The 55974-nt window shown below is 59.2% G+C and carries 55 protein-coding genes, 1 tRNA gene and 1 pseudogene (1 of these 57 running past the window's edge); 29 read left to right on the top strand and 28 right to left on the bottom strand.

What is annotated here, in order from left to right:
- Positions 1 to 701, bottom strand: partial view of a tyrosine-type recombinase/integrase gene (locus DFR38_RS01315; RefSeq protein ID WP_059285941.1) — the 5' portion only. 469 nt of this gene lie to the left of the window's left edge; only the first 701 of its 1170 coding nucleotides appear in the window; its start codon is at positions 699 to 701; the stop codon falls past the left edge of the window.
- A gap of 667 nt (positions 702 to 1368) precedes the next feature.
- Complete coding sequence (locus tag DFR38_RS01310) at positions 1369 to 1887, bottom strand: helix-turn-helix domain-containing protein (protein ID WP_059285940.1); 519 nt, start codon at positions 1885 to 1887, stop codon at positions 1369 to 1371.
- A 98-nt stretch (positions 1888 to 1985) separates the two neighbouring features.
- On the opposite strand from DFR38_RS01310, the gene DFR38_RS20865 reads away from it, so the two are divergent.
- The 8 genes from DFR38_RS20865 (at position 1986) to DFR38_RS01265 (ending at position 7594) form a co-directional block, all read left to right on the top strand.
- Entirely contained in the window at positions 1986 to 2297 is a 312-nt protein-coding gene (locus DFR38_RS20865; protein ID WP_146215895.1) for a hypothetical protein, read from the top strand.
- 10 nt (positions 2298 to 2307) lie between these two features.
- The gene (locus DFR38_RS01305) at positions 2308 to 2637 is read left to right on the top strand and encodes a hypothetical protein (protein WP_146215894.1); all 330 of its coding nucleotides are present in this window, start codon (positions 2308 to 2310) and stop codon (positions 2635 to 2637) included.
- Between the two features lie 6 nt (positions 2638 to 2643).
- On the top strand, positions 2644 to 3789 hold the full coding sequence (locus tag DFR38_RS01300) for a phage/plasmid replication domain-containing protein (RefSeq protein WP_059285938.1): 1146 nt from the start codon (positions 2644 to 2646) through the stop codon (positions 3787 to 3789).
- A 241-nt stretch (positions 3790 to 4030) separates the two neighbouring features.
- Positions 4031 to 4264: a major capsid protein gene (locus DFR38_RS01290; RefSeq protein WP_059285937.1), complete on the top strand. Its 234-nt coding sequence runs from the start codon at positions 4031 to 4033 to the stop codon at positions 4262 to 4264.
- Between the two features lie 68 nt (positions 4265 to 4332).
- Positions 4333 to 5652 (top strand): virulence factor TspB C-terminal domain-related protein, encoded by a 1320-nt coding sequence (locus DFR38_RS20860; RefSeq protein ID WP_146215893.1) that lies wholly within the window; start codon positions 4333 to 4335, stop codon positions 5650 to 5652.
- Between the two features lie 5 nt (positions 5653 to 5657).
- Positions 5658 to 5978 (top strand): DUF2523 domain-containing protein, encoded by a 321-nt coding sequence (locus DFR38_RS01275; protein WP_059285934.1) that lies wholly within the window; start codon positions 5658 to 5660, stop codon positions 5976 to 5978.
- A 172-nt stretch (positions 5979 to 6150) separates the two neighbouring features.
- Complete coding sequence (locus DFR38_RS01270; RefSeq protein WP_110312880.1) at positions 6151 to 7359, top strand: zonular occludens toxin domain-containing protein; 1209 nt, start codon at positions 6151 to 6153, stop codon at positions 7357 to 7359.
- Position 7360: 1 nt separating this feature from the next.
- Positions 7361 to 7594, top strand: a complete 234-nt coding sequence (locus tag DFR38_RS01265) for a hypothetical protein (protein ID WP_110312879.1) — start codon at positions 7361 to 7363, stop codon at positions 7592 to 7594.
- Between the two features lie 560 nt (positions 7595 to 8154).
- Here the strand turns inward: DFR38_RS01265 and DFR38_RS01260 are convergent.
- Positions 8155 to 8610: a hypothetical protein gene (locus DFR38_RS01260; RefSeq protein ID WP_146215892.1), complete on the bottom strand. Its 456-nt coding sequence runs from the start codon at positions 8608 to 8610 to the stop codon at positions 8155 to 8157.
- A gap of 246 nt (positions 8611 to 8856) precedes the next feature.
- Between DFR38_RS01260 and DFR38_RS01255 the strand changes: the two genes are divergently transcribed.
- Positions 8857 to 9909, top strand: coding sequence for an NADP(H)-dependent aldo-keto reductase (locus DFR38_RS01255; protein WP_059285696.1), 1053 nt, complete (start codon positions 8857 to 8859; stop codon positions 9907 to 9909).
- 82 nt (positions 9910 to 9991) lie between these two features.
- Here the strand turns inward: DFR38_RS01255 and DFR38_RS01250 are convergent, their stop codons facing one another.
- Both DFR38_RS01250 and DFR38_RS01245 read right to left on the bottom strand, forming a co-directional pair.
- Positions 9992 to 10246, bottom strand: a complete 255-nt coding sequence (locus DFR38_RS01250) for a hypothetical protein (protein WP_059285695.1) — start codon at positions 10244 to 10246, stop codon at positions 9992 to 9994.
- 153 nt (positions 10247 to 10399) lie between these two features.
- Entirely contained in the window at positions 10400 to 11881 is a 1482-nt protein-coding gene (locus DFR38_RS01245) for a DNA recombination protein RmuC (RefSeq protein ID WP_244909878.1), read from the bottom strand.
- A 265-nt stretch (positions 11882 to 12146) separates the two neighbouring features.
- On the opposite strand from DFR38_RS01245, the gene gdhA reads away from it, so the two are divergent.
- A complete protein-coding gene (gene gdhA / locus DFR38_RS01240; RefSeq protein ID WP_059285694.1) occupies positions 12147 to 13484 on the top strand; it encodes an NADP-specific glutamate dehydrogenase in 1338 nt (445 codons plus the stop codon).
- Between the two features lie 65 nt (positions 13485 to 13549).
- Positions 13550 to 14257: a hypothetical protein gene (locus DFR38_RS01235; RefSeq protein ID WP_059285693.1), complete on the top strand. Its 708-nt coding sequence runs from the start codon at positions 13550 to 13552 to the stop codon at positions 14255 to 14257.
- Positions 14258 to 14427: 170 nt separating this feature from the next.
- Here the strand turns inward: DFR38_RS01235 and DFR38_RS01230 are convergent, their stop codons facing one another.
- The 3 genes from DFR38_RS01230 to DFR38_RS01220 form a co-directional block, all read right to left on the bottom strand.
- Positions 14428 to 15390 carry a fimbrial protein gene (locus tag DFR38_RS01230; RefSeq protein WP_082693389.1) on the bottom strand — a complete coding sequence of 321 codons (963 nt, stop codon included), beginning with the start codon at positions 15388 to 15390 and terminating at the stop codon, positions 14428 to 14430.
- Positions 15391 to 15515: 125 nt separating this feature from the next.
- Positions 15516 to 17207, bottom strand: coding sequence for a single-stranded-DNA-specific exonuclease RecJ (gene recJ, locus DFR38_RS01225; RefSeq protein WP_059285692.1), 1692 nt, complete (start codon positions 17205 to 17207; stop codon positions 15516 to 15518).
- A 7-nt stretch (positions 17208 to 17214) separates the two neighbouring features.
- A complete protein-coding gene (locus DFR38_RS01220; RefSeq protein ID WP_059285691.1) occupies positions 17215 to 18228 on the bottom strand; it encodes a hypothetical protein in 1014 nt (337 codons plus the stop codon).
- A gap of 190 nt (positions 18229 to 18418) precedes the next feature.
- Between DFR38_RS01220 and DFR38_RS01215 the strand changes: the two genes are divergently transcribed.
- The 6 genes from DFR38_RS01215 to DFR38_RS01190 all read left to right on the top strand — a co-directional run bounded on the left by DFR38_RS01215 (position 18419) and on the right by DFR38_RS01190 (position 27330).
- Positions 18419 to 19750 (top strand): M23 family metallopeptidase, encoded by a 1332-nt coding sequence (locus DFR38_RS01215; RefSeq protein ID WP_110312878.1) that lies wholly within the window; start codon positions 18419 to 18421, stop codon positions 19748 to 19750.
- Positions 19750 to 20868: an anhydro-N-acetylmuramic acid kinase gene (locus tag DFR38_RS01210; RefSeq protein WP_244909877.1), complete on the top strand. Its 1119-nt coding sequence runs from the start codon at positions 19750 to 19752 to the stop codon at positions 20866 to 20868. The genes DFR38_RS01215 and DFR38_RS01210 overlap by 1 nt, the downstream gene beginning before the upstream one ends.
- Before the next feature lie 94 nt (positions 20869 to 20962).
- The gene (locus DFR38_RS01205) at positions 20963 to 23263 is read left to right on the top strand and encodes a DNA translocase FtsK (protein WP_059285690.1); all 2301 of its coding nucleotides are present in this window, start codon (positions 20963 to 20965) and stop codon (positions 23261 to 23263) included.
- An 85-nt stretch (positions 23264 to 23348) separates the two neighbouring features.
- Entirely contained in the window at positions 23349 to 24437 is a 1089-nt protein-coding gene (gene hemH, locus DFR38_RS01200) for a ferrochelatase (protein ID WP_059285689.1), read from the top strand.
- Positions 24438 to 24630: 193 nt separating this feature from the next.
- Positions 24631 to 25848 carry a branched-chain amino acid ABC transporter substrate-binding protein gene (locus DFR38_RS01195; protein ID WP_059285688.1) on the top strand — a complete coding sequence of 406 codons (1218 nt, stop codon included), beginning with the start codon at positions 24631 to 24633 and terminating at the stop codon, positions 25846 to 25848.
- Between the two features lie 279 nt (positions 25849 to 26127).
- Positions 26128 to 27330 carry a branched-chain amino acid ABC transporter substrate-binding protein gene (locus DFR38_RS01190; RefSeq protein WP_059285687.1) on the top strand — a complete coding sequence of 401 codons (1203 nt, stop codon included), beginning with the start codon at positions 26128 to 26130 and terminating at the stop codon, positions 27328 to 27330.
- Between the two features lie 66 nt (positions 27331 to 27396).
- Here the strand turns inward: DFR38_RS01190 and DFR38_RS01185 are convergent, their stop codons facing one another.
- Genes DFR38_RS01185 through DFR38_RS01175 form a run of 3 tightly spaced genes read right to left on the bottom strand, consistent with a single transcriptional unit; the run spans position 27397 to position 29334 of the window.
- On the bottom strand, positions 27397 to 28209 hold the full coding sequence (locus tag DFR38_RS01185; RefSeq protein WP_059285686.1) for a crotonase/enoyl-CoA hydratase family protein: 813 nt from the start codon (positions 28207 to 28209) through the stop codon (positions 27397 to 27399).
- 10 nt (positions 28210 to 28219) lie between these two features.
- Positions 28220 to 28699: a DUF4442 domain-containing protein gene (locus DFR38_RS01180; RefSeq protein WP_233170370.1), complete on the bottom strand. Its 480-nt coding sequence runs from the start codon at positions 28697 to 28699 to the stop codon at positions 28220 to 28222.
- Between the two features lie 44 nt (positions 28700 to 28743).
- Positions 28744 to 29334, bottom strand: coding sequence for a TetR/AcrR family transcriptional regulator (locus tag DFR38_RS01175; RefSeq protein WP_059285684.1), 591 nt, complete (start codon positions 29332 to 29334; stop codon positions 28744 to 28746).
- A 120-nt stretch (positions 29335 to 29454) separates the two neighbouring features.
- On the opposite strand from DFR38_RS01175, the gene dapF reads away from it, so the two are divergent.
- The 3 genes from dapF to DFR38_RS01160 are packed head-to-tail and all read left to right on the top strand — an operon-like array spanning position 29455 to position 31538.
- The gene (dapF, locus tag DFR38_RS01170; protein ID WP_059285683.1) at positions 29455 to 30285 is read left to right on the top strand and encodes a diaminopimelate epimerase; all 831 of its coding nucleotides are present in this window, start codon (positions 29455 to 29457) and stop codon (positions 30283 to 30285) included.
- A gap of 36 nt (positions 30286 to 30321) precedes the next feature.
- Complete coding sequence (locus DFR38_RS01165; RefSeq protein WP_059285682.1) at positions 30322 to 30972, top strand: DUF484 family protein; 651 nt, start codon at positions 30322 to 30324, stop codon at positions 30970 to 30972.
- The gene (locus DFR38_RS01160; RefSeq protein WP_059285681.1) at positions 30969 to 31538 is read left to right on the top strand and encodes a hypothetical protein; all 570 of its coding nucleotides are present in this window, start codon (positions 30969 to 30971) and stop codon (positions 31536 to 31538) included. The genes DFR38_RS01165 and DFR38_RS01160 overlap by 4 nt, the downstream gene beginning before the upstream one ends.
- Before the next feature lie 62 nt (positions 31539 to 31600).
- Here DFR38_RS01160 and aroF read toward each other — a convergent pair whose 3' ends face one another.
- The 13 genes from aroF to DFR38_RS01095 all read right to left on the bottom strand — a co-directional run bounded on the left by aroF (position 31601) and on the right by DFR38_RS01095 (position 44635).
- Positions 31601 to 32620: a 3-deoxy-7-phosphoheptulonate synthase gene (gene aroF, locus DFR38_RS01155; protein WP_059285698.1), complete on the bottom strand. Its 1020-nt coding sequence runs from the start codon at positions 32618 to 32620 to the stop codon at positions 31601 to 31603.
- A gap of 107 nt (positions 32621 to 32727) precedes the next feature.
- Complete coding sequence (locus DFR38_RS01150) at positions 32728 to 33291, bottom strand: hypothetical protein (RefSeq protein WP_059285680.1); 564 nt, start codon at positions 33289 to 33291, stop codon at positions 32728 to 32730.
- A 37-nt stretch (positions 33292 to 33328) separates the two neighbouring features.
- Positions 33329 to 33910, bottom strand: a complete 582-nt coding sequence (locus tag DFR38_RS01145) for an LOG family protein (RefSeq protein WP_059285679.1) — start codon at positions 33908 to 33910, stop codon at positions 33329 to 33331.
- Positions 33911 to 33982: 72 nt separating this feature from the next.
- Positions 33983 to 35056 carry a prephenate dehydratase gene (pheA, locus tag DFR38_RS01140; RefSeq protein WP_059285678.1) on the bottom strand — a complete coding sequence of 358 codons (1074 nt, stop codon included), beginning with the start codon at positions 35054 to 35056 and terminating at the stop codon, positions 33983 to 33985.
- 4 nt (positions 35057 to 35060) lie between these two features.
- Positions 35061 to 35648, bottom strand: a complete 588-nt coding sequence (locus tag DFR38_RS01135; protein WP_059285677.1) for an O-methyltransferase — start codon at positions 35646 to 35648, stop codon at positions 35061 to 35063.
- 132 nt (positions 35649 to 35780) lie between these two features.
- Positions 35781 to 37004, bottom strand: coding sequence for an MFS transporter (locus tag DFR38_RS01130; RefSeq protein WP_110312877.1), 1224 nt, complete (start codon positions 37002 to 37004; stop codon positions 35781 to 35783).
- A 115-nt stretch (positions 37005 to 37119) separates the two neighbouring features.
- Positions 37120 to 38205 carry a 3-phosphoserine/phosphohydroxythreonine transaminase gene (gene serC, locus DFR38_RS01125; protein ID WP_110312876.1) on the bottom strand — a complete coding sequence of 362 codons (1086 nt, stop codon included), beginning with the start codon at positions 38203 to 38205 and terminating at the stop codon, positions 37120 to 37122.
- A 61-nt stretch (positions 38206 to 38266) separates the two neighbouring features.
- On the bottom strand, positions 38267 to 38707 hold the full coding sequence (locus DFR38_RS01120; protein WP_059287199.1) for a PaaI family thioesterase: 441 nt from the start codon (positions 38705 to 38707) through the stop codon (positions 38267 to 38269).
- Complete coding sequence (locus tag DFR38_RS01115) at positions 38707 to 39171, bottom strand: PaaI family thioesterase (RefSeq protein ID WP_059287198.1); 465 nt, start codon at positions 39169 to 39171, stop codon at positions 38707 to 38709. The genes DFR38_RS01120 and DFR38_RS01115 overlap by 1 nt, the downstream gene beginning before the upstream one ends.
- Entirely contained in the window at positions 39168 to 41867 is a 2700-nt protein-coding gene (gene gyrA, locus DFR38_RS01110; protein WP_059287197.1) for a DNA gyrase subunit A, read from the bottom strand. Before gyrA ends, DFR38_RS01115 begins: the two co-directional genes overlap by 4 nt.
- Before the next feature lie 233 nt (positions 41868 to 42100).
- Positions 42101 to 43768: an ABC-F family ATP-binding cassette domain-containing protein gene (locus tag DFR38_RS01105; protein WP_059287196.1), complete on the bottom strand. Its 1668-nt coding sequence runs from the start codon at positions 43766 to 43768 to the stop codon at positions 42101 to 42103.
- Positions 43769 to 43963: 195 nt separating this feature from the next.
- Positions 43964 to 44039: transfer RNA gene (locus DFR38_RS01100), tRNA-Thr, on the bottom strand.
- A gap of 44 nt (positions 44040 to 44083) precedes the next feature.
- On the bottom strand, positions 44084 to 44635 hold the full coding sequence (locus DFR38_RS01095; protein ID WP_146215891.1) for a hypothetical protein: 552 nt from the start codon (positions 44633 to 44635) through the stop codon (positions 44084 to 44086).
- Positions 44636 to 44720: 85 nt separating this feature from the next.
- Between DFR38_RS01095 and DFR38_RS01090 the strand changes: the two genes are divergently transcribed.
- Positions 44721 to 45458, top strand: a complete 738-nt coding sequence (locus DFR38_RS01090; RefSeq protein WP_082693606.1) for a substrate-binding periplasmic protein — start codon at positions 44721 to 44723, stop codon at positions 45456 to 45458.
- A gap of 48 nt (positions 45459 to 45506) precedes the next feature.
- Here DFR38_RS01090 and DFR38_RS01085 read toward each other — a convergent pair whose 3' ends face one another.
- Positions 45507 to 45926 carry a hypothetical protein gene (locus tag DFR38_RS01085; protein WP_059286924.1) on the bottom strand — a complete coding sequence of 140 codons (420 nt, stop codon included), beginning with the start codon at positions 45924 to 45926 and terminating at the stop codon, positions 45507 to 45509.
- A gap of 150 nt (positions 45927 to 46076) precedes the next feature.
- Positions 46077 to 46439: a hypothetical protein gene (locus DFR38_RS01080; protein WP_146215890.1), complete on the bottom strand. Its 363-nt coding sequence runs from the start codon at positions 46437 to 46439 to the stop codon at positions 46077 to 46079.
- A gap of 559 nt (positions 46440 to 46998) precedes the next feature.
- Between DFR38_RS01080 and DFR38_RS01075 the strand changes: the two genes are divergently transcribed.
- The 7 genes from DFR38_RS01075 to prmB all read left to right on the top strand — a co-directional run bounded on the left by DFR38_RS01075 (position 46999) and on the right by prmB (position 53722).
- On the top strand, positions 46999 to 47331 hold the full coding sequence (locus DFR38_RS01075) for a DMT family transporter (protein WP_059286930.1): 333 nt from the start codon (positions 46999 to 47001) through the stop codon (positions 47329 to 47331).
- A gap of 202 nt (positions 47332 to 47533) precedes the next feature.
- On the top strand, positions 47534 to 48343 hold the full coding sequence (locus DFR38_RS01070) for an SDR family NAD(P)-dependent oxidoreductase (protein ID WP_110312873.1): 810 nt from the start codon (positions 47534 to 47536) through the stop codon (positions 48341 to 48343).
- Positions 48340 to 49119, top strand: a complete 780-nt coding sequence (locus tag DFR38_RS01065) for an SDR family NAD(P)-dependent oxidoreductase (RefSeq protein ID WP_110312872.1) — start codon at positions 48340 to 48342, stop codon at positions 49117 to 49119. Before DFR38_RS01070 ends, DFR38_RS01065 begins: the two co-directional genes overlap by 4 nt.
- Before the next feature lie 398 nt (positions 49120 to 49517).
- Positions 49518 to 50087: an aminodeoxychorismate/anthranilate synthase component II gene (locus tag DFR38_RS01060; RefSeq protein WP_059286926.1), complete on the top strand. Its 570-nt coding sequence runs from the start codon at positions 49518 to 49520 to the stop codon at positions 50085 to 50087.
- Between the two features lie 88 nt (positions 50088 to 50175).
- On the top strand, positions 50176 to 51204 hold the full coding sequence (trpD, locus tag DFR38_RS01055; protein WP_059286927.1) for an anthranilate phosphoribosyltransferase: 1029 nt from the start codon (positions 50176 to 50178) through the stop codon (positions 51202 to 51204).
- Between the two features lie 84 nt (positions 51205 to 51288).
- Positions 51289 to 52665, top strand: coding sequence for a phosphomannomutase/phosphoglucomutase (locus DFR38_RS01050; protein WP_059286928.1), 1377 nt, complete (start codon positions 51289 to 51291; stop codon positions 52663 to 52665).
- A gap of 136 nt (positions 52666 to 52801) precedes the next feature.
- Positions 52802 to 53722, top strand: coding sequence for a 50S ribosomal protein L3 N(5)-glutamine methyltransferase (prmB, locus tag DFR38_RS01045; RefSeq protein WP_059286929.1), 921 nt, complete (start codon positions 52802 to 52804; stop codon positions 53720 to 53722).
- Positions 53723 to 53789: 67 nt separating this feature from the next.
- Here the strand turns inward: prmB and DFR38_RS01040 are convergent, their stop codons facing one another.
- Together DFR38_RS01040 and DFR38_RS01035 are read right to left on the bottom strand one after the other, a co-directional pair.
- Entirely contained in the window at positions 53790 to 54413 is a 624-nt protein-coding gene (locus tag DFR38_RS01040) for a LysE/ArgO family amino acid transporter (RefSeq protein ID WP_059286932.1), read from the bottom strand.
- A gap of 127 nt (positions 54414 to 54540) precedes the next feature.
- Entirely contained in the window at positions 54541 to 55482 is a 942-nt protein-coding gene (locus DFR38_RS01035) for a LysR substrate-binding domain-containing protein (RefSeq protein ID WP_110312871.1), read from the bottom strand.
- Between the two features lie 193 nt (positions 55483 to 55675).
- On the opposite strand from DFR38_RS01035, the pseudogene DFR38_RS01030 reads away from it, so the two are divergent.
- Positions 55676 to 55974, top strand: a pseudogene (locus tag DFR38_RS01030) (hypothetical protein); the annotation flags it as partial.

Here is a 55974-nt window from a genome sequence, read left to right as displayed (position 1 = left end):
CCCCGGATCAGCCGGATGTCTGCCATGCGTGCCGTCGGAATTTCGCGCAAGCGGGCTGCTGTGTAGTAGTACAGCGAGATGATCCACAAGGCGCGCTCGGCATGGCGCTTTTCCCGCTCGGTTTCCGCCGGCAAGGTTTCCAGCCAGTCGAACAGGAAATCTATGGTTTCTTTTTCCAGCAGACGTTCGTCATGGATGACCCGTGCGTCGGGTGTGCGCCCGCGTTTGAGAGCGAACGGGTTGTGGCGCAAATAGCCGGCTTCAACCAGATAGCGGAACAAATTGGCCAGAATCACCTGGGCCTGCAGGCAGGAGGACGCTGACAGGCCGTGTTTGTGTGGCGACCACTTGGCAAACGGCTTCCAGTCCGGGTGGCTGCGCGGTCGGGTTGGCCCGCACCAGCTGATATCCGGATTGCGCAGAAACTCGCTGTATTCCAGCACATCATCGCGATTGATGTCCGACAGGTTCTTGCCACGTTTGAGCGAGGCCCATAACAGGAAGCGCTCGGCTTCCTTGCGGTAGGAGTCCAGCGTGCGCGGCCGCTGGCGATATTCCTTGAGCCAGGTGCGCACAGCCTCGACATCGGAATCAGCATCGATCAGACAGGCACCTTGCTGGCGATTCCAGCCATGCGCCGCGGCAGGCTGCAATGTGGCCGAACTGGCTGTGGCAGTATCGGCATCCGTCTCAATAATCAAGGCAGGGAAATTCAATCAATCACTCCGGCCGCAGCCAAATCCGCCATGCGGATGCTGGTTGATTTGTAATTATTCATTGAAATAAATATCAACATTATGTGGATAATGGTGAATTATAACCAGCTTTTGGCCAACTCGCCCGCTGTTGTCGACACGCTCATTTCGCCGCAAGCGTAGCCATGGCCGGGTCTGCATGCATGCAGGCAAGCCAGGGTCGCAGGGGAGGCGTGGCCCTGCCAGCCCGCAGCAGGCAACCGGGCGCGGGCATGGACAGTATCCTGCCGACTCCCGGTGTTGCCGATCGACCACGACACCCATTTCCATCCATGCCCGCCATGCCATACACCACATCAGCGAAACTCCCGATGCGCAGCTGTTGGCAACGGATGCGCTGCTACTGGTACTCAGTATTTGCTGCATGGCTTGCTGCTTGTCGCGTCTGGTGCTTGCAGACCACCAGCGACTGCCGGATGCATGATGGCCAAGCAGCCTTGCCATGCCTGCAGCCCTATGTTCGACCTGACTTGAAACAGTGCTGGGCGAGCTACTGGCAAGCAATGCACAGCCTGCTGGTCCGATGGTTGGCTGTGCGCGTCATGCAGGGACAGGTGATTGTGGTCTGCCTTGCCAGCCGTGCAGCAGTCATCCAATGCAATCAACTGCGTGCTCAGGCAAAACCTCCTGTCAGCAAGCCGTGTTTAGTCAGTCTGGTGTGCAAGCTGATGTGTACAAGGCGCTCCCATCCGGCAGGCTGGGCTTGATGATGCCTTGCCTGTTGTACTGGATCATGCCCGATACTATATTTGACATAATATATAAGCGATTGCTTATTAAAGCCCTCCTTCCCCGCTTCGCTAGCCTTCGCCTGTTGGGGGAGTCCCATCATTGCCACCGCCATCAGCCCGGCCACTCCCATCACGCCGAGCTTTCTTCTGAAATCCTCCCACACCCTCTTTCGGTCCTCGCTGGTCTCACGCTCCATCTGGGCCGCCGCGATGATTTCCATGCCCTGTATGCCAAGCACGTCTGCAACCATGATGCAGGCGAAGTCGTCCATGATGCGTTCACCGTTTATGTACTGAACGATTGTGTTTCGACTGATTTTCAGCCTTTCAGCTGCTTTCGCTTTACTGCTCTCGCCTAGCTTCTCAATCGCCTCGATCAGGTACTCCGTGCTTTTTTTCATGTGCGTCCCTTGACTGCACTCACATGAGTGCAATAGCATTCTGTCATGCACTCGCCTGAGTGCACTAGCCGTATTCCTAATTTTAGCAGGAGCTGGCCATGACCTACCGTCTAAAGCGTTGCGGAATGTGGAAGTCTTTTTCGCACATCCTGATGTCTTGCAGCCGTGGTTTTTACGTGACCGGCTCCGGCTTTGTTATTCGCCGCATTCCTGCTGTTGTGAAGCAGCTTGCTTACCGTTGGCAATGTGAGGCTGCCAAGCATTTTGGTGATTACCCTGCTTCCAAAAAAGCTCCCTTTTTTGGCCCGTCTTGTTATTGCCATGGTTTGTTTTGGTTTGTAGGCCATGACCATAGCGTTAATTACCGCGTCAAGCCCGTTTCTCACGCTCACCTGCTTTCAATTCATTGAGGTTTATTTCATGAAAATGCTTCTTACGATGTTCGAACACTCCTTCGGGGTTTCCCAGAAGTCCGGCAAGGCTTACAGCATGGCTTCACTGTCTGCCCATTTCCAAGCCTCTGACTTCAAAAAGGAAGGCTACACCCGAGAAGTGAGAGGCTATGAGCAAGCCCCTGTCGAGGTGGCTGAGAGCGCTATTCCGAAGCTCAAGGAAATGACTTACCCCTGCTTGGCCGATGTTGTAACCGGCTCCCGTCTTACCCGTGAAGGCGGCAAAAACATTGTTGTCTTGGTGGTGGAGAACGTCACCAGTTGGGCGGCCCTCGTTCCCCAGCCTGCAAAACAGTAAAGCGCCATGTCACTTTTCATTGACTCCATCACCATCAAGCAACGGCATCCGGGTCGCCTCGATCTGGAAACCGGCGAGTTGGTGCCGACCATTCCCATGGTCGATGAAGGCGTCATTGGCAAGTTTCCGCGCTCGGATGATACGGGGGAGTACTGCGAAGACCCTGAATGGGCCATGCAGTCACGCAAGAAAATCCGTGGTTCGTTTGACTCCCTCGTCATCATCAAGTCTGACGGCTTCACCGTTGAGCTTACTGGCAACATTGGCCGTCTCGATCGGTGCGACAACCTTTTTAACTTGGACTTTGACGCCACCCTGCAGCGTTGTAACGAGCTGCTGGCGCGTTACGGTTTGCCACCTTTCACCGCTGGTGAGCAGGTGATAAACCCTAACCCGTCTGCACACGATGTGAAGCATGGTCTGTTTGAGTATTGGACCGGCGCTTCTATCAGCAACATTCACCTGACACGCAACTACGCTGCAGGCTCTGCAGCTAACGCACAGGCTGTCATTGACTGGCTGGCTACGCAGTCGATGAGCAATGTCCGCCGTGGCCGTGCTGGCGAGTCAACTACCCAATGGGGCCGCAAAGGCGGTCGCAAACTTCTCAAGGCCTACATCAAGCACGTTGAAATGCTCGTGCATCGTCATGGCCGCAAACGCCAACAGGTCGAAGCTGACCCCGTTTATCAATATTGCCTGCAAGAGGGTGTTGTCCGTCTGGAATTGGAAGCGGGACGCCTGCTCCTCCGCGACAACCGCTTGCGCTTCCTCGGGGATATCACCATGGAAAAACTGACTGAGCTTTTTGACGATGAAGTAAACCCGCTGATTGGCCGCGTGAAGGCTGATGTGACCCGTCTCGAGCTGGACGCTCTCCCGGCCAAAGTCCGCATGACTGCCGCCGCTTTCCTGCGCGGTGAGAACGTGAAAACGCTTCTTTCCACGCCCACTTTTTACCGGCACTCAAAGGTGCTGCGCGACTACGGCTTGGATATTTCTGAGCCTCTGCCCACCCTGCAGAAGTTCGCTTCTGTGATCAAGGTTATTGAACTCAAGCCGCTGGATTCCGCACCTGATTGGTATTGGAATCACCAGCGCCGTATGACGCTTTCAGCTGTTCCGGCTGAGCCTGCGCGAGAGGCTGCTTAATGTCCCTTTGCGTCCAGGCACAGTCCGATGGCTCCTTCATTGCCACGACTGATTCCCCTCAGTCGTGTCAAGGCTATCTCCTGCTTTCCCCGCAAGAGGTAGCCACTCTGCAGCCGATGTTCCCGCCGCTTTCCCTCGCTGATGGTTCTTTGATTTCCGGGGCTATCTTACTCGTTTGGGGGTCTGCTTGGCTTTACAGGAATATCGGCAATTTCCTTTCTTCATCTCAAGGTGAAAACTAATGACTATCGCTTCTCGCGTTTCCTCGGTTCAGCGTCTGGCACTCGCTGTCATCGTTGCTTCGGTTGTTGCTACTCCGGCTTTTGCTGATACTGCCGGTGTTGACGTTTCCAGTCTGGTGACCCTTATCGGCACTGGCTTGGCTGCTGTTTCCGCTATCGGTGCTGCTGTTCTGGGTGTACAGGGTCTGATCAAGCTGTATGGCATGGTCAAGGGCGCTCTTGCCCGCTCCTGATTTAACGCCGGGTTAATGGCAGGGGTGGCATCTGCCACCCTTTTTTTATTCTGTGACAGGGGTGCGTAATGTGGCGGGTTATTTCGTTATTATTGCTTTTGTTGGGGCTGGCTGGATACTCTTTCGCTGATGATGTGATTGATAATAAATGCTGGTCTTATACGGGTGTTCCTCCGTCTGCGCCTAATGGTGGTGGTTCTTCTCTCGGTTATATGAAAGTGCCGGGGACTAATGTTTATGAAAACGCATATACTTGCAATGCTGAATCACCTCGGATTACCCGTTTTTACGGCGACGCTATTTATTCTTGCCCCTCTGGCACGTCTGATGTTAATGGTGTTTGTAAAAATACTCGTCCAACTTGCTCAATGTCTAATATTGCTGCCCGTTGTGCTGCAAAAAAAGGATGGGGCTTGGCTATGAGTGATATTTCTAGTTCTTCTATGTGTGGCATTCCTTCTGCGCCTGCCACAATGCCAGATGATTGCGACCCGCCGCCGGGTGTTGGTTGTAGCATGACTGCCCGTTTTAATCCTCTCGGTCCCCCGTTGTATATGGATTACACTGGTTTTACCTGTACTGCTACTGCTCAAGTAGCTGACCCATCTAATCCGAATTCCGGAAATATGCCTGCGCTTCCACAGCCTTTGCCTCAATCTCCCGGAAATTGTAAGTCTGATGAGTATTGGGGCACTGTCTCTGCTAATGGAAAAACACTTCAAGGTTGTTTTGGCGCTGGCCCAATTCCTTCGTCTAATGCGCCTGTTGCTGATCCTGCAACTGGTAAAGATGCTAATGGCAATTGCGCTGCTAACTATATTGGAACCATTGATTCAACTGGCGCTTTCAAGTGCTATCCGAATACTCAGCCTGATTCTAATGCTAATTGCCCTGATGGTTGGAATAAGATTTCCACGGGTCAACAAACTGTTTGTGTTGATCCTAATTCAAAACCGGGAGGCTCTGGTTCTGGTTCTGGTGGTTCTGGTAATTCTGGCGGTAACTCTAATAATCCGGGTACTGGCGCTTCCAGCCCTTCAAATGGCGGTTCTCCCAATGCTTCCGGCACTGACTCACAAGACCCCGGCAAATGCACTGGCTTGCCTGACTGGGTCTGTAATCTAGGCTCTGGCCTTTCCGGCCCCGATGGTGGTTCGCCTTCATCCCTTGCTTCTGCTGGTGGTGATATATCCAGCATGCTGGATACGTCCGATTTCTTCGGCGGTGGTTCTTGTCCTGCTCCTAAGGTTGTTGTTGTTCCGCTTTACATTACTGAGTGGAATTGGACTATTGATTACAGCCCATTCTGTGACATTGTCGCTCGTCTCCGTCCTGCTGTTATTGCCTGCGGCTTTCTAGTTGCTGTCGCTATTATTCTCAAGAGGTAATTGCCATGCCCGCTTGGTTGATTCCTGTTGTTTGGGGTGTTATTAGTTCTATTCTGAGCGCCCTTATTGCCCGTATATTGACTGCTATTGGCGTCGGCTCTGTGACGTTCATTGGCGTCAACTTGATTGTCGGCAAGTTGAAATCTGCGATTATGGGTTTCACTTCTGGCTTTGGTTCTGATGCTGTAAATATTCTTGGCATGTCCGGTCTTGGTGTTTGTTTCTCGTTATTATTTAGCGCTTATACAATTCGCCTTACATTGGCCGGTATGGATAAGGCTGGTAATTATTCTCAGATTAAGTTTTCTGGATTTGGGGGTAAGTGATGGAAATTATTTCCCATTATTTTTTCCCTGTTCTTTTCTTTTTTATGTCGATTATCTTTGCTTTTTTCGCTGAAAAGTCATTTCATCACTACGCATTATTTTTAAAACTGTCTTGTGTTTCTTGTTTTAATGCATTCTTTTTTGCTTTTCTTATTTTTATTGGTGATCATTTATGATTTACCTCATTACCGCAACACCCGGCAGTGGCAAAACCCTATTTACTCTTCAATGGCTAAAAGAAAAGGCCGACAATGAAAATCGTCAAGTTTATTACTCAGGTATTCCACTATCTGATAAAGGCAAAGAATTGCTCGGCTGGATTGAATTGGAAGACCCTGAAAAGTGGTTTGAATTACCTGCTGAGGCCATTGTGGTCATTGATGAGTGCCAGAGAATATTTGGCGTTAGGCGGTCAGGTGGCGTTGTTCCTAAGCATGTATCAATGTTCGAAACACACCGCCACCTCGGTATCGACGTTGTTCTTATTACTCAGCATCCAAGCCTTATGGATGCTCATATCCGTAAACTTGTGGGGACGCATCGTCATTTGGTTCGTCAGTTTGGCGCTCAGCGTTCTACGCTCCTCACTTGGCAAGAGGGTTGCCAAGAAAACCCGAATTCTCGTTCTGCGACTAAGTCATGCCTGGACAACAAGGTATTCGTTTTTCCGAAGGAAGTTTATAGCTGGTACAAAAGTGCAGAAGCTCACACCCATAAATTCCAGATGCCCAAAAAGCTTAAACAGCTTTTGATACTCGCCGTATTCGTTTTATTTGCTTTGGGCTTTCTGGGCTGGAAGCTTTACCAGATGTTCTGGGTGACACCTCACCAGATGCAAGCGCAGCTTGCGCCCGGCGCTCCGAACCCACAACAGTCGGGTGCTGGCTCCCCCTTGCAAGGTGGGGCGGTTAGCGCCGGGGGGAAACCTCCGAAAACCATTTTAATGGCCATTCAGGAGAGGATTCCCCGTATTCCAGAGGCTCCTGAGACTGCCCCTCGATACGACGACCTTGCTGTTCCTAGAACCTTTCCCCGTATTGTTGCTTGCATTGCCAGCACAAAGAAGTGCGGGTGCTTCACTCAGCAGGGTACGCCTGTTGATCTTCCCCTGGACAAGTGCAAGGCGAGGGTAGAGCGTTCTGAGTTTGACCCCTATGTTGACGAGCAGCAGGGACGCAGAGACGACCGCTATGCTGAGCCACGCAATGTAGTGCCCGAGACTCAGCAGCCGCGCCAAACCCCGCTGCAAGGCCGGCAATCGCCTGTTAATTCTCAGTTTGCTGTTATGGGCGATTCAGACCCGCAAGGTAACCGTTTTGATGATTTGCGCCAGCATCCCGGCTTGACCATGAAGAGGAGAGCGGCTTCTGCCGCGAATTGATATGGACCTGATTTCTATACCGCTGTCTATTGTTTTGCAGATTGCTATTGCTGCCGGCTTTTTTGGGGCCTTTCTTGCTTCTGTTGTGCCTATTCTGCTTCGCTGGGCTGAGCCGTGGTTTTACCTTGTCATGTATCCGATTTGGTGGCGTATAGCTCGTCGTGTCGTTCGCCGTTACTACGATTCAGAGCTAAAAAGCCAATTCAAAAAGATATGTAACTCTAAATGTCAATAATGCTATTTTCGTGCCAGTCTTAAAATGCATTAAATACAACACTTTTTAGTAGCCAGTTGCTCGGGTGTCAAAGCCGTTATCCTAAGCTGCAGCACTAATTTGCCTTCATGGATGCGCGGCCTTGCACGTCAGCAGCCAAACCCCCTCACTTCATTGCAGACAGAGTTGGCCTCCGGCCAACTCCAGAACCTTGCTCCTCTGAACCTGATTACCAAACCTCGCCGGGACGGCGTACCCGTAGGCACTGCCGGCCGGAACAGATCTATCGTTCCGGTTGGTAGGGTACGGGGGCTTAATGCCTGGCATGGGCGGATTTATCGCCCTTGCTGGGCATTTAGCAGGTGCAGGCCATGACATCACCGACAACAAGGCAAGCGCGGGAAGATGCGAGCGCGGGAAGGGGCTACGCCCCACCGCGGCGAGCATCACCGCGCAAGCCGCGTAGCGGGGGTGGCGAAGCCACCCGAAGTAGACGGGTGACTATGTAATACCCGTCTTTTTTCTCATTTTGAGAATTTTGCCGCAGGAAACCGACGAAAAAACGTCGTGCAGCAAGGGCGTTATTCGTCAGGAAACAGGCGGTAGAGTAGGGCCCCGTACTTCGCTTGGTGGTGGCAGTTCCTGCGGTAGAAATCGCGTTCCATCATCAGCCGTTCAATCAGCTCAGCTTGTTCCTGGACAAGTCGGTGCGCCTTGCGGTACTCGGGCATCATGGCCACATCCTCATAGCGCAGCCGCACACGCGTTGCGGGACATTCCAGCAGCAAACCATCATCGGACACGCGAAAGCCTCGCCATGGCCCGGCAGAAGCCGGCAGCGTGACGCTATTGCGGCCAGACAGCAGGATGAATGCCCATTTCGGCACAGGTTCGCGGCCAGATCGCCAGCGGCCTAGCTGGTCGGGCTGCAGACCGCATTCGCTGGCCACCGTGTAGAGGTCACCAAAACAAACAGCCCGAACCAGTTCGGTCGGGCTGCAGGAGAATTCGCACCAGGGGAATTTACGACGCATCATGTAACGCCAATGTCGTTGATCGGCTCGTTACGGTATGCCGAACAGCTTTGTGGTGCTCAGCAAGGCCAGTCGCAAGGCCATGTACGCCATGATAGCGTATTTGACATAATATATATTATGCGAACTCATGTAAACCACGGCATAAAGCCAAACCATGTTCTTGCCGTGGTCATGTCCGGCTTCTCACCCGGCTTGTGGCCCGCTACCATAGCTGGCTTGACCCACCCGCACAGAAAGACAAGCATCATGCAATACCGCAAGTTGGGCGATACCGATGTCTCGGTCAGTGTAATCGCACTGGGCACCATGACCTGGGGTGAACAAAATACAGAAGCCGAAGCGCACAGCCAGATCGATATGGCGCTGGCGCACGGCGTCAATCTGATCGACGCTGCCGAGATGTATCCGGTACCGCCACGGCCGGAAACCCAGGGACTGACCGAGAGCTATATCGGCAGCTGGCTGAAGAAATCCGGTTTGCGTGAGCGCATTGTGCTGGCCAGCAAGGCTGTGGGTCCGGCGACTGACCCCAAGCGGCCAAGCCACTTTCGGGATGGCAAGCCGCACTTCGACCGCAAGAACCTGACCCAGGCGCTGGATGACAGTCTGCGCCGCCTGCAAACCGATTATCTGGATCTGTATCAGCTGCACTGGCCGGATCGCACCGCCAATAACTTTGGTGCGCTTGGCTTCCCCTGGCAGGACGATCCGGATGGCAGCACGCCGATCGAGGAAACACTGGCCATTCTCAAGGAGTTTATCGATGCCGGTAAAATCCGTGCCATCGGCTTGTCCAATGAAACGCCCTGGGGCTTGGCCCAGTTTCTGAAAGCCTCGGAAAATCTCGGTTTGCCGCGTGTGGTGAGCATCCAGAATCCTTACAGCCTGCTCAACCGGCTGTTTGAGATCGGCTTGTCCGAGTTCAGCCGGCGCGAAAACATTGGCCTGCTAGCGTATTCGCCGCTGGCTTTTGGCGTCCTGTCCGGCAAGTATCTGCACGGCGCGCGCCCTGCCGCTGCGCGCCTGACGCTGTTCGAGCGCTTTACCCGCTATAGCAGTGAAGGTGCCGCGCTGGCGGCGCTGGCTTATGTCGAACTGGCGCAACGCCACGGCCTGAGCCCGGCCCAGATGGCGCTGGCCTTCGTCAATAGCCGTCCTTTCGTCACCAGCAATATCATTGGTGCGACCACCCTGCCCCAGCTGCAGGAAAACCTGGACAGCATTCATCTGACACTGGATGAAACCGTGCTGCAGGAGCTGGAGGCCATTCACAGCCGCATGCCCAATCCCTGCCCCTAAAACCTGCCATTGCGGTGCCGAGCAATAACAAAAAAGCCCTGATCAATCAGGGCTTTTGCTTTGGCAGACGTAAGGGCCTGGCTTATTCGATGTCTTTTTCGCGCTGATACATGGCGTAGCTGAAAATCGGCCAGCCGGATGCCAGCGCTTGTTCCAGTGTCAGCTGTTGCGGCTGCCAGTGTTCCGGCTGGTCGTCATCGAATTCGCCGAATACGTCGTACAGGGTGGCGGACAGCACATCATCCAGTTCGTCGGCGGATTTCATCTCCACCACGATGAAATCGTACATTTTTTCCCATTCGCTGGAATTGCGCATCGGGATCTTGAAGAACACCATACTGTTACTCCTGTTATCAATGCGGGCCGCAAGGCGGCGACCCTGTTTCATGTTTCGCCGGGCGCTATCTTACCATTTGCGCGGCATTGTTCATCCCCCGTCTGTGACAAGCAGGCAGGCCCGGAGTTTGTTCGCTCTTTGCTGCCGGCCGCTTCACTCGTCGCTCCCCTCTTCCGCGCCGGCGTCCAGCAAGTGCCCCGGTAGCTGCTTGTTGGGTTTGATGCCCATCTTGCGCAGTCTTTCCGCACTGGATAGCAAATTGCCGCGGCCGCTGGAGAGTTGCCTCATTGCATCGCCAAACGTGTCGCGAGTGCTGTCCAGCTGCTTGCCCAGCTTTTCCATATTGCCGACAAAGCCAGCCAGCTTGTCGTACATGGCACCGCTCTGCCGGGCAATTTCCTGGGCATTCTGGTTCTGGTATTCGTAGCGCCAGATGCTGGCCACCGTGCGCAGGGTGGCCAGCAGGGTGCTGGGGCCGACGATCATGATGCGGCGTTCGAAAGCCTCATTGAACAGGCTCATGTCATGCTGTACCGCCAGCAGGTAAGCCGGCTCGACCGGGATGAACATGAAGACGAAATCAACGGTATTGAGATGGTAAAGGTCCTGGTAGCGCTTTTCCGACAAGCTGCGGATATGCTGGCGGATGGCCGCCACATGCAGCTTCAGCTCTTGTTCGCGCACGGCTGCGTCATCGCTGGCCACATAGCGTACATAGGCATTCAGGCTGACCTTGGAATCAACCACCAGCTGCTTGCCTTCCGGCAGGTCGATCACCACATCCGGCTGATAGCGTTTGAGGCCATCTTCGGTCTCCACCACATCCGACACCTGTACCCGGTATTCGCGGTCACGGCTGAGGCCGGATGTTTCCAGCACCTTTTCCAGCACCATTTCGCCCCAGCCGCCCTGGGTCTTGTTGCTGGCACCGGTCAGTGCCTGGGTCAGGGCCACCGCGTCCTGGTTCAGCCGGGTATTCAGCTCCTGCAGGCGACGCAATTCATGCTCCAGCGTCAGCCGCTCTTTGGAATCCTTGTCATATGTGTCCTGCACCAGCTTGCCAAAACCCTGGATGCGTTCGTGCAGCGGGCCAAGCATGGCACCGATGTTTTGCTGGTTCTGCTCGGTAAACCGTTTGGACTTTTCTTCGAGGATGTCGCTGGCCAATGCCTTGAACTGGTTGCCGAGCGTTTCGCGCGCTTCGCTGAGCAAGGCCAGTTTTTCAGCGGATTGCTGTTTTTCCTGTTGCAACAGGGTTTGCAGCTCCTGCTCCCGGCCGCCCAGTCGCACCACTTCCTCGCCGTACTGGCGCAGTTGCTGCTGTTGTTGCTGCCATTCGCTGCGCAGTTGCTCCAGCTGCCTGGCCTGCTCCTGCCGGCTGGCCCAGTGTGCTGCGGTTTGCTGTTGCGCCTCGTTCAACTGCTGGCGCAAACCGGCCAGTTCTTGCTGCAAGGCGCCCTCGCGTTGTGCAGCCTGTGCGTAATTGTCCTGCGCGGCCTGCAGCTGTGCCTGCAAGGTGGCTTCGCGCTGCAGCCATTGCTGGTATTCCAGCTGCTGGCGGCGTAGTAGCTGGTAACGCGCCAGCAGCAGGCCGCTTGTCGCGCCCAGCAATATACCCAGTGCCAACTCAATCATCGGTTCTTCCTGCAGCATGTCGGTTGCGGGCAAGCATAACTGATTATTTGATTTCGTACCAATTCATGAGGCGTGCCGGCAAGCTGCATGGCCGGGCATGCGCGGCCAGAGGATTTCTGATCAGGCACGCTGTATTTCCGTTCCGCTCGCAGAATATTCCCAATGTCGCCTGCCAAGGCAATCGCACGGCAATTCTGGGACAAAATAGCCATCCGCCGTTGCACGGCAACGTCATTCAAACCCACTGCTTGCAAAGCCATTCATCATGCCCAGTCTTCAGCCATTTTTACAGCACATCCAGGCCCGCAACCCAGACCAGCCGGAATACTTGCAGGCGGTAAGCGAGGTCATCGCCAGCCTGGAGCCCTTTTTACAGCAGCATCCGCGTTATACCGAGCACTCTTTGCTGGAGCGACTGGTCGAACCGGAGCGCATCGTGATGTTCCGGGTCTGCTGGAGCGACGACCATGGGCGGGTGCAAGTGAATCGCGGCTACCGGATCCAGCACAGCATGGCCATTGGCCCTTACAAGGGTGGCATCCGCTTTCATCCTTCAGTGAATCTCTCGGTGCTGAAGTTTCTGGCATTTGAGCAAACCCTGAAAAACGCCTTGACCACCCTGCCGATGGGTGGGGCCAAGGGTGGGGCCGACTTCGACCCCAAGGGCAAGAGCCCGGCCGAGGTGATGCGTTTCTGTCAGGCCTTTGCCAGCGAACTGCAACGTCATATCGGTGCCGATACCGATGTGCCGGCGGGTGATATCGGTGTCGGTGGCCGCGAGGTGGGTTATATGGCCGGCATGGTGAAGAAGCTGAACAATCGTGCGGACTGCGTGTTTACCGGCAAGGGGCTGAGTTATGGCGGCTCGCTGATGCGCCCGGAAGCCACCGGCTTTGGCACGGTGTATTTCGCCCAGGAAATGCTGCAGACGCGCGGCCTGTCGCTGGAGGGTTTGCGCATCAGCGTGTCTGGCTCCGGCAATGTGGCGCAATATGCGGTGGCCAAGGCGATGGAGCTGGGCGCCAGGGTACTGACGGTGTCCGACTCCAGCGGCACAGTCATTGACGAGGCCGGTTTTACCCCGGAAAAGCTGGCTGAGCTGATGGAGGTGAAAAACCATTTGTATGGTCGGGTCAGCGACTATGCGGCCCGCGTGGGGCTACCGTTTCATGCTGGCACCCGCCCCTGGTCCGTGCCGGTGGATGTTGCCCTGCCCTGCGCCACCCAGAATGAACTGGATGCCGCTGATGCGCGCCAGTTGATTGCCAATGGCGTGTGCTGCGTGGCAGAGGGGGCAAACATGCCTTCCACGCTGGAAGCCGTGCGGCTGTTTGAGGAGGCTGGCGTGCTGTATGCCCCGGGCAAGGCCAGCAATGCCGGCGGCGTGGCCACCTCCGGCCTGGAGATGAGCCAGAACGCCGCGCGGTTGAACTGGAGTCATGGCGAGGTGGATGCGCGCCTGCACTCCATCATGCAGGGCATTCACCAGGCTTGCCTGGCTCATGGCCGCGGGCCGGATGGCCGCCACAGCTATGTGCGCGGTGCCAATATCGCCGGCTTTGTCAAAGTGGCGGATGCCATGCTGGCGCAAGGGGTGTTGTAACACAGGGGTGGTCGGTGGCAGCGCCTGCGGTGATAATGCAGCATTCCGCTCCATCGATTCCCCTTATGCGTTTCCTGTTCCTGTTCCTGTTGCTGATTCTGCATGCATCCCTGGCCGCTGCCGATGAAGTCCCGCCTCATTTGCAGCTGGCCCGTCAACTGCTGGAGGAAGTCAGTCCGGCACGTAATAGTTACCAGCACAATGGCTGGGTGCGCTGGAAGGGTGATTGGGGACTGTTTGGCCGAGTCAGTGAGCCGGAAGTCAAGACCGACTGCAGCGGCCTGATCGATGCCCTGTTCGAGCGCCTCAACAGTCAGGCACTGACTGCCGTGCAGCATGGCCACTGGAAGGCTTATCCCAAGGCAGAAAATTATTACGAGGCCATCGCCGCCAGTCAGGGATTTATCCGGCGCGCAGGAATCGGACAGGTGCAGCCGGGCGATATCTTTGCTGCCAAGTACCAGAATGAAAAAGACACCGGGCATGTGATGATCATCAACGCCCTGCCACAGTTATTGAACCCGCAACAAAAGCCGCAAATCGATGGCACTGTGCAGTGGGCTGTGGAAGTGATCGATTCGTCGGGACCCCATTGGAAAGGCGACACCCGCTACCGCGAGGATGGCAGCCAGCAAACCGGTATTGGGCGCGGCACCATCCGACTCTACACCTTGCCGGATGGCAGTCTGGCCGGCTGGGCCAGGTCGCTGGGGCCGGGCAGCCACTATCGCGATCACGACCAACTGGCCATCGGGCAGCCACGCTACCAGTAACCTTGCCGCTTTACTCTCCGCCGTGGGCCGGATGGCCGCCACCGCCATGTGCGGGCTGCCAATAATGCTGCGTCATCCACCATCGACCGTGCTGCGCCATGGCCTAGCTATCGCTGCTGCAGATTCCTCAGGCTGATTCCTCAGCCGGAGCCATGTCAAAACCAATCAGCCTATCGATAACTAAGCGTGAATGTTGCTTTGCCATTGGCTGTCCCGGCGGCAATGCTGCCTGTCCTTATATAATTTGCCGAAAGGGGAATGCTGAAAATGCCATTCATTGCCGATCCGGCAAACCATTGACCGGTATTGCCGGCGCTAGTGGAGTCCGGTCCGTAACTGATCAATTTCCCATTATTTTGAATCTGAATCCCCAGCCCCTTCGCGGTGGAATCAGCGCTCAATGAAAGAGTATTGCTGATGTTGGATGGGTTGCTTAAGTCGGTCAGTGTAATGTAAACCCTGGTATTGGAGCCGGCACTCCCTCCGCCACAGTTCAAGGTTAAATTAAAAGGCAAGGGTGGCGTGGTGCTACCTATTCCCGCCAAAGACGCGGCACTGTGACTACCAAAATTGACCGTCATTGAGGAAGTGGCCGGTGTGCAAGTCGGAACCACAGGCTGTACCACCACTGCACCTGCCCAGTTGATTGTCACAACCTGAGTGGCATAATTTTCAACCCATATGCCAGCGACTTCTCCGCTAAGGGTGCCGCCGGCCGTGATGGGCCCGGTCTTGATCAAGGCAAAGGGGATATTGAATGCGGAGTAAGTAATGGTTGGATTACTCCCTCTGTCCGGAGGGAGCACCGGCCAAAAACTGCCAGCAGGGCCAATGCGGATGCCGATTCCGTCAATGCTGGTTGGATAGGTGTTGTAGGTCGCATTATAGGCGCCGTAGGTGCTCACCCCTTGATAGACGGATTTTCTCACCCCGCCAGGACAATTCACGGTTCCAGCACCATTTACATTCAGGGTCTGAGTGTAAAGAACGGTGCCAATGGCTACCGTGGGATTAAAACTGGGAGGGGTGTAATTGGAAAGTGTAAAAGTCAGAATCTTTCCTGGGCCAGCACTGGTGGTGCAGGCTGCATATGCAAAGTCAGTAAAAAAGATTGCCAGCAAATACAATAGCATTTTTATTGTTTTATACACAGTGCACCCTCTTTCACTGTAAAAATTTCAACAATAAATGTAGCTATCGTGCAATTCAATCAAACAACGACCTTGAATGCCCAAGGAAATTTCTTAATTACGATGCCTTACTCCACCGCCACCCAGTGCTGCAGATAAATCTGCAACTCCTTGCGCCCCTGCCATTCATTCGCCACCAGCTGGTAGACGGCATTGATATTGTCCGGCAGCCAGTCCACCTGATTGAACAGCATGGCGTCGAATTCCTGCCCCTGTTTGGCAATGCGCAGCTTCAGATGCTTGTCTCCCACCACGCGCTGGCTCATCACGGCAAAGCGGTCGTAAAAATACGGAACCGGAAAACCCTGTCCCCAGACCTCGGCCGCCAGTTCTTCGGCAAAGGGCAGATGCAGCTCGCGCGCATCCAGTCCGCCATCGGTCTCGATGGTACGGGTCAGCTGGTTTTCATCCAGCAGTTCACGCGCCACCTGTTCGAAGGCCTGCTGAAATTCGCCAAAACGTGCTTCTGCCAGCGTCATGCCAGCTGCCATGGCATGGCCACCAAATTTCAGGATCAGGCCGGGATGGCGCTTGTACACCAGGTCCAGCGCATCGCGCAGATGAAAGCCGGGAATGGAGCGGCCCGAACCCTTGATTTCTCCTTCGTCGCCGGGGGCGAACACAATGGAGGGGCGATGGAAGCGTTCCTTCAGGCGCGAGGCCACAATGCCCACCACCCCTTGATGCCAGTCGTCACGGTACAAGGTGAGCGTGTAGCGGTCGGCCGGATCAATGCTGGCCAGCACGGCCAGCGCTTCGTCCTGCATGCCGTGTTCAATAACACGGCGCTCGCGGTTAAGCCGGTCCAGCTCCTGCGCCAGCGTCATGGCCTGGCTTTCATTGCCAGCCAGCAGGCAGGCAATGCCCAGACTCATGTCATCCAGCCGCCCGGCGGCATTCAGCCGTGGCCCCAGGGTAAAGCCCAAATCAAAAGTGTTGGCCTTGTAGTGGGCGCGGCCGGCAATGCGAAATAGCGCGGCAATGCCCGGTGCCATGCGGCCGGCGCGCATGCGACGCAGGCCGTTTTCCACCAGGATGCGGTTGTTCTGGTCCAGCCTGACCACATCAGCCACCGTGCCCAGCGCCACATAGTCGAGCAGTTCACCCAGATTCGGCTCGGTCATGCCGGCGTATACGCCGCGCTGGCGTTGCTCGGCACGCAAGGCCATCAAGACATAGAACATCACCCCCACCCCGGCCAGATTCTTGGAGGGAAATTCGCAGCCGGGCTGGTTGGGATTGACGATCAGCGCCTGCGGCAGCGTGTCGCCCGGCAGGTGATGGTCGGTAATCAATACTTCGATGCCCAGTGCACGCGCCCGCTCTACCCCGGCCACGCTGGCAATGCCATTGTCCACGGTGACGATGATGTCGGGCTGGCTTTGCGCGGCCAGTTCGACAATTTCCGGCGTCAGGCCATAGCCGTACTCAAAGCGGTTGGGCACGATGAAGTCCACCTTGCCGCCCAGCATGGACAGGCCCTTGACCGCGACCGAGCAGGCGGTGGCACCATCGGCATCGTAATCGGCCACCACCAGCATGCGCTGGCCGCTGGCGATGGCGTCGGCCAGCCGTCGGGCCATGGCCTGGATGTTTTTCATTTGCTGATAAGGCAGCAAGGCCTTGAGGGTGTAGTCCAGCTCGTCGCTGCCGGCAATGCCGCGGGCGGCATACAGACGTGCCATCAGTGGACTCAGCCCCTGGGCGACCAGGGCGGAATGGGCGTGCGCAGAGACACTGCGGGTAACAATGCGTGACATGGCGTTCTCAGTACAGGGCTGCCGGCGCTTGCGGCCGTTGCCAGAATTTCCACAGTGCAGGGCGGGAAACGGTTAACTCGAACCCGGCCGGGCCGTGACTCAGCAGTCGCAGCTGCTGCAGCTGCCCCTGCTTGAGCAGTTGCAGCAAGGGCGCGAACCAGTCCTGCTCCATGCGTTGCAGTTGTTCGCGCCAGCCCCAGGCGTCGCGGTACTGGGCCGCGGCCAGCAAGGCATCTTGTACCAGCAGCACATGCTCGCTCTTGCCGGCAGCCGCCAGCAAGCCTTCGCAAGCGTATGGGGCCGCGTCGCAGGGCAGTCCGGCTGCCGTCGCCTGCAGTTGCAGCAGCTCATCATCGGCCAGAACAAGATCCGGCCGCTCCACGGCGCTACCCCGCCCTGCCTCGACGGCATCGCCCCACAGCCAGACGCTATTGACCGCCAGTTCACCACGTGCCTCGCGCTCATCATTCAGTGGGTGGATGTACAGCAGCATCTGCATCTCGTTGAGCAGGCGGTTCCAGTGCAGTCCACGCTCACCGGCGGGAAGATGTTCGTTGACGTTTTCGCCCACGGCATCGGGCAGTGGGGTAAAGCTGGCGCGGCTGGCCTCTGGCAGTTGCAGCAGCCAGCGGCCTGGTTGCAGCGCATGGAATTGCAGGCCGTCTTCGGCAAAATGCTGGTTCAGGCTGAGCAGCAAGGCGTCCGCTTCGTGCTGGGAGATGCTCATCACGCCGACATCAGCCAGCAGGGCACGGTCACGGTCGATGCGCACATGCACCGGATCGGCCAGCAGCCAGTGGCCTGCACCCAGTCCGGCGCGTTGCGCCAGCTGGCTGGCGATGCTGGCGCCAGGCATGCCCAGCGGCTGTTGATAGAGTTGGCTCAAGGTACTGCTCAGGGGGCGGCGGCTTCCGCGTCCCAGCAGGATGGACAAGGCAGGCAGCGCCAGTCCGCGACAAACTTCGGCCCCGTCATGGGCATCCAGCCAGCTCAGGCCGGGCATCAGCAGTGTCAGCTTCATTGATTGAGGTACAGGCAGGTGGCGGGCAGGTTTTCTGCCCGCACAGCACTCGGCAGCACGGCCAAGTCCTTCATTGAATGGATGGTTTTCGGAACTTATGACAGCCCGATCCAACCAAGTTGGTCGGGCGCACTGCCACTTGTCACAAACCCTGTATTTTCCCGGAAGCACGCATGGCGTCCACCAAAGCATGAATTATCGCAAACTGCTGCAGTTACCGCAAAATTGTACCCGCCGCCTGATCAATCACCACTTGAGCTGGCTTGGCCTCGCCGCCAGCCTGCCCCTGTTTGGCATGGTCACGGCCTTTGCCGTGGCACCGGGTGATCCGCATGCGGCCGCCGCACTGCGCCAGCGCATGGTCACCGAAAAGCTGGCCTTGCCAGCCTTTACCCCGCCAGCCACTGCAACACGCTACTGGCGTAGTGAAACGGTGAATCGTGGCGACACCATCGCCAGAGTCCTGAACCGGCTGGGCGTGCGCGATAGTGAGGCACGGCGTTTTCTTTATTCCAGCCCCTTGTCACGCGATCTGCTCAAGCTGAACACCGGCGCCACGCTGGCGGTGGAAACCAGCGATGAGGGCGAGTTGTACGCCCTGCGTTTTCTGAATGATGACGAAAACGGCGAAAAAGTGCTGGTAGCCATCGCCAAGCAGGGTGATCAATGGCAGGCCAGTGCCGACCCGCTGGCCACCGAAAGCATCGACAGCTTGCGCTCCATCACCATCCGCCGCAGTGCCCCGCGTGAGTTGCAGGCGGCGGGCGTGCCGCGCGAGGTGGTGGTGCAGCTGGCGGACATTTTTGCCGACCGGTTTGCGCTGGACAGCCTGCAACCCGGCGACCGCATCCAGTTGGTATTCGAAAGCCTGATCCATAACGGCAGCCCCATTGCCAATGGCAATGTCCTGGCGGCTGAAATCAGCCGTGGCGGTCAATGGCATCGCGCCTTTTATTTTGCCCATGACAGTGAAAGTGGCGCCTACTACGACGCGGCCGGCCGACCGGTCAAAAAGGGGTTCAGCCAGCAGCCGGTGGCGAACTACCGCATCAGTTCGGGCTTTGGCACCCGCTATCACCCGGTATTGCATTCCCTGCGCATGCACCAGGGCGTGGATTATGCTGCCGCGCCGGGGACCCCCATTATTGCGCCGGCCGATGGCGTGATCAGTGCGGCGGAAACGCAGAATGGCTATGGCAAAGTCATCACCCTGAGACATAATGCCAGGCTGAGCACGCTGTATGCGCACATGCAGCGTTTTGCCCCCGGCGTAAAGACGGGCAAGCCGGTCAGGGCCGGTGATGTGCTGGGCTATGTCGGCAGCAGTGGGCGCGTTACCGGGCCGCATCTGCACTTCGAGGTAAAACTCAATGGCCAGGCTGTCGATCCGGCCACAGCTGCCCTGCCCGCCCCCGGCCTGACTGATGCCCAGCGCGTGGCTTTTGCCCAACTCAGCCGCCAGCTGAGCGACAAGCTGGCATTATTGCGCGACACGCCGGGAATGATTGCACAACTGGATTGATGGAAAGACCGAAGCAGATGACGGAGCGCTATATCGGACTGATGTCCGGCACCAGCCTTGACGGTGTGGACGCGGTATTGCTGAGCATGGATGCGCAGGGCCGTCCTTGCGTCGAGGCCGACAGCTTTCTTGCCTTTCCGCTGGAAATCCGCCAGCAGGTGCTGCAACTGCAGCCGGTGGGCGACAATGAGCTGGATCGTGCCGCACGCCTGGGCAATGAGCTGGCCCGGCTGTATGCCGAAGTGGTGGCGCAGCTCTTGTCCGGGCAGCAGCTCCCTCCTTCGGCCATTACGGCCATCGGCTGCCATGGCCAGACCATCCGCCACGCCCCGCATGCCGGCTACACGCTGCAGATCGGCAATCACGCGCTGCTGGCCGAGCTATCCGGCATTGATGTCATCGGCGATTTTCGCAGCCGAGACCTTGCCGCCGGCGGTCATGGCGCGCCACTGGTGCCGGCCTTTCATCAGCACGTTTTTGCCAGTGATGCGGAAAACCGCGTCATCCTGAATATCGGCGGCATCAGCAATCTGACCCGCCTGAGCCGGGGTGCGCCGGTCATCGGTTTCGACTGTGGTCCTGGCAATATGCTGCTGGATGCCTGGTGCCAGCATCATACCGGCGCCAGCTTCGACGCCAATGGTGAATGGGCGGCCAGTGGCAAGCTGCATGCACCGCTGTTGCAACAGCTGCTGAATGAGCCATTTTTCCGGCTGCCGCCACCGAAAAGTACCGGGCGCGACCTGTTCGATCTTGCCTGGCTGCAAACCCAACTGGCATTGCAGCCCGCCATTGCCGCAGCGGATGTGCAGCACACCCTGCTGCAATTGACCGCCCACAGCATTGCCGATGCAATCGACCGCCATTGCCCTGACACCGCCAGCGTCTATGTCTGCGGCGGTGGCGCGCTGAATGGTGCGTTGATGCGGGCCTTGCAGCAGCGACTGCCGCAGCAGGTGATCCGCAGCACTGCCGCACTGGGTTTGCCGGTGCATCAGGTGGAAGCCGCTGCCTTTGCCTGGCTGGCCTGGAGTTTCTGCCAGCGCCAGCCAGCCAATCTGCCAGACGTGACCGGTGCCAGCGGGCCAAGGGTGCTGGGGGCACTCTATCCGCGCTGAACCGGCGCGCCGGCCGGCGGCCTGACAACGCCAGCCACTCCGAATGGCCTTGTCAGGCTATAATCAGCCACTGTCATAGCCCATAACGAGAAAAATGCGACTTTTCAAAAGAAAGGCCGTCGTCAAGAACAGTCAAACGCCATTACCGCCCAAGCTTGCCAGCCTGCTGCGCGAAGCCTGGTGGCTGCTGATGGCCGTTGCTGCGGTCTACCTGGTGCTGGTGCTGGCCAGCTATTCCGCACAAGACCCTTCCTGGTCACATAGCTCTTCCGATCCCACCGTGCGCAACTACGGCGGTGCTTTTGGCGCATGGCTGTCCGACATGCTGCTGTATGTATTCGGCCTGTCAGCCTGGTGGCTGGTGGTGTTCTGCCTGGTCGCCATCGCCTGGGGCTACCGCCGCATGGAAACACTGGGCTTTCGCCTCAATCCGATGACCCTGGCCGCCATGGGCGGTTTCTTCCTGCTGCTGCTGTCCAGTTCCAGCGTGGAAGGCATTGTGCTGGCCAGCAAACAGCTGAACCTGCCGCTGACTGCCGGCGGCATGCTGGGACACTGGCTGGGCAAGGCACTGGCGCACGGCCTGGGCCAGTCCGGCGCCTACCTGCTGCTGTCCGTGACCGGCGCCATTGGCTTTTCCCTGTTCACCGGCCTGTCCTGGCTGGACATCATGGAAAGAATCGGCGGCGCGCTGGAAGATGGCGTGCTCAAGCTGTGGCATGGCTGGCAGGCGCGCAAGGACCGGGAAATCGGCCGCGAGACTGCCCAGCAGCGCGAGGCCAAGGTCAATACCGAAAAGAAAAAACAGGAAGACAAGACCCCGGTTCGCATCGAGGCCACGCTGGCTGAAGTACCGCTATCGCCCAAGGTGCAAAAACCGGTACAGCAGTCGCTGTTTGCCGATCCGGACCGTGGCGAGCTGCCCGGACTGAGCCTGCTGGAAGCGCCCAAGGACCAGCACGAGCCGGTATCCGCCGAAACCGTGGAATACACCTCGCGCCTGATCGAGCGCAAGCTGGCCGACTTTGGCGTGGATGTCAAAGTGATTGCCGCCTACCCTGGCCCGGTAATCACCCGCTATGAAATCGAGCCAGCCGTCGGCGTCAAGGGTGCGCAAATCGTCAATCTGATGAAGGATCTGGCGCGCGCCCTGTCGCTGGTTTCGGTGCGGGTGGTGGAAACCATCCCCGGCAAGACCTATATGGGTCTGGAGCTGCCCAATCCGAAACGGCAGATCGTGCGGCTGTCGGAAATCATCGGCTCCGATGGCTATCAGAACATGACATCACGCCTGGCCATTGCCGTGGGCAAGGATATCGCCGGCCAGCCCGTAACGGTGGATCTGGCCAAGATGCCGCATGTGCTGGTGGCCGGTACGACCGGCTCCGGCAAGTCGGTGGCCATCAATGCCATGATCCTGTCGCTGCTGTACAAGTCCACCGCGCGTGAAGTGCGCCTGATCATGGTCGACCCGAAAATGCTGGAACTGTCGGTTTATGAAGGCATTCCGCATCTGCTGGCCCCGGTGGTCACCGACATGAAACAGGCTGCCAATGCCCTTAACTGGTGTGTTGGCGAAATGGAGCGGCGCTATCGCCTGATGTCCAAGCTGGGCGTGCGCAATCTGGCCGGTTACAACCAGAAGATCAAGGATGCCGACAAGGCGGGCGAGAAAATCCCCAATCCCTTCAGCCTGACCCCGGAAACCCCTGAGCCGCTGGATACCCTGCCCCTGATTGTGGTGGTGATCGACGAGCTGGCCGACCTGATGATGGTTGCCGGCAAGAAAATCGAAGAACTCATCGCCCGTCTGGCGCAGAAGGCCCGCGCCGCCGGCATTCATCTGATTCTGGCCACCCAGCGGCCATCGGTGGACGTGATTACCGGCCTGATCAAGGCCAATATTCCAACGCGGATTGCCTTCCAGGTCTCCAGCAAGATCGACAGTCGCACCATTCTCGACCAGATGGGCGCCGAGGCCCTGCTGGGCCAGGGTGACATGCTCTATCTGCCGCCTGGCTCCGGCTACCCCAATCGGGTGCACGGCGCCTTTGTCGCCGATGACGAAGTGCACCATGTGGTGGAATTCCTCAAGACCACCGGCGAACCCGACTACATTGAAGGCATACTCAGCGGCCAGAGCGAGGCGGATGAGGGTGCGGCCGCCAGCAGTGGCGATGTCGATGGCAGCGGCGAATCCGACCCGCTGTACGATGAAGCGGTTGCCATCGTGGTCAAAACCCGCAAGGCGTCGATTTCTTCGGTGCAGCGGCATTTGCGCATAGGCTACAACCGCGCCGCCCGCCTGATCGAACAAATGGAAAGTGCAGGCCTGGTTTCCGCCATGGAAACCAATGGCAACCGCACGGTACTGGCGCCGGCACGCGAGGACTAAGCCGGCACGCCAGCCCTGCAGCAGTTCAACTCGGCCACCGGCTATCCTGCCGGTGGCGCAACCCAGCATCGGTAGCGAGAAACCCATGTCCGGATACCTTCCAGAGCCCCCCTTCAGTCACGACTCCTCCGCCAAGACCGGCGTTTTGCTGATCAACCTGGGTACGCCAACAGCGCCCACCGGTCAGGCGGTACGCCCTTATCTCAAGCAATTCCTGTCGGATACCCGGGTCATCGAAATTCCCAAGGCCGTGTGGTGGCTGATCCTGAATGGCATCATCCTGAATGTGCGCCCGAAAAAATCTGCCGAAAAATACGCCAGCATCTGGAGCAAGGATGGCTCGCCACTGCTGGTGAATACCCGCAAACAGACCAGCCTGCTCAAGGGCTTACTCGGCGAGCAAGGCATGCGCAATGTCGTGGTCGACTACGCCATGCGCTATGGCCAGCCCTCGGTCGAAACCGTCATTCAGAACATGCGAGTCCAGGGCGTGGACAAGCTGCTGGTGTTGCCGCTGTACCCGCAATATGCCGGCTCATCCAGTGCCACGGCGCTGGATGATGTATTCCGCGTGCTGATGAAGCTGCGCAACATGCCCGAACTGCGCACGGTACGCCACTTTCATGATGATCCTGGTTATATCGATGCCCTGGCACAGCAAGTGCAGGCGCACTGGCGGCAGCATGGCCGAGCAGAAAAATTGCTGATGAGTTTTCACGGCGTGCCTCGCTTCACCCTGGAAAAGGGCGACCCCTATCACTGCGAATGCCTGAAAACCGGCCGCTTGCTGGCCGAACGATTGGGCCTGGACAAGGAGCACTATGTGGTGAGCTTCCAGAGCCGTTTTGGCCGGGCCGAATGGCTGCAACCCTATACCAGCGCCACGCTGGAGCAATTGGGCCGGGCCGGCACCAAGAGCCTGGATGTGATTTGCCCCGGCTTCGTATCCGACTGCCTGGAAACGCTGGAAGAAATTGCCATGGAAGGCAAACACAGCTTTCAGAGCAGCGGCGGCGGAGAATTTCGCTACATTCCCTGCCTGAATGACAAGCCGCAATGGATTGCTGCGCTGGCCGGCATCGTGGGGAAAAATCTTCAAGGCTGGCAGGAAGTTATAGAACAAGATACTGCCCAGCGCCAGCAGCGCGCACAGTCGCTTGGGGCCAGCCGTTGACATGCGCAAAAATAAATTTTAAACGGCCGAATAAACCCCGTTGACACTCGCGCAAACTGCTCCCCATAATCAGCGCAGCTGGTAGCCATTCCAAAAGAATGGCCTGAATCAGTAATGGGCAAGGTCTGAATTTCAATCAGACTGCCCGCAGAGATCGCCAAGTCTACATAGATAAGATCAGGGGAAATAAAATATGAATAAGTATGCTCGTCTGAGCCTCATCGCTGCTGCCGCCATGACCCTGGCTGCCTGCGGCAAACAAGAGCAACCGGCTGCTGGTGCTGCTTCCGCTCCCGCAGCTGCCGCCAGCACCGGCGGCGACGTGACCGTGAAGATCGGTCAGGTATCCCCGATGTCCGGCCCGATCTCGCATCTGGGCAAAGACAACGAATTTGGCGCCAAGCTGGCCATCGAAGACCTGAACGCCGAAGGCGTTGAGATCGGCGGCAAGAAAGTCAAGTTCGAACTGGTTTCCGAGGATGACCAGGGCGATCCGAAAATCGGCACCCAGGTTGCCCAGCGCCTGGTTGATGCTGGCGTGGTCGGCGTAGTCGGCCACCTGAACTCCGGCACCACCATCCCGGCCTCCAAGATCTACTCCGACGCCGGCCTGCCGCAGATTTCCCCGTCCGCCACCAACCCGGACTACACCAAGCAAGGCTTCAAGACCACCTTCCGCGTGATCGCCAACGACGTGCAGCAAGGCACGGCGCTGGGTCAGTTCGCTGCTGACGGCCTGAAAGCCAAGAAGGTCGCCATCATCGACGACCGTACCGCTTACGGCCAGGGTCTGGCAGACGAGTTTGAAAAAGCCGTCAAGGCCAAGGGTGTGGATGTGGTCAAGCGTGAATTCACCACCAACACCGCAACCGACTTCAATGCCATTCTGACCTCCATCAAGGCCACCAAGCCGGATGTCATCTTCTACGGCGGCATGGACGCGCAAGCCGGCCCGCTGGCCAAGCAGATGAACCGCCTGGGCATCAAGGCCAAGCTAATGGGCGGCGACGGCTGGCAGACTCCGGAATTCATCAAGCTGGCTGGCGAGGCTTCCGAAGGTCAGTACTCCTCCAGCTGCGGCGTTCCGCGCGACAAGATGCCAGGTTTTGCTGCCTTCAACGACAAGTTCAAGGCCAAGTTCAACACCGAAGTGCAAATCTACGCTCCGTATGAGTACGATGCCGTACGCGTACTGGTTGACGCCATGAAGCGCGCCAAGTCCACCGATCCCAAGGTATACCTGCCGGAAGTGGGCAAGACCGACTACACCGGCGTAACCGGCAAGATCACCTTTGACGACAAGGGCGACATCAAGAATGGTGCCGTTACCGTGTACCAGGTCAAGGGCGGCAAGTGGGAAGTGGTTTCCACTGTCGGCGGCGCACCTGCTGCTGCCAGCGCAGCACAGTAAGCCCTCTCGCCTTACCGGAAAAGCGCAGCTCAGGCTGCGCTTTTTTTATGCCTGCCGCCAAAGACTAGCCCTCCATTTTGACGGCAAGCTGATCTGGATCAGCCGCAAAGGTTGACGAAATGCTGCAGAACAACAAAAATGTCCGGGTCAGTGGCGTCGATTGTATCCAGTCCATGCCATCAACAGACCCCACCACCCCCGGGGTGTGCTGACATGAAATGCCAAAAGCTTTCGTGGCGAATGACCCTTATCCAATTCTAATTAGACCAGGGCATTTCCATGTATCTCCCGCGTATTACCCTTATCACCGCTGCGGTACTGGCACTGGCCGCCTGCAGCAAGCAGGATGCAGCCGCTCCGCAACAAAACGCATCGGCCGGCGCAGCCGCCAGCGATGCAGTCATCGTCAAGATCGGCTCTGCCAATCCGCTGACCGGCCCGTTCGCCCACTGGGGCCGCGATGCCGACAATGGCGTAAAGCTGGCAGCCGAAGAAGCCACGGCGGAAAACCTCAAACTGGACGGCAAGCCGGTCAAGTTTGAAGTCGTGTCCGAAGACGACCAGGCCGACCCGAAAACCGCCACCCAGGTAGCGCAGCGTTTCGTCGACAACAAGGTTGCCGGTGTAATCGGCCACCTGACCTCCGGCGCGGCGATTCCGGCCTCCAAAATCTACTCCGACGCTGGCATTCCGATGATTGCCGGTTCGGTGACCAGCCCCAAGTTCACCGAGCAAGGCTTCAAGAACACCTTCCGCATCATTGCCAATGACCAGCAGCAGGGACAGGCGCTGGCCAAATTTGCCGTGGGCGACCTGAAGCGTACGCGCATTGCCATCATCGATGACCGCACCACCTACGGCCAGGGCCTGGCCGATGACTTCGCCAAATCGGTGGAAGCTGCAGGTGGCAAGGTGATCAAGCGTGAATTCACCACCAATAGCGCCACCGACTTCATGGCCATCCTCACCTCGATCAAGGGCGAAAAGCCGGATCTGGTGTTCTACGGCGGCATGGATGCCCAGGCTGGCCCGATGGTGAAGCAGATGCGCAAACTGGGCATCACGGCTGACTTCATGGGTGCCGATGGTGTGAATACTGCCGAATTCGGCAAGCTGGGCGGCAAGGATGCCGATGGCAGCTACGCTTCCAGTGCTGGCGCCCCCAAGGAAAGCATGCCGGGCTTTGCTGCCTTCAACGACAAGTTCAAGAAGCGCTTCAATGCCGAAATCCAGGCTTACGCACCGTACACCTACGATGCCACCCGCGTGATGATCGAAGCCATGAAGCGTGCCGGCTCGGCCGACCCGGCCAAGTACCTGCCGGAAGTGGCCAAGACCAAGCTGCAAGGCGTGACCGGTGAAATCGCCTTCGACCCCAAGGGCAATATCATGAATGGTACGGTTTCCCTGTATCAGCTCAAGAATGGCAAGTGGGAATCGGTAGCCAAGCCGGCCGCAGCAGCAGCCAGTGCAGCGCAATAAGCATTTGCGTGATCGCCAAAGAAAAACGGCAGCCACAAGCTGCCGTTTTTCATGCAGAGCACCAGCTCAGTCGCGAAAGCTGGCGGCCTGGCGTGTCATCATGGCCATGCCGGCCTGCTGGATGTCTTCTGACAGCAGCATGGCGGCATTCCAGGTGGCCACATGATTCAGGCTGTCGGCCACGCTGTGGTCACGCGCGTAGTTGAGCATTTCCTTGCTGCCCCGCACCGCCAGCGGTGACTTGGACGCCATCAGCCGTGCGCTTTCCAGTGCTGCGGCCAGCACGCTGTCGGCATCCGGCAACACCCGGTTGACCAGGCGGATGGCCAGCGCCTCTTCGGCGCCCACATCACGTCCGGTCAGCGCCATTTCCCGTGCCACGCCCTGCCCGACCACACCGGGCAAGCGCTGCAGCGTCCCCACATCGGCCACCATGCCGATGTCCACTTCACGCACGCCAAATACCGCATCGGCTGCGGCAAAGCGAAAATCAGCCGCCAGCGCAATATCCAGCCCGCCACCCAGACAAGCACCATGAATGGCAGCCACCACCGGCTTGCGACAGTTCTCCAGGCTGGAGACGGTGTCCTGCAGCTGCAGGATAAGCCGCCGCAGCTTTTCACGTTTGCGGCCTTCGCAATCATCCGCGATCACCGACTGAATACCCATCAGCATGGCCAGATCGATGCCGGAGCAAAAATGCCGGCCTTGTCCGGCCAGCACCACCGCACGCACGGTCGGCTCGGCATCCGCCCACTCCATCACCGCTTGCAATTCCAGCCACATGGCCTGGTTCAGCGCATTGGCCTTGTCGGCGCGATTGAAGCGCACCAGTGCCACCTTGTCCTGCTGTTCGACGCTAAAGGTCTGCCATTGCATCACCTGCTCCTTATTGCGGCCGTTTCTTGGGAATCCATGCCCAGACCATCTCGCACTGAATGGGCGATTCGCCAGACTCATCGGTTACCGTCACTTCAACCAGGGTTTCACCCTTGTCAATATGGTACAGGTCGCGAATCTGTGCATCGCTCAAGGTGGCCACGGCCCGCATATCACCCTGGGAGCGCTTGGTGTAATTCACTTTCATCGACTTGAGCAGCATCAGCTTGTCATCCGGCACATTCATGCCCACCACAAAGCCACTGGCGGTTTCCGCCAGCAAGGCCATGGCAGCCGCATGAACACCCTTGATATGGTTCTGCACCTTGCGCTGATTGCGGATGGATACTGTCAGCCGGGTATGCCCCACTTGTTCGAAGCGCAGGCCGGAAGTGGCCAGAAACGGCACCAGGCGGCCAAACAACAGGGAAAGCACCCTGCTGCGCAGGCCAGGCGGTAGCTTTCCCACCTTGTCAGCGATGCGGCTCATGCTGTTTTTCTGATAGTCCATGCGTGTTAGCCCTCTTTGTTATGTCATGGAAGTGGTGTGGCCAGGCCCAGCAAGGCCCGGATTTGAAGCTTCAGTGCCGGCAATACCGACTGATCGGTGCGCGCCAGCTGCAGTCCGCCCTGCAGGGCGGCCAGCATCAGCAAGCCCATGGCCTCGGCCGTGCCGGCGTAGTGCATGCTGCCATCGTCCCTCCCCGCCGCGGCGATGCGTACCGCCCAGTCGCGCATCTCGTCGACAAAGGCATTGGCCTCTGCCTGCATTTCGGCGGGCAGCGTCTGGTATTCGGTGGTCAGGATGCCGCTGGGGCAAATCTGCTGGTCCTGCTCGAAATAGGCATCGGTCAGGGTGAAATAGCGTTCCAGTTGCTGCTGCGGAGCCAGCGTGTGCTGGGCATCGACAAAGCGCTGGAAACGACGGCGATAGCGCTGGATCAGCGCCACCCCCAGGTCGGTCTTTTTCGGGAAGTGATAGTGGATGGCGGCATTGCGCACTCCCAGTTCCGAGCTGATGTGCTGGTAGCTGAAAGCATTGAAGCCGCGCGTCAGCAACAGCTGCTCGGCAATGTCGAGAATGCGTTTGCTGGTATCGTTCTTGGCGTCGGCGGCAGGTTTCATGCAGAAACTCTACTTACTGGTTAGTAAGGTGTCAATCGAATACCCCTGAAAGCTGGACAGGCTTAGCGTATCAGTTATGATGGAAGGCATTTGGCCAACCCTGAGACCGGACCTTTTCCGATGCGACTCAAATTCAGCAAGATGCATGGCCTGGGCAATGATTTTATGGTGATAGACGGCGTCAGACAGACCGTCTCACTGGATACCGACAGAATCCGCCAGCTCGGCAACCGCCACTTTGGCATCGGCTTCGACCAGCTGCTGCTGGTGGAGTCCCCCCACGCAGAAAACAACGACTTCCGCTACCGGATTTTCAATAACGATGGCAGCGAAGTGGAGCAATGCGGCAATGGCGCACGCTGTTTCGCCAAATTCGTTTGCGACCAGAAACTGACCAACAAAAAGGCCATCCGGGTGGAAACCGCCAAGGGCGTGATCATCCCGGAATACCTTGGCCAGAACCAGGCAGTGGTCGACATGGGCGTGCCACGCTTCCGTCCGGTAGACATTCCCTTTGTCGCCGAAGGCGAAGCCATTACCTATCCGCTGGATATCGCCGATTACAGCTGCGACATCAGCGTGGTATCGATGGGGAACCCGCACGCCGTTCAGGTGGTCGATAGTGTCGATACTGCACCGGTACAGCAACTGGGCGCCCTGATTGAAACCCACCACCGTTTCCCGGAAAGAGTCAACGCCGGCTTCATGCAGATCATGTCACGGCAGGAAATCCGCTTGCGCGTGTTTGAACGTGGCGCAGGCGAAACCCTGGCCTGCGGCACCGGTGCCTGTGCCGCCGTGGTCGCCGGCATTCGCCGTGGCCTGCTGGATGCCAAAGTGCTGGTGCATACCCGCGGTGGCGACCTGCAGATCGAATGGCATGGCGAAGGCCAGCCGGTACGCATGACCGGCCCGGCCATGACCGTTTTCCAGGGTGAAATCGAAGTCTGAGTTGCCGGACCACCCCCCAAGAAAAGGATGTGATTGATGCATAGCGACGAGGTATTGGCTTACCTGGAGAATCATCCGGACTTCCTGCAACATCATGCCGACCGCTTCGGGCTGCGCGCTGCTGCCGCCCAGCAGGACCGCGTGGTGGTGTCGCTGGCTGACCGGCAGATGCTGGAGCTGAAAGACCGCAACCGTCAGCTGGAAGCGCGCCTGCATCAACTCATCCGCCACGGCGAGGCCAACGACCAGATCATCCACAGCGCACACCGTCTGTCCTTGACGCTGCAGCGCTGCCTCACCCTGCAACAGGTGGCCGACGGGCTGGCCAGCTGTTTTCAGCAGGATTTCGCACTGGAGCGCATGGCCTTGCGCCTGTGGCATCCGGCAGCCGAAGCTTCCCCGTTGTTCAATGCCCGCCATGAAGTGCAGGCTTTGGCGCGCAATCTGTCCGCCCCCTACTGCGGGCCATATGTCAACGACGAGGTACTGGGCTGGTTCCCTGCCACGCCGGTGCTGCAGTCCTTCAGCCAGATCCCGCTAACCGATGCCAGTGGCGCGGCCTTTGGCCTGCTGGTGCTGGCCAGTGACGACGCCCAGCGCTTTACCTTCGACATGCACACCCATTACCTGGCCCAGATGGGTGAGCTCATTTCAGCAGCATTGCTGCGGGTACTGGGACAGGCATGACGGCAACGCTGGGCGGCTGGATCCTGATTCTCCTGCTGGTAAGTTACTACCTGCACATTCTCTGGCGACAGATCGCGGCACGCAGCCCGGTGGCCATCACGGCCTTCGTGGCGGGCTATTTCATGCTGGCCGCACTGTTCCGTCACGCTGAACCCTACCCCGTGCTGCGGCCGGTCTGGCTGCCCTTTATTTACTGCTATGTCTGGCTGGCCTTCAGCGCCGCCATCTGGCTGCTGGCCACGGCCAGGGCTTCGCGGCGCGGACTGCGTTTTCCCGGCGAGCCGCCGCTGATCAGCGCCCTGCTCTGTTCGCAGCTGACACTGAGCCTGGGCACCCTGCTGCTGTCGCCGCTGCTGGACTGGCGCCCGATGGCCGCCTACGTCATGCTGCCTCCGGTGATGGTGGTGCTCAGCTATCTGCTATACCGGCTGTTTGCCGTTGTGCTGCAGCGTAATGGCGGTAATCAGCTCAGCTGGGGCGTGCTGCTGGCCAGCACCTTGCTGTCGCCGCTGCTCAGCATGCTGCTGGGGGCCTGGCTGGCTCCCTATCTGCTGGGCTGGACCTGATACACGCCGGCAAGCTCATAAAAAAACCGGCCCATGGCCGGTTTTTCCTTTCTGCCTGCCGCTCAGGCCAGGCTGCGCCCCAGCGCAGCGGCCAGAGGCGCCAGCTCATCCAGCAACTGCCGGAAGGCTTGCGGATTGAGCGCCTGTTCGCCATCGCACCAGGCATTGGCCGGGTCCGGGTGTATGTCCAGCATCAGCCCATCCGCACCTGCCGCGATGGCCGCCTTGGCCAGGGAGGGCACCATCCATGCCTTGCCGCCGGCATGGCTGGGGTCGACGATGACGGGCAAATGGGTTTCACGCTTCAATACCGGGATGGATGACAAATCCAGCATATTGCGATAGCTCGGCTCAAAGCTGCGCACGCCACGTTCGCAGAAAATGATGTTGTGGTTGCCACCTGCGGCGATATGTTCGGCCGCCATCAGCCACTCGGTGAGGGTGGCGGCCGGGCCGCGCTTGAGAATCACCGGCTTGTTGATCCGCCCCACTTCCTTGAGCAGTCCGACATTCTGCATATTGCGTGCGCCGATCTCGATCATGTCGACATCCAGCTCGAGAAAGGTTTCCAGCATGCGCACGTCCAGCAGCTCGCTCACCATGGGCAGGCCATGGCGGCGTGATTCCTGGCGCAATTGCTCCAGCCCGGCCACACCGATGCCAGGGAAGGCATAGGGACTGGTACGCGGCTTGAAGGCGCCACCGCGCAGCAGGCGGCAGGCTCCAGCCTTCACCAGTTCCGCGCACTGTGCCATCTGTTCGGCAGTTTCCACGGCAGCTGGTCCGGCGATGATCTGGATGGCCTGGCCGCCAAAAGCCTGGCCGCGCACCTGCACCACGCTGTCTGCCGGGTGCACCTCGCGCGAGACAATGCGGTAATCCTTCACCACCCGCATGGCGCGCTCCACGCCGGGCATCAGCTCGAAGGCATCCGGGCTGAACACCCGCTCGTCACCGACGGCGCCGATGATGGTGCGCTCGGTGCCGCGCGAAACATGTTCACTCAATCCGGCGGCGCGAATCTTGTCTACTACCGCCTGGATGTATTCATCAGGGGCGTGGTGCTTCATCACAATAATCATGCTGAGTTCCTGCAAGGGAAGATCCGGCCTGTCACTGCAGGCGCAGACGGAACCTGACGGTTTGACTGCCCGATTCTACCAGAACGCTGCTGCCTGCCGGCGGCCGGCTATTTGCGCAAATGCTGCCATTGACGCGACAGGCGGCGTCCCAGCCGCATCCATACCGCCGGTCGTCTGTTGCGCAGCTGTTGGCGCAAGGCTTGCACGGCCTGCCAGTAGCGCGAGGCGGCCAGTCGTTCAAACACATAAGCCTTGAAGCGCAGGAAAGCCTGATAACTGCGGGCAAACCACGCCACCTGCAGCAGCTGGTCACGGGTCAGCTCGAACAGACGTGCCGCAATGGCGGTGCCCACTACCTTGGCCAGCAGGATCACCAGCAAGCCAAGCAAGGCATGGCCACGGCCGATCAGCAACACCGCCATCAGTTTCACCGGCAACAGGCCCAGCACCGGCAGCAAAAACAGGCTGAGGGCGATGGCTGGCCGTCGACTGGCAATCCAGCGTTCGGCCTGGCGCAGCAGCGGCAGCCGGCCCAGTCTGGCCACTATCGCCGCCAGCTCGTCCCAGGCGAATTCCTCAAAGGCGATAAGCAGTGCTGCCAGCAGCACCAGCGGGCCGCTCACGATGCGCTTCACGCGCCAGGCAATGGTTTTACTGCGACTGTCGCACATGGTGGGCTTTATGAATGACGATGCCTTGCAGGTGGGGTCAGGTATGGGCCAGATCAAGCCACTTGGCGGTGTGGCGCGGCTGATAACTGCGCATGGCATCCAGCAGTGTGAGGATGTCGGGCGAGTGGCTGAACAATTCCATATTGCTGGCCGGGACAAATCCTTCGGCCACGGCATGCCGGGTCAGCGCCAGCAGCGGCTGGTAAAAGCCGGCCACATCCAGCAGCCCTACCGGCTTGTCATGTACCGATAACTGGGCCCAGGTGAGGATTTCAAACAGCTCGTCAAACGTACCAAAGCCACCGGGCAGTGCCACAAAGCCATCCGCCAGCTCGGCCATCATGGCCTTGCGCTGGTGCATGGTGTCAGTGACATGCAGCTCGGTCAGGCCCAGATGGGCCACTTCCTTGGCCTTGAGAAATTCCGGAATCACGCCGATGACCTTGCCACCGGCAGCCAGTGCGGCATCGGCCGCCACGCCCATCAGGCCGACCTTGCCTGCGCCATACACCAGGGTAATGCCCTGCTCGGCCAGCGTGCGGCCAAAATCAGCGGCGGCGGCGATGTATTCCGGGCGCAGGCCCTTGTTGGAACCGCAAAACAGACAAACGGACTTCATCTTTACACTTCCTCAAAAAAGCTGCAGCCGGGTGGATGCTCCAGCCCGGCTGCGCATGGCATGTCGATCAGCTTACAAAACGGCTTGCGGATAGGAACCCAATACCTTGACGAAGGATGTGCGCTCCGCCAGCCCGGCCAGCGCAGTAGCGACATTGGCATCGTCGTGATGCCCTTCCATGTCGATAAAGAACACATAGTCCCACAGGCCGGCGCGCGATGGCCGCGATTCGAACTTGGTCATGGAGACGCCATTATCGGCCACCGGTGCCAGCAACTGGTGCACCGCGCCCGGACGATTGGGGGCGGCCACCACGATGGAAGTCTTGTCCTGCCCGGTGGCACCCACCTGCTGATGACCCAGCACCAGGAAGCGGGTGGTGTTGTTGGGCTCGTCTTCGATGTTTTCCGCCAGCTTGACCAGGCCATAACGTTCGGCCGCCGCCTGACCGGCAATCGCCGCCGCCTGGACATCTTCGCTGGCCAGGCGTGCTGCCTCGGCATTGCTGGCCACCGACACGCGCTCCACACTGTCCGGCAGGTTCTTGTTCAGCCATTCGTGACACTGCGCCAAAGCCTGGGCATGGGCATAGACGCGGCTAATGCCGGCCATCCCCTCCTGCTTGCGCAGCAGGTGGTGATGAATGCGCAGCACCACTTCACCGCAGATGCGCAAGGGACTGCTGACCATCAAGTCCAGCGTGCGCCCTACCGCGCCTTCGGTGCTGTTCTCCACCGGGGCCACCACATAATCCAGCGCACGCGATTCCACCAGACGGAAAGCCTCGTCCACCGAGGCGCAAGCCACGGTATGTGCGGCATGACCAAAATGTTTGGTGGCGGCCAGCTGGGTAAACGTACCCTCCGGGCCGAGATAGGCAATGGACAGCGGCTTTTCCAGCGCCAGACATTCCGACATCACCTCACGGAACAGCCGTGCCACGCTTTCATTTGGCAACGGGCCGGGGTTGAGCTGCTGGATGCGGCGCAGTACCTGCGCTTCGCGTTCCGGGCGGTAGATGATGCCGCCGCCCTTGATTTCGCCGATCTCGCGGGCGTGATTGGCGCGGCTATTCAGCAGATTGAGAATTTCCACATCGATGGCATCGATGGCGTCGCGGTGTTGCTTCAGCAGTTCTTCTGACACGTAATCAATCTTTCACTATGACAAACTGGCCTTTTCCAATCTGGTAAGTTTCCGCGAGATAGCCTTCCGTCGCAAGCACCAGTCGTATGAAATCGGCACATTCCGCGGCGTGCGACAACACATTGTCCACCACGATCAGCCCGCCCGGCCGCAAAACCCGGCATAAAGCCGGCCAGTATGCGGCGTAACAGCTACGGTCTGCATCAAGAAACACCATATCCACGCTACTGTCTGCCTGCGCCGACAAATAAGCGCCAGCATCCTCACAGCGCAGCGTCACCTTGTCGCTCAGGGCAAAGTCTTGCAGATGCGCGGCGGCCTGCTGCTGCTTGGCGGGCAGAATGTCCAGGCTGGTGATGCTGCCGGGGCGGTCGCGCAGGGCCAGCGCCAGCCACAGGGTGGAATAGCCATTCGAGGTGCCAATCTCCAGCACGCATTGCGGATTGGCATGGCGCAGCAGCTGGTAGAGAAAACGCCCGGTATCCGGCGTGATGAACAGGTTTTTCTGTGCCCGTTCGCCGGTCGCGGCATCGTGGCGTTCGCCCTGCTCCCAGATGGCTTGCAGCCTGGAGAGCACTTGACTTGTCAGCATGAGACTTTCCTTTTTATTGTCAGAAGCAAGCGGTAATCAGATCGGCAAAAGACAGGATAAAGCGTGGCTGCTGATACATGGCCAGCAGTGCCAATAGAATGATGGCAGCCAATAGCAGCCAGCCAGCCGTTTTCATGTGGCTGCCCGTTCGGCAAAGGCGGCGGAAGCGCGCTCGCGGATCGGCAGGTTGGCCAGTGCGGCCATGACTCCCAGCACGATGGCAATGCCCCACACCACATTGTAATTGCCGTTCAGGTCGTACAGCTTGCCGCCCAGCCACACCCCAAGAAAGCTGCCTACCTGGTGCGAGAAAAACACTGCGCCGGACAACATGCCCAGATGCTGTACGCCAAACTGGCTGGCAATCACGCCATTGGTCAGCGGCACGGTGGATAGCCACAGAAAGCCCATGACCGAGGCAAACACCAGTACCGATGGCACGGATAGCGGCAGCAGCAGAAACAGCCCGATGGCAATGCTGCGCGCCAGGTAAATGCCCGCCAGCAGTGGCGGCTTGGCAAAACGGCTGCCCGCCTCGCCAAACAGGAAGGTGCCAAAAATATTGAACAGGCCGATCAGTGCCAAGGCCAGGCTGGCGACATTGCCACCCATGCCGTGGTCACGCAGATAAGCCGGCAGATGCACGCCGATAAACACCACCTGGAAACCACAGACGAAATAACCGGCCATCAGCAGGCGGAAACCTGGCTCGGTCCAGGCGCGGCCAAAGGTATGCAGCATGCCTTGCAGCAAGTGGGGATGACTGTGCGACTGCGCAGTTTGCGGCAGCGCGGCGGCCTGGCGGGTCAACCAACGCCCCAGCGGCAGCATCAGCAAGGCGCAAGCCCCCAGCACCAGCAAGGCAGGCAGCCAGCCCAGGCCATCGATCAGCGAGCGCTCCAGCGGCACCATGGCGAACTGGCCGAACGAGCCAGCCGCAGCGGTCAGGCCCATGGCGCGTGTGCGGTAAGCAGCAGGTACGGTACGGCCCAGTACGCCGAAAATCACGCTATAGGTGGTGCCGGACAAGGCCAGGCCCAGCAACACACCGGCGGACAGGCTGAACAGGGTGGGCGTGGCGGACACGGTCATCAATAGCAGGCCAAGGGCATACAGCAGGCCGCCACCCAGCAGCACCTTGCCCGGGCCGTGACGATCAGCCAGCGCGCCGGCAAAGGGCTGGGCCATGCCCCACACCAGATTCTGCATGCCCAGTGCAAAGGCGAAGCTTTCGCGGCTCCAGCCAAAGGCGCTGGTCATGGGGGGCATGAAAAAGCCAAAGCCATGGCGCACGCCCATGGCCAGCGAAACGATCAGGCCGCCGGCGAGCAGCAAGCGTTGGAGGGAGCGATCCATGGAATGATTTCCGCTATTGTTATGGTCATCCATCATAAGACTGCCGCGCACAAGAAAAAACCCGTGTAGAACACGGGTTTTTGCACACACTGTCGCCACAGCAGAACAATACTGCTCAGCCGTGCTGGCGGGCGAAGTCCTGCATGAAATTGGCCAGCGCCTTGACGCCTTCGATCGGCATGGCGTTGTAAATGGAGGCACGCATGCCGCCGACCACGCGATGGCCCTTGAGCTGGATCAGCCCGTTCTTGCGCGCTTCCATCAGGAAGCTTTCTTCCAGCGCCTCGTCCTTCAGGCGGAACACCACATTCATGCGCGAGCGGTACGGTGCATCGATATGGGTATGGTAGAAGCCTTCGCTGGCCTCGATGGCGTGATACAACAGGCCGGCCTTTTCCGCATTGCGGCTTGCCATGCCCTTGATCCCGCCCAGTTGCTTCAGCCACTTGAACACCAGGCCGGCGATATAGATGGGATAGGTCGCCGGCGTGTTGTACATGGAATCGGCATCGGCGTGGGTCTGGTAATTCAGCATGGTCGGCAGATCGGCACGGGCGCGGCCCAGCAGGTCTTCGCGCACCAGCAATACCACCAGGCCGGACGGGCCGATATTCTTCTGCGCGCCGGCATAAATCAGGCCGAACTTGCTGACATCGACTTCGCGCGACAGAAAGTCGGACGACATGTCACAAACCAGCGGCACGCCCAGGTCGGCCGGGACAAAGGGGAACTGCAGGCCGCCAATGGTTTCGTTGGAGGTGTAATGCAGATAGGCGGCGTTGGGGTCGCGCTGCCAGTTTTCTTCTGCCGGCACATAGGCAAAGTTGCGGTCTTCGCTGCTGGCCACCACATTGACATGGCAATAACGGCGCGCTTCCTTGATGGCCAGCTTGGACCAGTGGCCGGTATTGACGATATCCACCGACTGTTTGTCGCCCAGCAGGTTGAGCGGCACCATGGAAAACTGCATGGAGGCGCCGCCCTGCAGGAACAGCACCTTGTAACCGGCCGGCACCTGCATCAGCTCGCGCAGGTCGTGCTCGGCATCATGGATGATTTCCATGAATTCCTTGCCGCGATGGCTCATTTCCATCACCGACATGCCGGAGCCGTGCCAGTCCAGCATTTCGCTCTGGGCCTGAGCCAGTACTTCGTGGGGCAATACCGCCGGTCCGGCAGAAAAGTTATACACCTTGGCCATGTCTGTCCTCAGTCATTGCTTCAATGTTGCGGCATGACCCGGCAGGCCATGCCGGTGTGTGTCACTGCGTGAGCAGGAAGTGGGCCCGGGCAACAGCCACCGGCTTGCGGCGGTCTTCTTGCCAGGCTTCGATCAATACATGGGCCACGCGCTTGCCCTGCTTGGTGATCTCGCAGCGGGCGAATAGCGTCTGTGGACGGCCGGAGCGCAGGTAATCCAGCGAAAAATCGACAATCTTCGGCGCTTCCAGCGATTCGCGGTGCCAGATCAGGTGCAAGAGTGCGGCATTTTCCAGAAAACCGCCGATCAGCCCGCCATGCAGCGCCGGCAAGACAGTGTTGCCGACATTGCGCGGATAAAACGGCAGCTGGAACAGCAATTCGCCATCGTCACCCGTGCTGACTTCCACCCCCATCAGGCGGGCATAGGGAATGGCCTCGCACAGCGCGGCGACATTATTGTCATCGCGCAGGGCAGCCAGTTGCTGCATGAATTCGCTCATCACGTCCCCTCTTTCAGCATGGAGGCGCGGCTGGATTCACGCATGAAGGTGGCCACGCCATGGGCGATGGGGTCGGCCGGATCGTCGTGGTAGCACACGGCACGGGTAAAGGCGATCTGGCTGGCCAGACGGTAACATTCCGCCCGGCAGTAGATGGCCTTGCCCGGCGTGGCTGCCTTGAGGTAATCGATGCGCAGATCCAGTGTGGCAATGGTTTCAAAGTCCGGCAGGCAGGCGGTGACCGAAACGGCACTGGTGGTATCCACCAGCGAGGTGATCACCCCGCCGTGAATGGTGCCGCTGGCCGGGTTGCCCACCAGGTCTTCGCGCCACTCCACTTTCAGGGTGGGCTTGCGGCCCTCGGTGCCCAGGTACTGGAAACCGAGGGTGGCGCAGTGCGGCAAGGAGACGAAGAGCGCGCTCATCGTCTCCAGCACCTGCGCATTGGCAGGCGTTGCCGTCATGCCTCGGCTTCCCCTGCGCTGGCGGCGTCGGCAGCCGGGGCGGCGTTGTCTTCACCGTCGACCACATCACCATCAACAATTTCAGCCTCTTCGTCCGACTCGCCTTCGGCCACTTTTTCCAGACCGATCAGCTTTTCACCCTCGTCCAGGTTGATCAGGCGTACACCCTGGGCCGAGCGGCCGGTTTCGCGCACTTCCGATACCTTGGTGCGGATCAGCACGCCACCGGTGGTGATCAGCATCACGTCGTCGCTGTCTTCCACCAGGCTGGCGGCCACCAGCTTGAGGCCGGTCTTGTCGGTCAGGTCCATGGCAATCACACCCTGGGTGCCGCGGCTGGTATGGCGGAATTCGCCGGTACGAGTGCGCTTGCCATAGCCGCCATCGCTGGCGGTCAGCACCTGCTGCTCTTCGGAATTGGTGACCAGCAGCGAAATCACATGCTGGCCTTCGGCCAGCATCATGCCGCGTACGCCTGCGGCAGTGCGACCCATCGGGCGCACGTCGGTTTCGCTGAAGCGTACGGCCTTGCCGCCGTCGGAGAACAGCATGATCTGCTCGTTGCCGGAAGTCAGGGCCACGCCAATCAGGTTGTCACCTTCTTCCAGACGCACGGCGATGATGCCGGCGGTACGCGGACGGGAGAAGGCTTCCAGCGGGGTTTTCTTCACCGTGCCGTTGGCGGTGCACATGAAGATGAACGGACCCTTGGCCTTGAGGGCGGCGGCTTCGTCATCTTCATTTTCGTCGCACACGGCTTCGGCATCGGTGAAGGCCTTGATCGGCAACAGCGCGTTGATCTTCTCGCCATCGGCCAGCGGCAACACATTCACCATGGGCTTGCCACGGCTGTTGCGACCGCCTTGCGGCAGATCGTAGACCTTGATCCAGTAGCAGCGACCCTTGCTGGAGAAGCACAGCACGTAGTCGTGGGTATTGGCCACGAACAGGGTGTCGATGAAATCGTCATCCTTGGTGGCGGCAGCCTGCTTGCCACGACCGCCACGGCGTTGCGAGCGGTAGTCGTCAATCGGCTGGGTCTTGATGTAGCCGGTATGGGAGATGGTCACCACCATGTCTTGCGGGGTGATCAGGTCCTCGATATTGATGTCGCCGCCAAACGGCTCGATTTCCGAACGGCGTGCATCACCGAACTGGGTCTTGATGGCGGACAGCTCGTCACCGATGATCTGGTTGATGCGCTCCGGACGTTCCAGAATATCGATCAAGTCCAGGATGATGGCCATGATGTCGCGATATTCGCCGACGATCTTGTCCTGCTCCAGGCCGGTCAGGCGTTGCAGACGCATTTCCAGAATGGCTTGCGCTTGCGCATCGGACAGACGATAGCCATCGCCATGCAGGCCAAAGGCGGGGTCCAGACCATCCGGACGGGCCTTGCTCTGGTCCACGCGCGACAGCATTTCTTCCACCAGTTCGGAGCGCCACGGGCGCGCCATCAGGGCGATCTTGGCGGCCGGCGGGGTTTCCGAGGCCTTGATCAGGGCAATGATGTCGTCCACATTGGACAGCGCCACGGCCAGACCTTCCAGGATATGGCCACGCTCACGTGCCTTGCGCAATTCGAAAATGGTGCGACGGGTGACGACTTCGCGGCGGTGGCGCAGGAATTCGTCAATGATCTGCTTCAGGTTCAGCAGGCGCGGCTGGCCATCGACCAGGGCCACCATATTGATGCCGAAGCTGTCTTGCAGCTGGGTCAGCTTGAACAGGTGATTGAGCACCACTTCCGGCATTTCGCCGCGCTTGAGCTCGATCACGATGCGCATGCCGGACTTGTCCGACTCGTCGCGCAGATCGGAAATGCCTTCGATCTGCTTGTCACGCACCAGTTCGGCAATGCGCTCCAGCAGGCGCGACTTGTTCACCTGGTAGGGAATCTCGTCGACGATGATGGCTTGGCGGTCGCCCTTGCCGATGTCTTCGAAATGGGTGCGGGCGCGCATGATGACGCGGCCACGACCGGTGCGGTAGCCCTCTTTAACCCCGGCCGTACCATAGATGATGCCGGCGGTGGGGAAGTCGGGTGCCGGAATGATGTCGATCAGATCATCGATGGTCAGTTCCGGATTGGCCAGCAGCGCCAGACAGGCATCCACCACTTCCGTCAGGTTGTGCGGCGGGATATTGGTGGCCATACCCACGGCAATGCCGGAGGAGCCATTGATCAGCAGATTGGGAATCTTGGCCGGCAGGATCAGCGGTTCGTGTTCCGAACCGTCATAGTTCGGCCCGAAGTCCACGGTTTCCTTGTCGATGTCCGCCAGCAGTTCGTGCGCAATGCGCGCCATGCGGATTTCGGTGTAACGCATGGCGGCGGCGCTGTCGCCATCCACCGAGCCGAAGTTGCCCTGGCCATCCACCAGCGGGTAGCGCAGGCTGAAGTCCTGCGCCATGCGCACGATGGTGTCGTATACCGCCGAGTCACCGTGCGGGTGATATTTACCGATGACATCGCCCACGATACGCGCCGATTTCTTGTAGGCGCGGTTCCAATCGTTGGAAAGTTCGTGCATGGCAAACAGCACGCGACGATGTACCGGTTTGAGGCCATCACGCACATCGGGAAGCGCGCGGCCCACGATCACGCTCATGGCGTAATCGAGGTAGGAGCGGCGCATTTCCTCTTCGAGGCTGATTGGGATCGTTTCCTTGGCGAAAAGCTGATCTGTCATGGGTAAATGGCTATCTTTTCAGGAATCAAAAATAGCCTAGATTCTAGCACGTCCACCCCGCCTACGCATGCCTTGTCGCGTGCGGGACGGGCGCAATGGCTGCCAGCACGGCGGCGGCCTGCTGCGTCAGGTACTTAGCCGTGCGCCCGTGGCAAAAGCCAGCGCAGCCGCCAGCCGCCAGCCATGACAAAGGGCCGCCCATGGCGACCCCTCTGCAGTAGTGCAACTGCCGCTCAGCGCTTGCCGGCTGCCTGTTCGCGGCGGCGGCGCGCCTCTTCCAGCAGGTAGACCTGATAGTCATCCAGGTCGCCGTCGAAATCCTTCACCCCGCCGCGTGAAACCAGCCAGAACTCATCGCACACCGCCCGCAGCAAGGCGCGGTCGTGACTCACCAGCATCACCGAACCTTCAAACTCGTTCAGCGCCACGCTCAAGGCTTCGCGGGTGGCCAGGTCCAGGTGGTTGGTCGGCTCATCCAGCAGCAACAGGTTGGGGCGCTGCCACACGATCATGCACAGCACCAGCCGCGCCTTTTCGCCACCGCTCATGCTGCCCACCTGCTGCTTGACCATGTCGCCACTGAAATTGAAAGTGCCGAGAAAATTGCGCAGCCCCTGCTCGCGGCAATCATTGGCCGGCGGACGGAGGGCGGCCGGAATGTCGCGCGCCAGGCGGAACATGTGCTCCAGCGGATTATCCTGCGGGCGCAGCACGTCCAGCTCCTGCTGCGAGAAGTAGCCGATATTCAGCCCCTTGCCGCGAATGATCTCGCCGCCAGTGGCCTGCAAGGCCTCGGCCACAGTCTTGACCAGGGTCGACTTGCCCTGCCCGTTTGCCCCCAGGATGCCGATGCGCTGCCCGGCCAGTACCGAGCGATTGACACCACGCACGATCACGGTGGGCGGCGTACCCGCCGGCGCATCCTCTGCCGCCGGATAGCCAAACTCGGCCTGCGACATGGTCAGCATCGGATTAGGCAGGCTTTGCGGCTCCTTGAATTCAAACTGGAAATCCGCCTCGGCCAGTACCGGCGCAATCTTCTCCATCCGCTCCAGCGCCTTGACCCGGCTTTGTGCCTGCTTGGCCTTGCTGGCCTTGGCCTTGAAGCGATTGATAAAGCTTTGCAGATGGGCAATCTTCTCCTGCTGCTTGGCCTGCGCCGCCTGCTGCAGAATCATCTGCTCGGCACGCATGTCTTCAAACTTGCTGTAATTGCCGCCGTAGCGCACCAGCTTGGCATTGTCGACATGCAGGGTGACATTGGTGACTGCATCAAGGAATTCGCGGTCATGACTGATCACCACCATGGTGCCGCCATAGTTTTTCAGCCAGGCTTCCAGCCAGACCAGCGCGTCCAGGTCCAGGTGGTTGGTCGGTTCGTCCAGCAGCAGCAAATCAGACGGACACATCAGCGCGCGGGCCAGTTGCAGACGCATGCGCCAGCCGCCGGAAAAACTGTTTACCGGCTGACTCAGCTCGGCCACGCTAAAACCCAAGCCCAGAATCAGCGACTGCGCCCGCGCCGGCGCGTCGTGTTCGCCGGCATCATTCAGCGCCGTATAGGCATGCGCCATGCGCATATAGTCTTCACCCGCCTCGGCCTCGGCCACTTCCAGCCGCGCCGCCAGCAAGGTGGTATCGCCCTCGACCACGAAATCGGTGGCACTTTGCTCGGTCTCCGGCATGTCCTGCGCCACCTGCGCCATGCGCCATTGCGCCGGAATCGACACATCGCCGCCATCTTCATGCAGGCTGCCATTGAGCACCGCAAACAGGGAGGACTTGCCCGCGCCATTGCGGCCAACCAGCCCCACTTTCTCGCCCGGATTGAGCGTGACCGAGGCATTGTCGAGCAACACTTTACTACCGCGACGCAAGGCCACGTTCTTCAGGATAATCATTGGGTCAATTGCGCATTCATGAGAGTGAGGTGAAGTTCACTTGAGCGAGCCGCAAGACTTCACGACGCGCGGCCAGGATGCGGCCGGCACGATACCGCAAGCACGGAGTGGGGTTGGGAGAGCCTTTGTCGGAATTTGCCGACAAGGCAGCAAAATGTAAAACGGGCCTTGTATTTCTACAAGGCCCGTGGAATATGGTGCCGGCGGCAGGAATCGAACTCGCGACCCCCTGATTACAAGTCAGGTGCTCTACCAACTGAGCTACACCGGCGAAGGGCTGCAATATAGCGTCTTGCCCCTTGGCTGGCAAGCCTGTCAGTGCATTTTTTTATGCCTTCTGACCGGCTTTTTCGCTAGCTTGTTGTTTTTGCTTGTTTTGTGATGAACGGGTTTGGCAGCATTTTTTTTGCCCGTCATCTTGCTGGCAGGCTTGTGCTTGGCGGCTGCAGCGTGCTTGCCATGCTGGCGGTGGTGCTTCTTGCCCGCGGCGTGATGCTTGCGGCTGGCCGGTTTGCTGGCTTTGCGCTGCGCCCCGGCGGCATGGGCCTGGCTGGCTGGCGCATGATGCGCTGACTTCTTGGCTGATTTGAGCGGTGCGCTCTGCACATCGCCCGGCAGCGGGATGTCCTCGGTTTCTGCGTGGGCAAAGCCACCCAGCAGCAGCGCTCCCAGCAACAGGGCGGTGCGGATAAATGAATGATTCATGGTGAAGTCTGGGCCCTTAATGGTTGGCCATCTGGCTTGATGAACATGGATGCAAGGTGGCAATACTAGCATGGCTTGGCTGGCTGCATCACCCAGCCGGATTGCGCAGCCGCCTGCGCGCCCTGCTCCATCGCACAGCCGCCCGGTCCATTCAATTTGCATTTGCCGCGCCAATTAACCAACAAAATCGATGCCGGGCATTTATAAATAATGCTAAAGACATTTGCTTCGCAAAGGAGCGCGCTTCATGCCCGGCTTACCTAGCACACTACTGGCACTCTGCCTGTCGCTCATGCCCTGCCTGGCCTGGGCGGCAGAAGCAGGCCAGACCATCTTGCTGGAATGCGACTACCTGCCCAGCATCTGCAACCAGCCAGACCAGCCCACCCCGGGCATGATGATGGAAATTGGCAGCGAAGCCATACGCCGGGCCGGCTATATTCCACAGACCCGCATCCGCCCGTGGAACCGCGCCATGCGCGAGGTGATCGACAGCAGCAACGCCATCATCATCTATTTTGCCCGCACGCCGGAACGTGAGCCTTTGTTTCACTGGATTGCCATCATCAACAGCACTGATTTCCGCTTTTTCACCCGCGACGGGGCGGCGCCATGCCATACCCTGCAGCAAGCCATTGCGGCAGGCCGCATCGGCGTACGCGCCGGCTCCAGCGTGCTTAGCTGGCTGGCGCAACAAGGCGTGAGCCAGCAGCAAATCGAACAAAGCCAGCTGCCCGACATGGCCAAGATGCTCAAGGCCGGCCGCATCGGCAGCTTTCTGGGCAGTACGGCCACCTTCAGGCCAAGCTACCAGCAACAAATCGGCACCATGCCGGTCGAGGGCAATGTGATCTACAGCAGCGAAAACTGGATAGCCTCCGGCCCGCGCTTTCCGCCGGAAACCGCGGCCCGGATCGCCAATGCCCTCGCCCGCATGAAGGATGACGGCTTTATCGAACAGATCATGCGCAAATACGGCAAGTAAGCACATCATCCAGCAGGTTTCCGGCCAGCCCAAGGCCGAGCCTGGTCATTATTCAGGCGACACGGCAGCGCGCACGCTCCAGCAGGCCAGCGCGCCCCATAGCACGGCCAGCGCATTGCCCAGGGCAAACAGCACATGGAATACCTTGGGTGCTGCCAGCCAGCCTTCCAGGTGATTTTCTCCCAGTAGTAATGACAAGCCACACAGCAGCAAGGTGACATTGCGCTTGATGCGCAGCTCTGGCTGATGGGCAGCCCAGGCAAAGATCAAGGCGACAAACAGGTCGAAATAGGCAATTTCCCGTTGCCAGTGCGCGGACAGCGCCCAGGTGGTGCCAGCGGCCGTCCACGCAGGCTGGATCATGTGCGACAGTGCGGAACAGACTGCGGCCGCTGCCCACAGCCGCAACAAGATATCGAAGCGGGCCAGTCCTGCTGAGGATGGGGTGGTGGAAGACTGGTGGGTCATCTGGATGGGCTTTCTGCAGGAAACAGGTGGATGGCCTTCAGCAAATGGCGGCGTGAAGGCATGTTTTTATCCATGGCTGGTGCGCTACAAGTCACCGCCAGCAGGGTGCGCGCTGCCACCAGCATGATTGTCATTCGATTCACCCTTCAGCTACTCCGCCCCGTTCTCTCCCGCCATCAGCTCAATGCCCAAGGCATCGGCCACATGGCGGTTGTTCTCGGCGCTATCGGCAAAGGACCACTCCCTGTCCATCAATGTGCGGATATAAAAGGCATCACTGTAGCGTGACCAAAACAGGCAGGGCAGAAAATACGCCAGCGCCGCCAGCAAGATGGAGTCGCCCAGTGCGCGGGCCAGGAACAAGCCCAGCATGGTGGGCAGCGCTAGTTGCAGGAAAATCAGCGGCTGCTGACGGGTGATCGCCTCGACATGGCCAGCCAGCATGGTGACCAAAGATGGCCGACTGAAACGGACTTTACGCAAGGTGCCGTGATCGGAAAGTAGGATATGCATGGACTTCTCTATGACTAATGACCTGGAAAATGCATCGAACCGCCCTGCCCGGCCAGGCCAGGCCGGAGCCATGACGGGTGCTATGGCGGCGTGCTCACAGTCGCCGCCGCCCCCGGCTGCGCATCCATGCCGAATCGCGCTGTCAGGTTCATTGCGATAGCCAGGCCAGCCGGTTTGCGAGTCTGCGCAGCTGCAAATCTGTGCGGAAGCCGTGGCGCTGGCCAGCAACAGCATTATCGACCGAACCCTGCACATTCCAATATCATATTACCAAACCAGGCCCTCCGCCAGACCAGCGATACGGTTCCGGCGCGATCATTGATGGGGCTGCTAACGGCTGCGGCATCCTCGTAGCGATCCGGCGCATGCAGACATGCACCATTCAGGATATTCAGCTGCACAGACACGCAGAGCGCTTGCACAGCGTGGGGGGGCATCTGGCACAAGAGGCCCGCTTCACCAAACCGTTCACCACACTGGTATAGTGGCAACTGAATTTGGGGTACCGCTCTCATCCCTCTAGCCGCGCTCGGTATAAGCGCAGGCTTTGGGGAGCATCATGAGCTCACAAGCATTTTCCTGGCTTTTCCTTGCCGTCAGCGTGATCGCAGAAGTCTTAGGCACCGTTGCACTACGCTATTCCGACGGATTCACCCGCACCGCGCCCTCCATCATCGTCACCCTTTGTTATGCAAGTGCCATTTGGCTCATGTCCGTATCCGTTCGCCATCTTGAAGTCGGCTTGGCATATGCGGTATGGGCCGGATTCGGAACGGTACTCATTGCCCTTCTGGGAATTCTCTGCTTCGGAGAGTCAACGGCACCGCTTCGACTGATTGGCATTGCCTTAATCGTTGGCGGCGTCGTCGCTCTCAATTTAAGCCCCTCCTAAACCTGCCATCTGGTCAAAGACATGCCCCTGCGCCGCTTGCCCGCAGCTAGCAGGAAGGCGAGCGCATGGCGGGCAACTGGCGGAACCGCTGTTGCCAGGATGATGAATGCTCACCAATATTTGATCATATACATGAATAAATAAAACATGGTTTTCGATTTTATGGATATTATTTTACAAAGTTTGATCACAAAGGACGAGAATGACCAGAACAAGGACACCACCCGTAGCAGCGCACCCGCTGTTCAGCTTGCAGGGAAAGACTGCGCTCATCAGTGGCGCAGGCAGTGCGGAAGGTATCGGCTTTGCCACCGCCAGGCTGCTTGGCGAGCTGGGCTGTAGCGTTGCGCTGTGCGCTACAGGCCCGCGCATCCACGAACGTGCGGCTGCACTGCGCCAACAAGGCATAAGGGCACAGGGGTATATCGCAGATCTTACCGTTGCTGCTGAAACAGACCATTTGTTAAAGCAGGTGGCCCAGGACTTTGCGCGCATCGATATTCTGGTGAATAACGCCGGCATGACGCAGGAAGGGCAAGCCGAAGCATTCACAACATTTGACATGCTGGAAGATCGCGACTGGACAAAAACCCTTCAGCGCAATCTCGATACTTGCTATCTGCTGACGCGGCGCGTGCTGCCCGGCATGCTGGCAAGCGGCCATGGCCGCATCATCAACGTCGCTTCGGTCACCGGCCCGGTGGTGGCCAACCCCGGCGAAGTGGCATACAGCGCGGCCAAGGCCGGCATGGTGGGCATGAGCCGCGCACTCGCGCTGGAAGTGGGCCACAAGGGCATTACCGTCAACTGTGTCGCGCCAGGCTGGGTGGCCACGGCATCCCAGACCGAGGCAGAGCACCAGGCCGCAATGCATACCCCCATGGGCCGCGCCGGTACCCCGGAAGAAATGGCAGCGGCCATCGTATTCCTCGCCATGCCCGTCGCCAGCTACATCCATGGCGAAATGCTGGTGGTCGATGGTGCCAACTGTCTGCAGGAGCGTAAGGGATGACACCATTCAGCCAGAATCTGTTTGCCGGACGCGTCTATCTGGTAACCGGTGCCGCCGGCGGGGTGGGCGGGAGCGTTGCGGAGAAATTGCTGTCGCTGGGCGCCAGGGTGGTCATGACCGATGTGCAGCGCGAGCGCCTGCAAGTGCGCGCCGACCAGTTGGGCGCTGCCGCCCTTGCCGTAGACTTGCGCCAGGCGGAAAACGCTCAAGCACTGATTGACTTCAGCCTGCAGCAATATGGCCGGCTGGACGGGCTGGCCAACTGCGCAGGGGTATGGGTGGAAGGACCGAGCGAGCTGGCCAGCGAGGACGAATGGCAGCATTGCATGGACATCAATCTCAAAGCAGTGTTCTTTCTTTGCAGCCGCGCCATTCCGGCCTTGCGTGAAACGCAGGGGGCCATCGTCAATATCAGTTCCGATGCCGGCGTGATCGGCAATGCCGGTGCCGCCATTTACTGCGCCAGCAAAGGGGGCGTCACCGTCATGAGCAAGGCGCTGGCCAGGGAATTGGCGCCCAGTGGCATCCGTGTCAACGCGCTGTGCCCGTCCGATATTTTCTCTCCCATGCTGGAGTTTCAGGCTGCGCGCTACGGCGAGGGCGATCCGGAAAGCTACTACCGCCGGCTGATGGCGCACTATCCTCAACAGGACAAGGCCCGTTTCCTGACACCCGCCGAAGTGGCGGACCATGTGCTCTGGCTGCTGTCTCCCGCCTGTGCCGGGGTGACTGGCGCCAGTGTCATGCTGGATTTCGGCCTGACCGCAGGGTATTGAGCCGGAGCCCTGCCTGCCGTACCGGGCGTATCTCCCCTCTCCCAGCCGCCAGTTGCTCACCGCCAGCGGGTGGCTGGTTTCTGCCTTGTCCGGTTCGGGCTTGACACTGGCCAGCTGTTGATACGGCTCAATGGCAAACAGCACCGCGTAGCCTTCGAATTGCCAGCATGGCGGATCAGCCTGGACACAGGAAAACCACCGCCGCTGCTTTTGTGACGTGCAATAGCCCGGCTTGTGCATGCTGTATCGCTGCCCTCCTTCCGGTATAGTATTGCTCATTACTTGACGGGCATTATTGCTGCTCAACCGACCCAATAGTTTTTAACCCGGCCCAGCAACCGGATAAAATCTACAGGTCACCACGGCATGCCCATAAAAATCAAAGGTTTAGCTTAATCATGCTGCTAATGATCGATAACTACGACTCCTTTACCTACAACCTGGTGCAGTATTTTGGCGAGCTGCAACAAGAGGTAAAGGTGTTTCGCAATGATGAAATCACCCTGGAACAAATCGAGGCCTTGCAGCCGCAGTACCTGGTGATTTCCCCCGGCCCCTGCACGCCAAACGAAGCCGGTATTTCGGTGGCCGCTATCAAGCACTTTGCCGGCAAGCTGCCCATCATGGGGGTGTGCCTGGGTCATCAGGGTATTGGCCAGGCCTTTGGCGGCAAGATCATTCACGCCAAGCAACTGATGCATGGCAAGGTGTCGCCGGTGCACCATCACAATGTCGGCATGTTCCGTGACCTGCCCAATCCGGTGAGCTGCACCCGTTATCACTCGCTGGTGATCGAACGCGAGTCTTTGCCCGACTGCCTGGAAATCACCGCCTGGACCGATGACGGCGAAATCATGGGCGTGCGCCACAAGACTCTGCCCATCGAGGGCGTGCAGTTCCATCCCGAGTCCATCCTGACCGAGCATGGCCACCGCATGCTGGACAATTTCCTCAAGGAATTCGCCTGAGCGAATGCCCGACGGCCCCACCGTCACCGGCGGGGCCTCTTTGCCGTGCTGCCCAGACAGCCCCGCCCGCGATTCAAGGACCCTCATCATGCTGACCCCCCAGGCTGCCCTCAACCGACTGATTGACGGTAACGAACTGTTTTTTGACGAAATGCTGGATCTGATGCGCCAAATCATGCGCGGCGAACTGACCCCGGCGCAGACCGCAGCCATTCTGATCGGCCTGCGCACCAAGGTGGAAAGCGTGTCGGAAATTGCCGCTGCCGCCACGGTGATGCGCGAGTTCGCCACCCCGGTGCCGGTCAGCCGGCGCGAGCATCTGATCGACACCTGCGGCACCGGTGGTGACAAGAGCCATACCTTCAATATCTCCACCACATCAGCCTTTGTGGTAGCCGCGGCCGGCGCACGCGTAGCCAAGCATGGCGGGCGTTCGGTATCGTCCAGCTCGGGCAGTGCCGATGTGCTGGAGCTCTTGGGCGTCAATCTCAACCTCAGCCCGCAGCAAGTAGCCCGCTGTATCGATGAGATCGGCGTCGGCTTCATGTTCGCGCCCAATCACCATAGCGCGATGAAGCATGTTGCCCCCATCCGCAAGGAGCTGGGCGCCCGCACCATCTTCAACATCCTGGGGCCGCTGACCAACCCGGCCAATGCCGATCACCAGATCATGGGCGTCTTCCACCCCGATCTGGTCGGCATCCAGTCGCGCGTGCTCAAGCAACTGGGCAGCAAGCATGTGATGATCGTGCACGGTCTGGACGGACTGGATGAAATCACTCTCAGCGACCGTACCATGGTGGCCGAGCTGAAAGACGGCCATATCGAAGAATACCTGCTGGACCCGCGCGAACTGGGCTTCAGCTTCTTCGAACTGAAGGACATCCAGGCCAGCAGTGCCACCGCATCGCGCGACATCCTGCTGTCGGTGCTGGACAACCAGCCTGGGCCGGCGCGCGACATCGTGCTGCTCAATGCCGGCGCGGCCATTTATACTGCGGACATTTGCGCCACGCTGGCCGATGGCATTGCGCTGGCGCGTGAAGTCCTGGCCAGTGGCCAGGCGCGTGCCAAGCTGCAGCAACTGATCGAGCTCAGCCAGTCACTGGCCGCCTGAACCCCTTTCTTGCACGTCCGGCCACCCGTGGTGGCCGGATGGTTTTACTATTGATTCCTGCTTTTCGAGATATTGCCTACCATCATGAGCACACCATCCCCAGACATTTTCAAGGCTTACGATATTCGCGGCATTGTCGGCAAGACGCTGACCATTGAAGCCGCCCAGCAAATCGGCCATGCCATCGGCTCGGAAGCCGTTGCGCGCAAGGTCAAGGCCATCGTCATTGGCCGTGACGGCCGCCTGTCCGGTCCCGACCTGAGCGATGCCTTGGCCAAAGGCATCCGTGCCGCCGGTGTCGATGTCATCGATGTCGGCCGCGTGGCCACCCCGATGCTGTATTTTGCTGCTTATGAACTGGGCACGCTGTCCGGCGTCATGGTCACCGGCAGCCATAATCCGCCGGACTACAACGGCTTCAAGATGATGCTGGCCGGCGACACCCTGGCCGGTGACGACATCCAGGCCCTGTATCAGCGCATTGCCAGCGGCGATCTGGCCGAAGGTGCCGGCAGCTACAGCACTCATGACATCAGCGAAGCCTATCTGACGCGCATCACCAGCGATATCAAGCTGGAGCGCAATATGAACATCGTGGTGGATTGCGGCAATGGCATCGCCGGCGACTTTGCCCCTGTGCTGTTCCGTCGCCTGGGCTGCCGCGTACGTGAACTGTTCTGCACCGTGGATGGCACCTTCCCCAATCACCACCCGGACCCGGCCAAACCGGAAAACCTGCAGGACGTGATCGAAGCGCTGGCCAAGACCGACTCCGAGCTGGGCCTGGCTTTTGATGGCGATGGCGACCGCCTGGGCGTAGTCACCAAGGACGGCAATATCATCTGGCCGGACCGCCAGCTGATGCTGTTTGCGGCCGACGTGCTGGAACGCAACCCCAAGGCCAAGATCATTTACGACGTGAAATCCACCCGCCTGCTCAAGCCGTGGATTCTGGAAAACGGTGGCGAGCCGGTGATGGCACGTACCGGCCACAGCTTTATCAAGGCCAAGATCAAGGAAACCGGTGCGCTGCTGGCCGGCGAAATGAGCGGCCATGTGTTCTTCAAGGAACGCTGGTATGGCTTTGACGACGGCATGTATGCCGGCGTGCGCCTGCTGGAAGTACTGTCGCGGGTGGAAGACCCCGGCGCCGTGCTCAACGCCCTGCCCAATGCCGTTTCCACGCCCGAGCTCAACCTGAAGATGCAGGCCGAGGGTGAAAACCATGCGCTGATTGCCAAGCTGCAACAGACGGCCAGCTTTGACGGTGCCGAGGAAATCAACACCCTGGACGGCCTGCGCGTGGAATATGCCGATGGTTTCGGCCTGGCGCGCGCCTCCAACACCACGCCGGTGATCGTGCTGCGCTTTGAGGCTGATAATGCAGAAGCGCTGGAACGCATCAAGGCGGATTTCCGCCGCGTACTGGCCACCGCCACGGATGCCGCCCTGCCGTTCTGAACGGAAATGGTGCAGCTGCGGCCGCTTGCCCTATAATGGCGGCCGAACCAGACCACAGGGGACATGGCCGGCCATGTCCCCTGTCATTATTGACAAGGGACGGCCCATTACGGCCCCCTGTCCCGAAAGGATGAGCATGTACGCCCAGGCTGCCAGCAGCTTTACCACCGTGCGCGATCTGCTGCGTTTTGCGGTATCGCGTTTCAATCAGGCCGGCCTGACCTATGGCCATGGCACCGACAATGCCCACGATGAAGCGGCCTACCTGATCCTGACCACGCTCAAGCTGCCGATCGACCGGCTGGAACCCTATCTGGACGCACGCCTGCTGCCCACCGAAGTCAAGGATGTGGTCGACCTGATCGAACGCCGGGCCGAAGAAAAAGTACCGGTGGCCTACCTCACCCACGAAGCCTGGCAAGGTGAATTCAGCTTCTATGTGGACGAACGCGTGCTGGTGCCGCGCTCCTTTATCTACGAGCTGCTGGGCGAACCGCTGCAACCGTGGATCGAACACCCCGAACTGGTACACCGCGCCCTCGACCTGTGCACCGGCTCCGGCTGCCTGGCCATCCAGCTGGCCCATCACTACCCGGATGCCGAAATCGACGCCGTCGACATTTCGCTGGATGCGCTGGAAGTCGCCGCCATCAACGTGCAGAACTACGGCCTGGAGGAGCAGATCCAGCTGATTCACAGCGATCTGTGCGAAGGACTGGAAGAACCGTACGACCTGATCATCGCCAACCCGCCGTATGTGGATGCCGAATCGGTGGATGCCCTGCCGCAGGAATACCTGCACGAGCCGGAAATCGCCCTGGGCTCCGGCGAGGACGGCCTGGATGCCACCCGCGAAATCCTGCGCCGCGCGCCAGACCTGCTGACCGAACACGGCGTGCTGCTGGTGGAAATCGGCCACAACCGCGAGATGCTGGAAGAGTGTTTCCCCAACCTGCCCTTCATGTGGATGGAAACCGCCAGCGGTGATGGCTTTGTCTTCCTGCTGACCCGTGACGACCTGATCAAGGGCCTGGAGCTGGACGAGGCCGCCGAGTAAGGCAGCCACCAACGCCATGAACAAAGCCGGACAGCGTCCGGCTTTTTTGCATTCCGGGATGAATGGATTAATGGCTAAAGCCGTAATTCCAGAGCAGCAGGCTGCTGGTAAACAGCATGATCAGGCCGATGGCACAATCCAGCACACGCCAGCTGCTCTCCTTCTGGAAAAAGGGCGCCAGTTTACCGGCAAAGAAGCCGATGCCGGCAAACCACAGCACCGAAGCAGTGATGCTGCCCAGAATGAAGGATGGTGCCGCCAGGCTGCCATACACCGATGCCACGCTGCCGATCAGGATGACGGTATCCAGCCAGACATAGGGATTAAGCAGGGTAACCAGCAGGATGGTGCGAATGGCGCGCTTGCGGTCACGCTCCACCGACCCCTCCAGCTTGAGCGCACCGGGATGCATGGCCGCACGGAAGGATTTGAAGCCCAACCAGAGCAAAAAACCGGCTCCCAGCCAGGCGACTGTTTGCACAAAACCAGGGATGGCGCCAATGATCTTGCCCATGCCCAGCACCCCGCAGCTGATCAGCAACACATCGGCCACGATGCAGATCAGCACGATGGGCAGAATATGGCTGCGCCCTATCCCCTGGCGGATGATAAAAGCGTTTTGCGGGCCGATGCCCACGATCTGGCTGGTGGACAAGCCCAGGGCCGCCAGATAGACATTCAAGTTGAACATGATTTTCTCGCCATGCAAGCGGCAGCCCAGCGGGTGGCTGGGAGTGCCATGAACAGGCGCCTAGCTTAGAGTCAATCCGGATAGAAGTTAAGCTAATAATTTTTATCTACGATAAGAAATATTAATATCACACTTCCCCCGGACAGGCGCGATACTCCAGCAAATCCGGCAAGTGCTGCTTGAAAAAGTCGATCAACACCCGAACTGCCGGCGACAAGCCACGGCGCGTGGGATACAGCATCACCAGCCGGCCATCCTTGGGCCGCCACTGTGGCAGCAGCAGCTGCAAGCGCCCAGCCGCCAACTCCTCCGCACAGCTATACAGCGGCAGCCCGGCCAGCCCCAGCCCAGCCAGCGCCGCCTGCTTCAAGGTCTGCACATTGTCGCTGCGCAGCAGCACATTCACCCGCACATCCTGATAGCTGCCAGAATCGTGACGCAGCAGCAAGACATCCGTGCCACCGTCCAGCGGAGCGAACTGCAGGCAGCCACATCCCTCCAGCTGTTGCGGCGACAGAACATCGCCCAGCTGCGCCAGCCATGCCGGCGTGGCCAGCAAACCCCACTGGGCAGTACACAGGCTGACCTGCACCAGGCTGGAGGAAGCCTGTTCGAAACCGACCCCACGCACCACCACATCCACGCCCTCCTCCAGCAAATCCACCTGACGATTACTGGCCTGCACCGACAATTTCACCTTGGGATAACGCTGCATGAAATCGGGCAGCAGGCGCGACAGTACCGCATCGGCAATGGCAATCGGCACGCTCAGCCGCACCTGGCCGCTGGGCTCTTGCTGGCGCTGCCGTACCGCGGCCTCGCCCGCCTGCGCCTCAGCCAGCATGGCCAGGCAGTGGGCATACAAGGCCGCCCCGGCATCGGTCAGCCGCAGATTGCGCGCATTGCGCTGCAGCAGGCGGGCGCCCAGTCTTTCCTCCAGCAAGCTGACCCGGCGTGACAAACGTGACTTGGGCAGGCCCAGGCTGCGGGCCGCCGCACTGAACCCCTGGCGCTGCACCACCTGGGAAAACAGAAACAGATCATTCAAATCGAGTGCGAGCGGAATCATGGTGGTTTTTCCTTGTGGCTAATCGGTCATTAATCGTTCCACTGCTGGAACGATTAATACGATTTTTCTTATATTTTAATCATGGCGGCCTTCTTCATAATAGTTCCACGCAATTAAGCCTTTCGTACAGTCTCAACCCAAGACCAGCCCGACGACGCGGAATTGCTCCCACCACAATGCAAAGGACCAAGCCATGAAAATTCGTCAACTGCTGTCCGCCAGCCTGCTCGGCCTCGCCACCCTGTCTGCTGCCAGCGTTTCCATGCCCGCCGCCGCTGCCACCACAGCAGCCACCCAGCAAAATGCCAACCTCAGCATGCTGTCACGTGACAATGCCGTGCTGCTGCTGGTGGATCACCAGGTGGGCCTGATCAGCGGTGTGCGCGACACCACGGTGGGCGATCTCAAACACAATGTGGTGGCACTGGCCAAAGCCGCGCGCACGCTGGGCGTGCCGGTCATTGTCACCGCCACCATGCCGGATGGCATGTG

It is taken from the genome of Aquitalea magnusonii, from assembly GCF_003202035.1.
GTDB classification, from domain to species: domain Bacteria; phylum Pseudomonadota; class Gammaproteobacteria; order Burkholderiales; family Chromobacteriaceae; genus Aquitalea; species Aquitalea magnusonii.
This window is presented reverse-complemented; position numbering and strand designations above follow the sequence as displayed.

What these genes read in the sequence shown, in the direction of transcription:
- DFR38_RS01070 (WP_110312873.1), top strand. Translation starts at nt 47,534, where the DNA reads ATGACCAGAACAAGGACACCACCCGTAGCAGCGCACCCGCTGTTCAGC.
- DFR38_RS01220 (WP_059285691.1), bottom strand. Translation starts at nt 18,228, where the DNA reads ATGAAGCTGACACTGCTGATGCCCGGCCTGAGCTGGCTGGATGCCCAT.
- DFR38_RS01035 (WP_110312871.1), bottom strand. Translation starts at nt 55,482, where the DNA reads ATGATTCCGCTCGCACTCGATTTGAATGATCTGTTTCTGTTTTCCCAG.
- DFR38_RS01090 (WP_082693606.1), top strand. Translation starts at nt 44,721, where the DNA reads ATGCCCGGCTTACCTAGCACACTACTGGCACTCTGCCTGTCGCTCATG.
- DFR38_RS01135 (WP_059285677.1), bottom strand. Translation starts at nt 35,648, where the DNA reads ATGCTGACAAGTCAAGTGCTCTCCAGGCTGCAAGCCATCTGGGAGCAG.
- prmB (WP_059286929.1), top strand. Translation starts at nt 52,802, where the DNA reads ATGTACGCCCAGGCTGCCAGCAGCTTTACCACCGTGCGCGATCTGCTG.
- DFR38_RS01300 (WP_059285938.1), top strand. Translation starts at nt 2,644, where the DNA reads ATGTCACTTTTCATTGACTCCATCACCATCAAGCAACGGCATCCGGGT.
- DFR38_RS01150 (WP_059285680.1), bottom strand. Translation starts at nt 33,291, where the DNA reads ATGTGCGACAGTCGCAGTAAAACCATTGCCTGGCGCGTGAAGCGCATC.
- DFR38_RS01245 (WP_244909878.1), bottom strand. Translation starts at nt 11,881, where the DNA reads ATGATTGAGTTGGCACTGGGTATATTGCTGGGCGCGACAAGCGGCCTG.
- gyrA (WP_059287197.1), bottom strand. Translation starts at nt 41,867, where the DNA reads ATGACAGATCAGCTTTTCGCCAAGGAAACGATCCCAATCAGCCTCGAA.
- DFR38_RS01190 (WP_059285687.1), top strand. Translation starts at nt 26,128, where the DNA reads ATGTATCTCCCGCGTATTACCCTTATCACCGCTGCGGTACTGGCACTG.
- DFR38_RS01210 (WP_244909877.1), top strand. Translation starts at nt 19,750, where the DNA reads ATGGAAAGACCGAAGCAGATGACGGAGCGCTATATCGGACTGATGTCC.
- DFR38_RS01080 (WP_146215890.1), bottom strand. Translation starts at nt 46,439, where the DNA reads ATGCATATCCTACTTTCCGATCACGGCACCTTGCGTAAAGTCCGTTTC.
- DFR38_RS01290 (WP_059285937.1), top strand. Translation starts at nt 4,031, where the DNA reads ATGACTATCGCTTCTCGCGTTTCCTCGGTTCAGCGTCTGGCACTCGCT.
- DFR38_RS01310 (WP_059285940.1), bottom strand. Translation starts at nt 1,887, where the DNA reads ATGAAAAAAAGCACGGAGTACCTGATCGAGGCGATTGAGAAGCTAGGC.
- DFR38_RS01305 (WP_146215894.1), top strand. Translation starts at nt 2,308, where the DNA reads ATGAAAATGCTTCTTACGATGTTCGAACACTCCTTCGGGGTTTCCCAG.
- DFR38_RS01185 (WP_059285686.1), bottom strand. Translation starts at nt 28,209, where the DNA reads ATGCAATGGCAGACCTTTAGCGTCGAACAGCAGGACAAGGTGGCACTG.
- DFR38_RS01265 (WP_110312879.1), top strand. Translation starts at nt 7,361, where the DNA reads ATGGACCTGATTTCTATACCGCTGTCTATTGTTTTGCAGATTGCTATT.
- hemH (WP_059285689.1), top strand. Translation starts at nt 23,349, where the DNA reads ATGTCCGGATACCTTCCAGAGCCCCCCTTCAGTCACGACTCCTCCGCC.
- serC (WP_110312876.1), bottom strand. Translation starts at nt 38,205, where the DNA reads ATGGCCAAGGTGTATAACTTTTCTGCCGGACCGGCGGTATTGCCCCAC.
- DFR38_RS01095 (WP_146215891.1), bottom strand. Translation starts at nt 44,635, where the DNA reads ATGCAAATTGAATGGACCGGGCGGCTGTGCGATGGAGCAGGGCGCGCA.
- DFR38_RS01075 (WP_059286930.1), top strand. Translation starts at nt 46,999, where the DNA reads ATGAGCTCACAAGCATTTTCCTGGCTTTTCCTTGCCGTCAGCGTGATC.
- DFR38_RS01260 (WP_146215892.1), bottom strand. Translation starts at nt 8,610, where the DNA reads ATGATGCGTCGTAAATTCCCCTGGTGCGAATTCTCCTGCAGCCCGACC.
- DFR38_RS01115 (WP_059287198.1), bottom strand. Translation starts at nt 39,171, where the DNA reads ATGACGGCAACGCCTGCCAATGCGCAGGTGCTGGAGACGATGAGCGCG.
- aroF (WP_059285698.1), bottom strand. Translation starts at nt 32,620, where the DNA reads ATGATTATTGTGATGAAGCACCACGCCCCTGATGAATACATCCAGGCG.
- DFR38_RS01255 (WP_059285696.1), top strand. Translation starts at nt 8,857, where the DNA reads ATGCAATACCGCAAGTTGGGCGATACCGATGTCTCGGTCAGTGTAATC.
- DFR38_RS01275 (WP_059285934.1), top strand. Translation starts at nt 5,658, where the DNA reads ATGCCCGCTTGGTTGATTCCTGTTGTTTGGGGTGTTATTAGTTCTATT.
- DFR38_RS01235 (WP_059285693.1), top strand. Translation starts at nt 13,550, where the DNA reads ATGCGTTTCCTGTTCCTGTTCCTGTTGCTGATTCTGCATGCATCCCTG.
- DFR38_RS01065 (WP_110312872.1), top strand. Translation starts at nt 48,340, where the DNA reads ATGACACCATTCAGCCAGAATCTGTTTGCCGGACGCGTCTATCTGGTA.
- DFR38_RS01230 (WP_082693389.1), bottom strand. Translation starts at nt 15,390, where the DNA reads ATGCTATTGTATTTGCTGGCAATCTTTTTTACTGACTTTGCATATGCA.
- DFR38_RS01270 (WP_110312880.1), top strand. Translation starts at nt 6,151, where the DNA reads ATGATTTACCTCATTACCGCAACACCCGGCAGTGGCAAAACCCTATTT.
- DFR38_RS01165 (WP_059285682.1), top strand. Translation starts at nt 30,322, where the DNA reads ATGCATAGCGACGAGGTATTGGCTTACCTGGAGAATCATCCGGACTTC.
- DFR38_RS01250 (WP_059285695.1), bottom strand. Translation starts at nt 10,246, where the DNA reads ATGGTGTTCTTCAAGATCCCGATGCGCAATTCCAGCGAATGGGAAAAA.
- DFR38_RS01130 (WP_110312877.1), bottom strand. Translation starts at nt 37,004, where the DNA reads ATGGATCGCTCCCTCCAACGCTTGCTGCTCGCCGGCGGCCTGATCGTT.
- DFR38_RS01105 (WP_059287196.1), bottom strand. Translation starts at nt 43,768, where the DNA reads ATGATTATCCTGAAGAACGTGGCCTTGCGTCGCGGTAGTAAAGTGTTG.
- gdhA (WP_059285694.1), top strand. Translation starts at nt 12,147, where the DNA reads ATGCCCAGTCTTCAGCCATTTTTACAGCACATCCAGGCCCGCAACCCA.
- DFR38_RS01050 (WP_059286928.1), top strand. Translation starts at nt 51,289, where the DNA reads ATGAGCACACCATCCCCAGACATTTTCAAGGCTTACGATATTCGCGGC.
- DFR38_RS20860 (WP_146215893.1), top strand. Translation starts at nt 4,333, where the DNA reads ATGTGGCGGGTTATTTCGTTATTATTGCTTTTGTTGGGGCTGGCTGGA.
- DFR38_RS20865 (WP_146215895.1), top strand. Translation starts at nt 1,986, where the DNA reads ATGACCTACCGTCTAAAGCGTTGCGGAATGTGGAAGTCTTTTTCGCAC.
- DFR38_RS01175 (WP_059285684.1), bottom strand. Translation starts at nt 29,334, where the DNA reads ATGAAACCTGCCGCCGACGCCAAGAACGATACCAGCAAACGCATTCTC.
- DFR38_RS01040 (WP_059286932.1), bottom strand. Translation starts at nt 54,413, where the DNA reads ATGTTCAACTTGAATGTCTATCTGGCGGCCCTGGGCTTGTCCACCAGC.
- DFR38_RS01145 (WP_059285679.1), bottom strand. Translation starts at nt 33,910, where the DNA reads ATGAAGTCCGTTTGTCTGTTTTGCGGTTCCAACAAGGGCCTGCGCCCG.
- DFR38_RS01160 (WP_059285681.1), top strand. Translation starts at nt 30,969, where the DNA reads ATGACGGCAACGCTGGGCGGCTGGATCCTGATTCTCCTGCTGGTAAGT.
- DFR38_RS01180 (WP_233170370.1), bottom strand. Translation starts at nt 28,699, where the DNA reads ATGAGCCGCATCGCTGACAAGGTGGGAAAGCTACCGCCTGGCCTGCGC.
- DFR38_RS01215 (WP_110312878.1), top strand. Translation starts at nt 18,419, where the DNA reads ATGAATTATCGCAAACTGCTGCAGTTACCGCAAAATTGTACCCGCCGC.
- DFR38_RS01085 (WP_059286924.1), bottom strand. Translation starts at nt 45,926, where the DNA reads ATGACCCACCAGTCTTCCACCACCCCATCCTCAGCAGGACTGGCCCGC.
- DFR38_RS01060 (WP_059286926.1), top strand. Translation starts at nt 49,518, where the DNA reads ATGCTGCTAATGATCGATAACTACGACTCCTTTACCTACAACCTGGTG.
- trpD (WP_059286927.1), top strand. Translation starts at nt 50,176, where the DNA reads ATGCTGACCCCCCAGGCTGCCCTCAACCGACTGATTGACGGTAACGAA.
- DFR38_RS01205 (WP_059285690.1), top strand. Translation starts at nt 20,963, where the DNA reads ATGCGACTTTTCAAAAGAAAGGCCGTCGTCAAGAACAGTCAAACGCCA.
- DFR38_RS01120 (WP_059287199.1), bottom strand. Translation starts at nt 38,707, where the DNA reads ATGAGCGAATTCATGCAGCAACTGGCTGCCCTGCGCGATGACAATAAT.
- recJ (WP_059285692.1), bottom strand. Translation starts at nt 17,207, where the DNA reads ATGTCACGCATTGTTACCCGCAGTGTCTCTGCGCACGCCCATTCCGCC.
- DFR38_RS01195 (WP_059285688.1), top strand. Translation starts at nt 24,631, where the DNA reads ATGAATAAGTATGCTCGTCTGAGCCTCATCGCTGCTGCCGCCATGACC.
- dapF (WP_059285683.1), top strand. Translation starts at nt 29,455, where the DNA reads ATGCGACTCAAATTCAGCAAGATGCATGGCCTGGGCAATGATTTTATG.